Below are 54,569 nucleotides of genomic sequence, written 5' to 3' on the forward strand. Positions count from 1 at the left end.
CAAGGAAGCTCCTGGTCGTCCTCAATGCCATCATTCGCGACAAGACTGCATTTGCGTGAACACAGTTGCCATGCCGTGACCTCTGCCGCAGGGTGCAACGGTACAGAATTCTGTAACCGTTGCAACACCTTAGCCTCACGGCATGGATCCTAGGGTCTGCGCGCGTCGCTTCGCTCCTTGCTCCGCCCTAGGATGACGAAGGCAAGGGTGCGCTCCTTTGCACCAACGCCCGCATTACCCCCTCGGCAACCCGCGTTGGATCAGCCTCGCAAGCCGCGCCGAGAACGCTTTCGCGTCGGCCGGCTTGTCGCCGTCGAGCACGCGCGCCTCGTCGTAAAGCAGATGCGCGGCGTCTTCCTTGAAGGCGAGCTCCTCCTTGCCGAGCTTCGCCAGCGCCGTGACGCGCTCGTGACGTGGGTTGATCTCGAGGATCGGCTTCGCCGCCTTGTCGAGGCGACCGGCGGCGTTGAGCAGCCGCTCGAACTGGCGGTCGGGACCGTGCTCCGGCGCGACCAGGCAGACCGCGCTTTCGGTCAGGCGGTCGGAGGCCTTCACGTCCGAGACCTCGTCTCCCAGCGCCGTTTTCACGAAGGCCAGGAAGGTCGCGATTTCGGACGAGATCTCGGCATCTGGCTTGGACTCGGTGTCGAGCAGCGGGATCTCCGACAGTTCGGCCGCACCCTGCGTGACCGACTTGAACGGCTTGCCGTCGAATTCCGGCGCCATCGTCGTCCAGAAACTGTCGACGGGGTCGGTCAAAAGCAGCACTTCGATGCCGCGGGCCCGGAACCCTTCGAGCTGCGGCGAGGCCTCGAGCCGGGCGCGGTCGTCGCCGGCCATGAAGAAGATCGCCTTCTGCCCTTCCTTCATCGCGGCGACATAGTCGGCCAGGTTGCGCAGAGTCTCGCCGGAAGCGGTCGAGCGGAAGCGGGCGAGCTTCAGCAGCTGCTCGCGCCGCTCGTAGTCCTCATAGAGGCCCTCCTTGAGCACGACGCCGAAATTCTCCCAGATCTTGGCGTAGGCCTCGGCATCGCTCTCGGCTGCTTTGGCAAGGTCGCCGAGTACGCGATTGGTGACGCCCTTGCGGATCGCGGCGAGCAGCGGGCTTTCCTGGATCATCTCGCGCGAGACGTTGAGCGGCAGATCGGCGGAATCGACCAGGCCGCGCACGAAGCGCAGGTAGCGCGGCAACACGTCGGCATCGTCGGTGATGAAGACGCGCCGCACATAGAGCTTCATGCGGCCCTTGCGGTCCTGGTCGAAGAGATCGAACGGACGCGAGCCCGGCACGAAGGCAAGCGCGCTGTATTCGTGCCGACCCTCGGCGCGGAAGTGGATGGTGGCGGCCGGCTCGTCATATTGTCCGGCGATGCTGCGGTAGAAGTCGGTATATTCCTCGGCCTTTATGTCGCTCTTAGGCCTGACCCACAGCGCCGTGCCGTCGGCGATATCGCGCGGCTCGGCGCCCGGCTTCTCGATGAGCGTGATCGGCACCGGCACGTGGCCGGACTGCGACTTGGCCAGCCCTTCGAGCCGGTAAGGCGTGGTGTAGGAACTCGCATCTTCCATCAGATGCAGCACGACGCGCGTGCCGCGATTGGGAGCTGCCGCAAGCGGCACGGACGCGATCTCGTAGGTGCCCTTGCCGTCGGAAGACCAGCGCCAGGCTTCCTCGCTGCCGGCCTGTCGGCTGATGACATCGACATGATCGGCCACCATGAAAGCGGAGTAGAAGCCGACGCCGAACTGGCCGATGAGTTGCGAGTCCTCAGTCGCCTTGCCGGCCTCGACGCGCTCGATGAAGGCACGGGTGCCGGAGCGCGCGATGGTGCCCAGCGCCTCGGCCATCTCCTCGCGGCTCATGCCGATGCCGTTGTCCTCGACGGCAAGCTGCTTGTTGTCAGGGTCGGCGGAAATGGTGATGCGCGGCTTTGCGTCCTCGCCCAGCAACTCGGGCCGGGTGATCGCCTCGAAGCGCAGCTTCTCGCAGGCGTCGGCGCCGTTGGAGATCAGCTCGCGCAGGAAGACGTCCCGGTCCGAATAGACCGAATGCACCATCATGTGCAGCAACCGCGAGACGTCCGCCTCGAATGTCCTGGTTTCCGTCGTCTTGGTATCCGTCGTCATTCAGAATCTTCCCACGTAGTAACTCTGGCCCGTCGCGCCGCGGCGCGTCGAAGCTGCCGATCTCCGCCAGATGAGGGGAGAAGTCCGACAGGACAAAGGGGGCGCGTCCCGCCAGCCGATCTGTCCCGGAGTGCTTTCTCGCTTTTCCAGTTCTTGTCAATTCAGAAGGGTGGCGTTCCCTCGCGCTCCCTTTCCCTGCCGACCAATCTCCCCCCAATTTGGAGCCCATCTGGGGGGAGATTGGCTGTTTCGGCGCGCCTTCCCGTAGCGTCCTAGAAGTCCATGCCGGCGCCGCCGGCGGGCATGGCCGGTGCCGCTTCCTTCTTGGGCTTCTCGGCCACCATCGCCTCGGTGGTGACGAGCAGGCCGGCGATCGAGGCTGCGTCCTGCAGCGCGGTGCGCACGACCTTGGCCGGATCGATAACGCCCTGGCTGAAAAGATCGCCATACTCGCCGGTCTGGGCGTTCCAGCCATAGGCGAAATCGGGCTTCTCGCGCAGCTTGCCGACGATTATCGAGCCTTCCGCCCCGCTGTTCTCGGCGATCTGGCGAGCGGGAGCCTCGATGGCGCGCCGCACGATGTCGACACCGTATCTCTGGTCGGAGTTATCGACTGCCACCGCATCAAGCGCGTTGGCGGCCCTGAGCAGAGCCACGCCGCCGCCCGGAAGAATGCCTTCCTCGACCGCTGCGCGCGTCGCATGCATGGCATCGTCGACGCGGTCCTTACGCTCCCTGACCTCGACCTCCGTCGAACCGCCGACGCGGATCACCGCCACGCCGCCGGCGAGCTTGGCCAGGCGCTCCTGCAGCTTCTCGCGGTCGTAGTCAGAGGTGGTCTCCTCGATCTGCGCCTTGATCTGCGCCACACGGCCGTGGATCTCCTCCTTCTTGCCGGCGCCGTCGACGATGGTGGTGTTCTCCTTCTCGACCACCACTTTCTTGGCGCGGCCGAGCATCTCGAGCGTGACGTTCTCAAGCTTGATGCCGAGATCCTCGCTGATGGCGGTGCCGCCGGTGAGGATGGCGATGTCCTCCAGCATGGCCTTGCGGCGGTCGCCGAAGCCCGGAGCCTTGACGGCCGCAACCTTCAGGCCGCCGCGCAGCTTGTTGACCACGAGCGTCGCGAGCGCCTCGCCCTCGACATCCTCTGCGATGATGAGCAGGGGCTTCGCCGACTGAACCACCGCCTCCAGCACCGGCAGCAGCGCCTGCAGGTTGGAAAGCTTCTTCTCGTGGATCAGCACATAGGGCTCTTCGAGCTCGACGCGCATCTTGTCCTGATTGGTGATGAAGTACGGTGAGAGATAACCGCGGTCGAACTGCATGCCTTCGACCACTTCCAGCTCGGTGTCGGCAGTCTTGGCTTCCTCAACGGTGATGACGCCTTCATTGCCGACCCTCTGCATCGCCTCGGCAAGGAAACGGCCGATCTCGGCATCACCATTGGCCGATATCGTGCCGACCTGGGCGATCTCGTCATTTCTGGTCACCTTGCGGGCGTTGGTCTTCAACTCCTGAACAATAGCCTCAACGGCTTTGTCGATGCCGCGCTTCAGATCCATGGGATTCATGCCGGCGGCAACGGCCTTGGCACCTTCCTTGACGATGGCCTGGGCGAGAACGGTCGCGGTCGTGGTGCCGTCGCCGGCGATATCGCTGGTTTTCGAGGCGACCTCGCGCACCATCTGCGCGCCCATGTTCTCGAACTTGTCCTCGAGCTCGATCTCCTTGGCGACGGTGACGCCGTCCTTGGTGATGCGCGGGGCGCCGAACGACTTGTCGATGACGACATTGCGGCCCTTGGGGCCGAGCGTGACCTTCACCGCGTCGGCGAGAATATTGACGCCGCGCAACATGCGGTCGCGGGCGTCGGAATGGAATTTCACTTCCTTGGCAGCCATTGGAACACTCCTTCAGCAGGCAGCTTTCGTTGACCGGATCGGGTTGGGCCGGTTCAGGCCGCTTTTCCCAACGCCGATGTCTGCTCGACCACACCCATCACGTCGCTTTCCTTCATGATGAGCAGGTCTTCACCGTTGAGCTTGATCTCGGTGCCGGACCACTTGCCGAACAGGATGCGGTCGCCGACTTTCACGTCGAGGGGAATGAGCTTGCCGCTCTCGTCGCGCGCGCCGGAGCCGGCGGCGATGATCTCGCCTTCCTGCGGCTTCTCCTTCGCCGTGTCCGGGATGATGATGCCGCCGGCCGTCTTCTCCTCGGCCTCGACGCGGCGGACCAGAACGCGGTCATGCAATGGATGGAACTTCATATCGTTCTCCTTCGGGACAAACAGATTTTGAGAGGTTCCTCCACTCCGGACCCGCAGGACCGGAGCGGGGCTCGCGATCCTTTCGGCGTCGCGCATGTGGATTTGGTTTTGCACGCGCCGGTTTCAAGAGGCTCCAAGAAATTTTTTGGCACTCGCAACAGCCGAGTGCTAGTGCGGTGAAAACAAAGGGGAATTACGCAGCTTGACGGGCGCGCCCCGGAGCCCTTGACGGCAAAGGGTTCAATTCCCAAATCGAACCTGCCGGCGCCTGAAGTGGTCGGCGAGGTCAAGGAGCGCCGCTGCCTTGGCGCTCCTCGTATCTATGTTGCTCAATGGAGGATGTAGCTATGAGAACCAGTTTCGACTTTTCTCCCCTGTTCCGGTCGAGCATCGGCTTCGATCGAATGCTGAACGCGCTCGAAACCGCAAGCCGCATCGAAACCGCTGATAACTGGCCGCCCTACGATATCGCCAAGAGCGGCGAGGACGACTACCGCATCACCATGGCGCTGGCAGGCTTCAGCCAGGACGAATTGGCCATTACCCAGGAGCAGAATATGCTGATGGTTTCTGGCCAAAGGGCAGGCGAGGACAACGGCGAGTACCTGCATCGCGGCCTTGCCGGCCGCGCATTCCAGCGTCGCTTCGAGCTTGCCGATCATGTCAAGGTCGTCGATGCGAGCCTCGTCAACGGCCTGCTGACGATCGACCTTAAACGCGAGATACCGGAAGAAATGAAGCCGCGCCGGATCGAGATCACGGCCGACAAATCATCGCCAAAGGCCGCGACAAAGAAAATCGAGGCCGGCAACAAGGCCGCCTGAACTTCCTCTCGCCGCGCTTTGCGCCAGGCGCCGGGTGATGTCCCCGGCGCTCGAGGGCATTGTCTTCCGGTAAACAGAAAGGAGGAAAACAATGAGTGTTCGTGATCTGATTCCCTGGGGCCGAAACAATAGCAACCAGGTTCCAAGTGTCTTTCGCGACAGCGAACGCGATCCTTTCCTATCGCTGCATCGCGAGGTGAATCGGCTGTTCGATGACGTCTTCCGCGGCTTCGGTTCCGGCTTGCCGTCTCTGGGCGCCGTCTCCGCTTTTGGCGCCGGCTGGCCGAGCGTCGAGGTCTCCGACAACGAGAAGGAGATCAAGGTGGCGGCCGAAGTCCCGGGCCTGGAGGAGAAGGACATCGAGGTGCTGCTTGATGATGGCGTGCTGACGCTGAAGGGTGAAAAGCGCTCCGAGACGGAGGACAAGGAACGGCAATTCTCCGAGCGCGTCTATGGCCGCTTCGAGCGTCGCATCCCGCTGGGCTACGAGATCGAAGAAGACAAGATCGACGCCCGCTTCAAGAACGGCGTGCTGACGGTAACGCTGCCCAAGACCGCGAAGGCGCAGTCGCAGGCCAAGCGTATCGAAATCAAGAGCTGATGTCTGAGCGCAGGGGTTGGACCGATTGGCCCAATCCCTGCGCTATAAAAGAATCTCGGCGATCAGATGGAACCGCCAACGCTGGCGTTAGGTGCTGACTGGAGCGTGGAATGGCTCCCTTTCCAAACGAGTGAGCCGCCGCAGCGAGGCGCGCGCGACAAGATGTGGATGCCAGACCGCGCTCCCAGGCGAGCCGCTATGGCAACGGAGGCCACCGACCCGATAGCGCAAGATGCTCGCTTGCGGCTCGACGTCGTGCGGCCGACGCTGGCCCATTGGAACCGTTTACCGCGCTGAGCGCAGATGTCGCTGACGGAACACCGCGCAAGCCTCTGGAAATCCGCGATAACCTTAATTTCTTCCTTCTTTTGGTCAGGCTTCCCGTACGGAACGTTAAGGGCTAGATTAGCAATTCGTTAAGTAATACGGCGGGTGTGAGCGTAAGAGGTGTGCCGTTATGAATTTCAAATCCCTGATCAAGCGGGCCGAAGACGTAGACAAGGAATTTCAAGAGCTCCAGTCGGATCTGGCAGAGGCTTTCGAAGAATGTCTTTCGGCTGACGAACAGACGTCCTCGGAAGACGATGCCGCCGCCGACCTGGCGGCAAGTGACGAGGACCCGCCGGGCGAGACTCAGTCCGAGGCTTCCGCCTCGCGGCTGACGCCGCACACCCAGACACGGTTGGCCGCCTTGGAAGCCGTTTCCGAACTCTTCCGCGACGGACAGGGTCATCTGGAGGAGATCGGGTCGAGGCTGGCCGAGATCGCCACCGCGCACCACATGACGCGCGATATCCTGAACGTCCTGCATCGCGATGCGCTGCGCGCCAATGAGCTGGAGCTGGAGAACGCCGCTCTGGGCGCCGAACACAAGGCCTTGTCGGAACAATTGCTTGACGCTGCGCGCAAGCAGCGCGAACGCGACGGCGCGGCCGAGGCCTGGCAGCAGCGCGAGGCAAGTCTCGTCCAGGACAGGGAGTCGCTGCGCGAGGCGCTTGCGGCGGTGCGGCTCGAACTGGTCGAGATGGGCAATGAGAGCGCCAGGCGCGAGGCTGAGTTCGGTGAGATCGTCAAGACGCTGACGGCCAAGACCGTCGAAGCCGACAGGCGCGCTGTCGAGAACAAGCTCCTGCGCGAAAAGCAGGTCGGGCTTTCGATCGAGCTGGAGCAGGCGCAAAAGCGCGAGGCCGAGGCCCGGCACAAATTCGACGAGTTCGCGGCGACCCACGCCAACGAAGCAACGCGCATTGCCGAACTTATGGCCCAACTCGGTAGCCACGAGAAGGAGGAGGCCCGGCTGCAGAAATCGTTGGAGACGACGCAGACCAAGCTTGCCGAGGTAACCGAGGCCGCCCGCATTGCCGAAAGCGATGCCGCGGCGGAGCTCGCGCGGAGCCGGGCGGAGCTGCGCGGCTTGCGCTCCGAGATCCAGGAGCTGCAATCGCGGCTGGAGCAGGCCTCCATCGACAAGACCGAGGCGGTCGCCGAGGCGACAGGACTCAGGGCGCAGTTGAACGACGCCGTGACCGAGCGGCAGATCGCGGAAGAGAGGCTTGCTGTTCTCAGGAACGAGAGCGAATTGGACAAGAAGAATTTGTCCGTGATCAGCACCAACCTCTCGCAGCTGTCGCTGCAGCAGGCCTCGGAGCAGATCCAGCTCGATATCCAGAAACAGGAATGCGAGGACCTGCGCGCCGAAGTCGAGACGCTGAACGCCCGCATCAAGGAGCTGCTGCCTTACGAGCGGCTGCACAGGGTGACGGACGCCCGGGCCCGGCAGGAAGTTGCGCCCGTGACGAATGGGCATGTCACAAACGGGCATATCGTGGAGCCGGCGCGGCCCACCGCCAGGCGCCGGCGCAACATGAGGGCCGCCGCGAGCTGATTCCTGGGGAAGGTGTCAAGCGAGCTTAGCGCTTCACCGCTCGGAGCCTACTTCCCGGTCATTCGGTCAGCAAGCTGCTGGGCCTCGGCAAGCAGTGCCGGGAAGGCCGGATCGCCCGGCAGGCGCTCGCCCATGCAGGCGCGATAATCGCCGTCGCCTTTCTCCCAGGCGGCGTTGGCGGAATCATAGGCCTGCTGGTCCTTCAGGTCCGAGTTCTGATAGGTCTGCTGAAATGTCTGGGCAGCCGCGTCCGCCGCGGTCCAAAGCGCCTCGCAGGCCGCGATCTTCGGCACGGGCGGTGACGCGGGCGCCTCGGCGATCAGGACGCGGTCGCCCTTGACGACCGCGACGACGACCTGCTGGTCGTAGATCGGTCCGACATCCTGCGTCCACCCGCCCAGCCGCGCGACGGCGATATCGGCGCCTTCGGGCTTCTTCAGTGAAAAGTCGAGCGTCCTCACGAATGCGGCGTCGCTGCCGATGGCCTGGGTATAGAACGCGTCCAGCTTGAGCGCCTCGTCGATGCCGGCGGGCAGCCGGAGGCTTTCATCGTCCTCGTCAGCCTTGGACCGCAGCCAGCGCTCGACCAGCCCGCGGGTCGTCACGACGAGGCTCGGGCCGGCGTCGCTCTTGGCGTAGCGCAGCCCGTCCAGCATGCCGAAGCCAATATCGGAGGCGCTCAGGCTCTGAAGATTGATCGTGCCGGTTGCCGGAAAATCCTTGACCGAAAGCGGACCGAGAATGGCGGAAAGATGCTTTTCCAGATCGGCCAGCGCCTTGGTGTTGGCCGCATCGAGCGTCTCCACTTCCGCGTTGGAGCTCTCCTGCGCGGCGATGTCGGAAATCGCCTTGTCGCGCGCGGCGATATAGTCGTCCTCCGGCGATGCCGCGAAAGCCACGCCGCTCGCCAGCGCGAACAGAAACGCCCAGACCAGCCGCATTTTATAACCCCATTCAATGATCAAAGCCCGTGTGGCCTTCGCCTGACTTGGCGGCTTTTGCGTGGCGGAAGCCCGGGAGAACCCGAATCTTTATCCGGCCTTCCGCTTCTCTACCTCCGCCTTCCTCAGCAGGAACCGCTGGATCTTGCCGCTTGGGGTCTTCGGCAGTTCGGTAACGAACTCGACCTCGCGCGGATAGGAATGCGCCGAGAGCCGCTTCTTTACATGCTGCGCGAGCTCCTCGGCGAGCGCCCCGCTGCCCTGGAACCCCGGCGCCAGCACGACGAAGGCCTTGACGATCTCGGTGCGTTGCGGGTCGGGCACGCCGACCACCGCCGCCTCGTTGACCGCCGGATGCTCGATCAGCGCGCTTTCGACGTCGAAGGGACCGATGCGGTAGCCGGCCGAGGTGATGACGTCGTCGGCCCGGCCGATGAAGGAGACCGAGCCGTCCGGCTCATATTCCACCGTGTCGCCGGTGCGATAGTAGCCGCCGGCGATTCCCGGCGTCTTCTCCTGGTGTAGCCGTCGAACCAGCGCAGCGGCGACCTGGCGATATCGACCGCAAGGACGCCCGGCTGGTTGGGGCCGAGCTCGTTGCCGGCCTCGTCGAGAACGACCATGCGGTAGCCCAGCATGGCAAAGCCGGCCGAGCCCGCGCGCACGGCGTGAACCAGACCGTGATGGTTGTTGACCATCATGCGGTTTTCGGTCTGGCCGTAATGGTCGTGGATCGGCGCGGCTAGGTGGGCGTCGAACCAGCGGATCACTTCCGGATTGAGCGGCTCGCCGGCGCTGCTCACCACGCGCAGTTTCCCTTTCACGCGGGCGGCTGCCTCCGCGCCTTCAGCCATCAGCAGGCGATAGGCTGTCGGCGAGCCGGCGAGGCTGGTCACTCCCAGCCGTTCGATGATGTCGTAGGTGCTTTTGGCGTTGAAGGCGCCTTCATGGAAGGTGGTGGCGATGCCGAGCTGCAACGGCCCGGTGATGGCGTAGTAAAGCCCATAGGCCCAGCCGGGGTCGGCGATGTTCCAGAACACATCGTCAGACCGAAGCCCGATCGCATCGCGCATATAAACGCCGAAGGCGAGCAGGGCGCTGAGCGGCACCGGCACGCCTTTCGGATGCCCCGTCGTGCCGGAGGTCGACATCATCATGAACAGGTCCGAGCCCTTGCGCATTACGGGCTCGCAATCGGCGGAGGCGGCGGCAAGGGCAGCGCGGAAATCGATGTCGCCGTCCGGCAGGGTGTCGCCGGCGCCAAGGATCGTCGCGGTGCGCGGACGGTTTACCACCTCATCGAGCTTGGCGCGGTTAGCGGGGTTGGTCACCACCAGCTTCGCCTTGCTGTAGCTCAGCCGATGCTCGATCGCCTTCGGCCCGAAAGCGGTGAACAGCGGCTGGTAGACCGCGCCGACGCGCCAGGCGCCGAGGATCAGCGCCACCAGCTCGGGAATGCGCGGCAGCATGCCGGCAACGACATCGCCGGGGCGGACGCCCAGGCCCTTCAGCAGATTGCCGGCACGGCCGGAGATGTCGGCGAGATCGTCGAAAGTGTATTCGCGCAGGTCGCCGCCGGCGGAGATGGCGCGCAGCGCCAGTCGGTCTTGCCCCGCATAGCGGCCGCAGCATTCGACATAGGCACTGATGCCGCTCGCCGGATCGCCGTGAAGGCGGGCGATCTCGTCCTCGATGCGGAAGCGCCGGACGGCGTCCTGATAGCGTGGCAGCCCGGCCGCAACTGGCGTGTTGGTCATGGCGATCCTCCCTCGGCGGCCCGTCATCTCCCCATGACATGCCGATGGACGGAGATTGCCTGAAAACTCGGCTTGGGTCGATTGCGGCCTAAGGCAGGCGAAGGCCTTGCGCCTCCATGTGCCGTTTCCAGCGGCTGCGGAGCTCTGCCGGCCGGCAGCCGATGCGCTCGTCGAGGAAGGTGGCTGCGCTGACGCGGTCGGTGCGGAAATGGCGGAAATCCTGGCGCAGCTCGCACCAGGCGGCGAGCAGCCGCACGGTCTCGGCATAGCCGATCATGGTCGGCCAGATGACGCGTTCGCTCTCCTCGTCGCGTTCGTTGCGATAGTGGATGCGAATCTTGTGGCCGTTGCCGATCGCCCCGCGCGCTCGGGCGATGTCGAGCCCGTCCGGCAGGCTCGCGCGGCTGAGCGGCGCGCCGACGGTTGGATTGCTGACGAAGGGGCGCAACCGCTCGGGCACTGCGGTGGCGATCTTGGCGATCAGGTCGCGCGCCGCTCCCGCCAGCACCGCGTCGCCCTTGTCGGCCACCCATTGCGCGCCGAGCACCGCCGCCTCCAGCTCGTCCGGCGTCAGCATCAGCGGCGGCATGTCGTAGTCGCCGTCGAGCACGTAGCCGAGGCCCGCCTCGCCGCGGATCGGCACGCGCTGGCCGATGAGGTCGGCAATGTCGCGATAGACCGAGCGGCGCGAGGTCTCGAGTTCCTCGGCGATCCGGCTGGCGGTGATCGGGTGGGTCGAGCGCCGCAGGATCTGGATGATCTGGAACAGTCTGTCGGCGCGGCGCAAGGCATGTCTCCTGTTGCCACTATGCTGGCAGCAGGGCTGGGCCACAAGTCGGGACATGGCGTCTCGAGGGGCGCTTCCGCCGACGGAGAAGGCTCCGCGGCGCGCCGACGGAGAAGGCTCCGCGGCCCGCCGACGGAGAAGGCTCCGCGGCCAAATAACGGAGAAGCATTATGAATTTCGTTTCGACCCGCATCATCACCGCCGACGTCAGGCGGCTGGTCGGCTTCTATGAGGAGGTGACCGGCTCGAAGCTCACGCTTTACACCGAGGATTTCGCCGAACTGATCACCGAGGCCGGCACGCTCGCCATCGGCAGCACGCGTACCTTGCAGCTCTTCGGCGGCGACCATGTCGCACAGCCGGCCGCCAACCGAACCGCGATCATCGAGTTCCGCGTCGCCGATGTCGACGCCGATTGCCGACGGCTCGCCGATCGCATCGCGGGCTCACTGGTGCAGGCGCCGACCACCATGCCCTGGGGCAACCGTTCGCTGCTGTTTCGCGATCCCGACGGCAACCTGGTCAACTTTTTCACGCCGGTAACTGCCGAGGCGATCAGGAAGTTGGAGAGGTGATGGCGACTGTCCGACTGGATCGCCGGGTCGATTGCGGCGCTGGCCGGGGATTGGCCCCGCCGGCTCCTGCCTGTATTATCGCGGGGCGAATGCGGAGAAGGGGAGGCGCGGGCGGGCATGCGGCTTGATCGGAATCTCTGTCATTTGGGGGTTTGGGCGGTCATCGCCGTCCTGGCGCTTTGGCCCTCGAGGGCATCGGCCGACCCCATCTCGCCCGAGCGGATCACCGCTGCGCTGTCGAAGCTCGAAGCATTGGCGCAACGCGTGGTCGCTGATGGTGCCGTCCCCGGCCTTGCCATCGGCGTCGTACACGGCGACGAAGTGATCTATCTCAAGGGTTTCGGCCGTCGCGAGGCCGGCAAGCCGGAGACAGTCGACGCCGACACGGTGTTCCAGATCGCCTCGCTGTCCAAGCCGGTCTCGGCAACCGTCGTGGCGGCGCTGGTCAGCGAAGGTGTCGTGTCCTGGGAATCGAGGATCGCCGACCTCGATCCGGCGTTCCGGCTCGCCGATCCTTACCCGACCAGCCAACTCACCATTCGCGACCTGTTTTCGCACCGCAGCGGGCTGCCTGGCACGGCAGGCGACGACCTCGAGACCATAGGCTACGACCGTGCCGAGATCCTGCAGCGCCTGCGCTTCGTGCAGCTATCGTCGAGCTTTCGCGCCGGCTACTCCTATTCCAATTTCGGGCTGACCGAAGGCGCCGTCGCGGCCGCCAGGCCGACAGGCAAATCCTGGGAAGATGTCGCCGAGGAAAAGCTCTACCGTCCACTCGGCATGGCCTCGACCAGCTCCCGTTACGCGGATTTCCTCAAGCATGCCAATCGCGCCGAGCTGCACATCAAGGCCGACGGCGCCTGGGCCGCGAAGGTCAAGCGCGAGCCGGATGCGCAGGCGCCTGCCGGCGGCGTCAGTTCCACCGTGCGCGATCTCGCGCAATGGCTGCGCCTCGTGATCGGCGACGGCGTATATGCCGGCAAGACGCTGATTGCCGCCGATGCGTTTGCCCAGATGCATGTGCCACTGATGACGCGCGGCAAGAACCCCGTCTCCGGCGGCGAGTCCTTCTACGGCCTCGGCTGGAATGTCGAATTCGGCCGGCACGGCCTGAGCTGGGGTCACTCCGGCGCCTTCAGCACCGGCGCGCGCACGGTGGCGTCTGTCTTTCCCAAGGACAAGCTCGGCATTTCGTCCTCGCCAATGCATTTCCGAGCGGCGTACCGGAAGGACTCTCCGACAGCTTTGCCGACCTCGTTTTCGACGGCAAGCTCGAGAAGGATTGGATCGGAGCATGGGACGCGATCTTTTCCGGTATGTTCGGGCCCGCGATCGCCGCGGCCAAGGCCACCTATGCCGCGCCGCCGTCACCGGGACGGCCAGCCGCGCCGACCGGCGCCTATGCGGGGCGTTACACCAACGACTTCTTCGGCGACGCGCTCGTGTCCAGCGCGGGAGACGGCCTCATGCTCAAGCTCGGGCCGGCCGGCGCTCGGTCCTATTCGCTGACGCATTTCAACGGCGACCTGTTCGTAACGTACCCCGACGCCGAGATGCCGGACCGGCCGGCGGGCGTGAGCTTCGTCGTCGGCCCCGACGGCAGGGCCTCGGCTGTGACGATCGAGTTCCTCGACGACAATCATCTCGGCACGCTGCGGCGCTTGGGAGACTAATGCGCGTCGCCCAGAGCTGCGCGGCGGTTCTCGGCAACGGAATGTGTCAAGGCAAAGACCGCGGGCTCAGGATGCCTGTCCATAGTGCAGCAGCTTGAAGCAGTCGCCGCTGCCCGACTTTGTCTGCGTCAGCACCGGTTTCGAGCGGTCGATCCATTCCTGCTGCGACTTGGCGTCGGCTTCGATCGCATCGGCCGGTGGAAGGGCGACGAAACTCTTGCCTTTGCTGAAGAGCCAGCAGGCGCGGGCGAGAAAGCGCCTGCTGCGCTGGCGCAGCAGGTCGGCGTCATAGAGGATGTCGAGCACCTCGTGCTTGATCTTCGGTTCCTTGTCGGGCTTGGCGACCGCGGCCTCGACCGGCTCGTCGCCGATCGCGTCATGCAGGTCCTTATAGTCGAGGGCTAGCTGCGTCGTGGCGTATTTGATCTCGTTCTCGTCGCGCACGATGTTGAACCACAGCGTCGGATCGAGCTCGTTGACGACAAAGGTGGCTTCAAGGTCGCGCGACAGGTTCAGGATTTCGAAGTCTCGAACGTCGACATCACGTTCGACCAGCAGGATCTTTTCGACCTGCTTGGCAAGCTCCGGTCCCCTGGTGGCGACCGCGGCGTTGCTTCCGCCGTGTTCGGGGCCGACATAGGCGCCACCCTCATCCAGTACCTCGTCGAACTCGCCGAGCGTTTCGATGACCGGGGCGCCGCGGGCAATGCGCGCCGCCAGCTTGGCGAGAACCTGCTGCAGCTCGGTCTCGCGCTTGCGCTGGTCCTGATAGTTCTGCTGGAAGAAGAAGATGAACAGCGAAACGCCGATGCCGATCAGGATTACGCCCAGCTGCGAAAAGATGTTGCGGTAATATTCCAGCAGCTTTTCGCGATGGCGCAGTTCGTCGCGGACGCTGTGGGCCACGCGCAGATTGACGATCAGCGAGATAATCAGCAGCCCGGCGCCGACCAGGATGAGCCCGCCGATGAGAAGGTAGCCATGGCCTGCGCTGAAATCCATTCGTCTCGCCCCCCGAAGCCTGCGCCAAATTAGCGCCAATTTCGTTGCGCTCAAAGCTACGAGACAAGCCGGCATCAGTCCCAGCCGGTCTCGTGCGGCGCTCCGCCGCTCTGCGGCAACCAAAGCGATTGACCCGGCCATCCATCCGGCCGATATCCCGCGCAAATTCGCACCGAGACCCCAATGACTTCAGATACCGATCTCAAGGAAGCCGCGCCCGGCGCCGACGCCGCCTGGCAGGACGACATGCGCGCCGGCGTGCGCCATGTGCGCGACCTCGCAGCCCTGCCGCTCTCGCCGGCCGAGCGCGCCGCCGCGCAGCAAGCCGCCGCCGCCCACAAGGTGCGCGCGCCGAAAGCCTATCTCGACCTGATCGATTGGGACGATCCGAACGATCCGATCCGCGCGCAGGTGATCCCGTCGCCGGACGAGTTGATCACTGCCGAGGGCGAGCTCGGCGATCCGATCGGCGATCACGCCTTCAGCCCGGTGCCCAGGCTGACGCATCGCCATGCCGACCGCGTGCTCTTGTTCCCGACCTATCAATGCGCGGTCTATTGCCGCTTCTGTTTTCGCAAGGAGTCGCTGACTTCGATCGGCCGCGGCTACACGCGCGAGGCGCTGGAGCCGGCGCTCGCCTACATCGCGCAACATAGCGAGATCCGCGAGGTGATCCTGACCGGCGGCGATCCGCTGTCGCTGCCCGACAACGCCCTCGCCGAAATCCGCGCCCGCATCGAGGCGATCCCGCATGTGCGGCTCTTGCGCATCCACACGCGCGTGCCGGTGGCGCTGCCGTCGCGCATCACGTCCGGCCTGACGGCATCCCTGCAGGGAAGGCTGATGGTGACGGTGGTCACCCACTTCAACCACCCGCGCGAGATCACGCCGGACACCGAAACGGCCTGCCGGACGATGCGGCAGGCGGGTTTTGTCCTGCTCAACCAGAGCGTTCTCCTGAAAGGCGTCAACGACAAGGTCGATGTGCTGGAAGAGCTCTGCCGCGAGCTGATGTATCGGCTGGGCGTAAAACCTTACTATCTTCACCATGGTGACCTCGCGCCGGGCATGGCGCATCGCCGCACCACGATTGCCGAAGGCCAGGCGCTGGCAGCCGAACTGCGGAAGCGCGTCTCCGGCATCTGCAACCCGACCTATGTCATCGATTTGCCCGATGGCGGCGGCAAGGTGCCGCTCGGCCCCAGCCACATCGAGGGCCGGGACAACGAGACATGGCGGATTCGCGGGCAGGACGGGAAGGTGAGGGCCTATCGCGAGGTGGTCGCCTAGTTCCTCATTTCGAGCGGCGGCAGAGGAACTCTCATCCCGCCCCCCGCATTCTATGAGCGGGGGCTTGAAGGAGAGCAGCGTGAAGGCATTGTTGGGAATCCTCGGCGGCTTCGTGCTTACCCTGGCCGTGTTTGCCTCAGGGCTCGCCTTCGCCACCTGGCTTCTGGCCGCCAAGCCGGTGCGCCAGGCAACGCCGGCGATCGGCGTTTCGGAGCTCTGGACCAAGGACGCCCGGCCGGTCGACCCGGCCAAGCAGGACCTCGAGCGCATCCCGGCCCAGCAGGCCGCCGGCGCGCCCGCCAAGGCGGAGGAGGGGGCCCAGGCGGACGAGGGGGCCAAGACGGCGGATACGGCCACGCAGACCGCTGCTCTCCCAGCGCCGCAACCTGCCGCGCCGCGGCTGCAGCCCTTGCCCGAGGCCTCTCCGCCCAATCCTTCACAGACGGGCGAGGCCAATGCGGCCGCACAGCCTAACGAGCAGGCGCCGGCCCAGCAGGCACAATTGCCCGCCGCGCATCTCGAATGGTGCGCCAACCGCTATCGCAGCTACCGTCCGCAAGAAAACAGCTACCGTTCCTACAGCGGGGAGATCCGCCCCTGCATCTCGCCCTATTTCGATCCGGGCGGCGATCGCACAGCCTCGACCGACGGGCACCAATCCGATCAGCTCTGGATGAACAATCAAGGCGAGGTGACCGACGACCAGGCCGAGATGGAAGGCTACGCCACGACACGGGATGGCTACGCGACGACTTATGGCGGCCCGCCGGAAGAGATCTTGCCGGAGGAGCAGCCTTCCAGGGATCGGCTGTTGGGCCCGCAGATGTCGGGCGACCACATCGACTCCTGCTTCAGCCGCTATCGCTCCTACGATCCGCAGGACAACACCTACCAGCCCTATGACGGCGGCCCGCGCCGGCAGTGCGAGTAGGGCAGGGCCGGGGTCCTGCGAAGTGACGCTGGACTGCTGAAGTCTGGCGCGAGGCACCCCCCTCTGTCCTACCGGACATCTCCCCCGCAAGGGGGGAGATTGGATGTCGCGCCGACTTTCGCCAATCGCGGACGATAAAAGGAAAGCGCCGTCGCCAAAGCCGACAATCTGATAAACTCTTCCTTCTGGCTCATCACGCTTCTGGCCTCGAATGGCACCCCGAACCTCCCCGCGCAAAACGCACGAAACTGTTCGCGATGTCTTCGCACACCTGTTCGCGATGTCCCCAGTCCATACACCCCCTTGAGGGGGATGGTCGGCAGACCAGAGGGGAGTGCCTCGCGCCAGCATATCGAATGGCTGACGTTAGCGCCGCCCTTCGGGCACCTTCCCGCCGCGAACGGGAGAAGGTGATCGTCGCTCAATTCAGCACCCGACCATCAATCTCCGCCACGCTCGTTGTCCCGGTCAGCGCCATGTCATGCCCTCGAGCAGTTGCGGCGCCGCCGATGATGCCCTGATCTCTTCGGGCAAAGTCACGATGCCCGTCGGAACATCGAGTGCCGTGGGGACTACTCTTTCCATCGTCGTCCTCCCAATGAATATTAGCAAACGCTGATCATTGAAGGCCGCGTGCCGGCTGATGTAAATTCACTAGCGAGTATACTTTCACCGACGACGGCAGCGGGGCCATGCCCAGAGCGTCCAACGAGACCAGACCCCAGATCCTGCAGGCGGCTTACAAGCTGTTTCGCCGCCGGGTCTTTTTCCGCGTCGGCATGGACGAGATCGCCGAGGCCGCGGGCGTCACCAAGCGCACGCTCTACTATCATTTCGACAGCAAGGACGCGCTCTTGACCGCCGTGCTCGCTTCGCAGCATGAACGTACATTCGCCGACTTCCAGAATTACGGCATCGAGCCTTCGGGCGGCGCGGACGTGCTGATCGACAAGCTTTTCGAGGGGCTGGTCAAGTGGTCGTCCAAGCCGCGCTGGGCGGGTTCCGGCTTTACCCGGCTGGCGATCGAGCTTGCCGACCTGTCCGGCCACCCCGCGCGGGTCATCGCGCGCCAGCACAAGGCGCTGATGGAGCGGCATCTGGAAACGCTGCTCGCCGGAGCGAAGGTGCCGTCGCCGAAGGAGCGGGCCCGCGAGCTGTTCCTGCTGATCGAAGGCGCCATGGTGATGATCCTGATCCACGGCGACCGGAGCTATTGCAGCGCCGCGGCGGATGCGGCGAAGCGGCTGATGGCAGGCGAGGTGGAGTTTCCGCAACCCGATACCCGCCTGACACACGCCTGAAACACACCCGCTCCACAACCGGCATGCCCGCGAAACGCTCGCGCCGGATGTTTGCAGCCTGGCAAACGCGGAGGAGCGCGCCGATGACACCCGACCAGATCAGGCTTGTGCAGGATAGTTTTCGCGAGGTCGTGCCGATCAAGGCGGCGGCCGCGGCCTTGTTCTACGAGAAGCTGTTTGCGATCGACGCCAGCCTCAAGAGGCTGTTTCGCGCAACCGACATGAGCAAGCAGGGCGCCAAGCTTATGGCGGCGCTGGGCTTCGTCGTGCATGGCCTTTCCCGCGCCGAGACCATCCTGCCCGCCGTGCAGGATCTCGCCAGGCGCCATGTCGGCTATGGCGTCGAGGAGCATCATTACCCGATCGTCGGCCAGGCGCTGATCGAAACACTTGAGGCGGGCCTTGGCGAGGCCTTCACGCCTCAGGTCCGCGAGGCCTGGCAAGCCGCCTACGGCCTGCTCGCCGGCGTCATGATCGCCGCAGCCCGCGAGGTGCAGCTGGCGGCTTGAGCAAGCTTCGGCTCCTCGTCAGGCTGGAGCGCGAAGCCGAGCGCGGCGAGGCGATCTCCAGGGCGCGCTGTTCATGGCACCGAGGTCGCAGCGACCGGCCCCTGCCGCCGGCCCGCCTGCAAGCCCGGCGCCCGCCCTGGGCGACAGGGCTCGTGCCATTGGCTACGCTAAACCGCATCAGCGCCGCGATTCAAGCCAATGGCGGCCGCACCAGACTCCCTGATCCAAAGCCATATCGCTGATTTTCAGGAACATTCTGCCTTCTGCGCAGTTTGGCGCCACGGCCCGCTCATTGAGGCCAAACCGGTTGACAGGCGGGCTTCGGGAGGAAGCTATGATCCCTGTCACGCCTTCACTTCATGTTTGTCGTCGCCGCGCACTGCAAATCGGTCTTGGAGCGACCCTTGCTTCGGCGGCCGGCGTTGCTGCGACTTCGTCTGCTGCCGCGCAGGACGACATCAAAGACGAAGACATTTTCCGCTTCGCGCTCAACCTGGAATATATGGAGGCTGAATATTACCTCCGCGGCACCACGGGAAAAGGCATCGAGGACTCAGACGTCGGTTCCAAACCCGGCGACGTGGTCGGCGGCAAAAAGGTTTCCTTCGATACGCCCGCGCTCGGTGAATTCATGCGCGAGGTCGCGGAAAACGAACTTGCCCATGTCAGATTCTATCGCAAGACGCTTGCGTCGAATGCGGTGGACCGGCCGGCGATCGATTTCGATGCCGGCTTTATCGCGGTCGCCAAGGCGGCCGGCCTCGGCGCCGATTTCGATGCGTTTGGCAACCAGATGAATTTCGTGCTCGGCGGCATGCTGTTCGAGGACGTCGGTGTCACCGCCTACGCCGGTGCGGCAACTGTCCTGAAGAACAAGGAATTCCTTGCTGCCGCGGCTGGAATTCTCGCGGTCGAGGCCTATCACATGGGAATGGCGCGGTCGTCGCTCTATCGCATGGGCGAGAAGGCCTGGAAGGCGGCGAATGCGGTTTCCGACGCACGCGACAAGATCGATGGATCCGATGACAAAGACCAGGGCATTCAGGTCGACGGCAAAGCCAACGTCGTTCCTTCGACGCCGGATGCGATTGCCTTCACCAGGACGCCGCAGGAGGTGCTGCGCATCGTCTACCTGACCGATCAGTCGGGTGTGAGCAAGGGCGGCTTTTACCCGAACGGGATGAACGGAACGCTCAAGAGCACCTAGCCGTTAGGGTGGAGCCGGTCACGATGACCTGCAAACCGCGCCGAGCAGCATTCGTCGCGGCCACCCGATTTCGTTTCGACGAGGCAGGCAATGAACGTCAGCAGCGAAGCGACCAGATCTTTCTGGACACTCGACACCAGCTTACCCAACGCGCCTCGCCTCGAGCAGGATGAGCATTGTGACGTAGCCGTCATCGGCGCCGGCATCGCCGGCGTTTCCATCGCCTATGAGCTGGCCTTGGCGGGACGCAAGGTGGTACTCGTGGATCGCGGCCCCTTGCTCGGGGGCATGACATCGCGCACGACCGCCCATCTGGCACCCATCTGCGACGACGGCTTGAGCGCGCTGATCGACATGCGCGGCGAGGCCCTGGCGCGCGGATTTCAGGAAAGCCAGCAAGCCGCCGTCGACCGCATCGAACGCCATGTCGCCGCGCTGGAGATCGATTGCGATTTCCGCCGGCTGGACGGCTTCCTTTTCCCGGCCGCATGGATGGATGAGAAGGAGGCCGCCAGAGAATGCAACAAGGAGTATGCGGCTGCGGCAAAGATCGGCGCCGAGGCTGAGCATGGCAAGGGCGTGCCGCTCAAGGGCCACGAATCGGCGCCGATCCTGCGCTATCCAGACCAGGCGACCTTCCACCCGCTGAAATATTTGCGCGCGCTGCTGGCCGATTTCGAGAAGCGCGGCGGCAAGCCATTCGCCGACAGCGCCGTCATCGAAATCGAGGAGGGGGACAAGGTTCGGCTGAAATGCGACGGCGGCCCCACCGTCACGGCTTCGCACGCGGTGTTTGCCACGAATTCCCCGATCAACACCTGGGTCAAGATCCACAGCAAGATGGCGCCTTACCGCACCTATGCGATGGCTTTCGACATCGCCAGGGGAACCCTCCCGGATGCGCTCTACTGGGACATGGACGATCCCTATTACTATGTCCGCCTCAATCCCGGCCCCGGCGAGACGGACTGTCTCATCGCCGGAGGGCGCGATCACAAATCGGGCGAAGCAGATGACGGCGCGGCACGTTTTGTCGCGCTCGAAGCCTGGATCAGGGCATTGGTGCCCGATCTTGGCGGAGAACGAGCGCGATGGTCCGGCCAGGTGCTCGAAACGATCGATTATTGCGGCTTCATCGGCCGCAGCCCCGGCAACGGCAACGTCTTCGTCGCGACCGGCGACTCCGGCCAGGGCATGACGCATGGCGCATTGGCCGGGCTGCTGATCCGCGATCTGATCGTGGACGGATCGAACTTCTGGGAAGCCGTCTACGCCCCTGACCGGACGCCGCCCGCCGCGCTCGCGCACTACGTCAATGAGAACCTTACGACGGTGAAGAACCTTGCCGAGTATTTGCTGCCCGGTGAGGTCAAGTCGGACGACGCCCTCGAGCCTGGCGAAGGCGGCATCCTTCACGACGGCTTGAGCAAGTTCGCCGTGTGCCGCGACCGCGACGGCACGCTGCACCGGCATTCGGCCAGTTGCACGCATCTGGGCTGCATCGTCCACTGGAATTCGACTGAGCAATGCTGGGATTGCCCCTGCCACGGCTCGCAGTTCGCGCCGGACGGAGCGGTCCTCAACGGCCCGGCCATCCGGCCTTTGGGTTAGTTCGGCTGGAGGGCATTGGATCGGTTATTCGCAGCCGCGGAAAGTCGAGCCGGCTCGCAGCGAGATAAGTCGACCTTCCCTGGACCTCCGTCGCTATTTTCGCCTTGTCGGCTTTTTCTTTGGCGGCGCTTCGACCGGCTCGCGGGCGAGCCTGGCCGCGCGAAGCCGCTCCGTCTTTGCCTGCCGCGCTGCCGCTTCCCCGTCGATTATCGTGCGCGCCGTCTTGGTGGTGGCTTCGCTCTTGGCGTCGCCCTTCGGCTTGAACACACTGGTTTCGGCCATGGTCTACCTCGCTATTCGAAACGAAGAAGGCCGGGCAAGCCCGACCTCCTCCAAATGCTCCAGGGCCGATGCCAGTACATCCGTGGTCAAAGGCCATGGATGCACCGCATTAAGCCGCCTGGATATTCTCCGCGGCGCTCTTGCCGCTGCGGGAATCCTTGACAACGTCGAAGCTCACCTTCTGCCCTTCCACGAGCGAACGCATGCCGGCGCGCTCGACGGCGGAAATATGGACGAACACATCAGGCTGCCCATTGCCCTGCTCGATGAAGCCGAAGCCTTTGGTGGCATTGAAAAACTTCACGGTTCCAGTAGTCATACGATTTTCCTTTCAAATCGACGCAAATCATCGCCGCCTGGCGTCATGCCAAACGTCGCAGTCTTCGAAATTGAGAGGGAAGATCGTCAGGGCATCGAGGCGCGGAAACAACATTCGTTCAACAAGTTCGATTTGAAAAACATAGCGCTTAACCGAGGATGCGACAAGGCGAGCGCGAAATAATAATATTATCGACCGCTTTTGGCCTGCGATTGGACGACTGAGACACTACCGGCGACGGATTGCGCGCTTGGCTCCCGGCGCGCCCCCGACTCCGATGACCGGCTTCCACTCGGCGCTAGTGAAGGCGCCGAGATCACAGATCTTTATCCGTCCACCGACAAGCACCGAAGCGCCGGGCAGATTGTCGGCCGTTAGGCCCCTAAGCGTTCCCCTCGATTGTGTGCTGGTTAGGCGCTACGGCAGGCCCTGTGACCGCCCTGCCACAAAACTTAGCCGCGCCAGTTCCCTAACGCCTGCCATCTCTGAAATTAACCTTTTGTTAACCATTCGCCCGGCACCCTTTAACCATTGAGTAAGGATTCGTCTGGCCGTGACCTTCGCCGCCCCTTTGCACAACAAATCCATCCGCTTCCGCGCCCGCTCATTCGTCGCTTTCACGCTGACGCCGGAGGCGCCGATCGACGAGTGGCTGGAGGGGCTCGATCACTGGATCGGCAACTCGCCGGGCTATTTCAACGGCCGTCCGGTCGTGCTGGATCTCAACACTTTGAAGCCGGGGCCGGAGGAGATCGCAGCCCTTGTCGGCACGCTCGCCCGGCGCGGCATCCGCGTTTATGCGATCGAGCTCGAGGGCGCCGAGCTCGGCCCCGATTTGCCGCCGCTACTGGCCGGCGCCAAGGAGGCGACCGCCGAGGGCCTGCTGGGGAGAGCCGCGCGCAAGGCGAAGGCGGAAGAGATCACGGTCGAGACGGCCGCCGTCGAGGAGGTGCAGCCGGGGCAGGTGAGGGCGCCGCAGGATGAGCTGACGAAGCTCGATGCGCAGAACGCGCGAGCCGCCGAAGCAGCCAAGTCGGAACCAGCCGGGTCGGGGCAGGGTGCTGTACCGGCGCGGCATGAGCCTTCCGCCGGCACGCTGATGATCAAGGCGCCGATCCGCTCCGGCCAGTCGGTCTTTCATCCGCAGGGCGACGTCATCGTGCTGGGCTCGGTTGCGTCCGGTTCCGAGATCGTCGCCGGCGGCTCGATCCATGTCTATGGCACGCTGCGCGGCCGCGCGATCGCCGGCTCGGAAGGCAACACATCGGCGCGCATCTTCTGCCGCAAAAACGAGGCCGAGCTGCTCGCCGTCGACGGCTGGTACACCACGGCCGAGGAGATGGAAGGCGTTTCGCGCGGCAAGGCGGTGCAGGCCTTCCTCGAAAACGATGCGCTGTGCGTGGTGCCGCTCGGCTGAGTTTTTGGCTGCGCAAGCTTCGGACCGGTTTCGCGTGCCATTGTTCTAGTGCATGTCGCCCAAAAGTGCGTAGCGGTTTTGGGAGGACGACATGCACCAAAACAAAGAATGTAACAGTTCGCCGTGCCCGGCACGGCCAGAGAATAAGAATCGCCAACGGAGGCTGGATATATGGGCAAGGTAGTCGTGGTCACCTCGGGCAAGGGGGGCGTCGGTAAGACAACTTCGACGGCCGCGCTCGGCGCTGCCGTGGCCAGGACCGGCAAGAAGGTGGCGCTTGTCGATTTCGACGTCGGCCTGCGCAATCTCGACCTCATCATGGGCGCCGAGCGCCGCGTGGTGTTCGACCTCGTCAACGTCATCCAGGGCACGGCAAAACTGTCGCAGGCGCTGATCCGCGACAAGCGGCTGGAGACGCTCTATCTGCTGCCGGCCTCGCAGACGCGCGACAAGGACGCGCTGACCGAAGAGGGCGTGGCCGAAGTCATCGCCCGGCTGCGCTCGGTGTTCGACTATGTCTTCTGCGACAGCCCGGCCGGCATCGAGCGCGGCGCTCAGCTCGCCATGCGCTTCGCCGACGAGGCGGTCATCGTCACCAACCCGGAAGTGAGCTCGGTGCGCGATTCCGACCGCATCATCGGTCTGCTCGACGCCCGTACCATGAAGGCCGAGCAGGGCGAGCTGATCCAGAAGCACGTGCTGGTCACGCGCTATGACGCGGCGCGCGCCTCGCGCGGCGAGATGCTGTCGATCGACGACGTGCTGGAGATCCTTTCGACGCCGCTGCTCGGCATCATCCCGGAAAGCCAGGATGTGCTCAGGGCCTCCAACCTCGGCGCGCCGGTGACGCTCAGCGAGCCGGTCAACACCGCCGCCAAGGCTTACCTCGAAGCGGCGCGGCGCCTGGAAGGCGAGGACCTGCCGGTGGTCGTCCCCTTCGAGCGCAAGGGTTTCCTCGAACGGCTTCTCGGAAGGAGGGCGGCATGAGCATTCTCGACCTCTTCAAGCGGCGCACCAGTGCGCCTGTGGCGCGCGAGCGGCTGCAGCTGCTGCTCGCCTATGAACGGCAGAGCCGTGGCCAGCCAGACCTCGTCTCCATCCTGCGCGAGGAGATCATGGCGGTCATTGCCAAGCATGTGCAGATCGACCAGGACTATCTCCAGGTCTCGATGGACCGCGGCGCCACCATGTCGACGCTGGAGATCGACATCCAGATACCCAACAAGAGCGCCGTGCCGCTGGCGATGGCTGGGTGACTCCTTACCCTCCCCCTGGCGGGGAGGGTCGATCCGCGAAGCGGATCGGGGCGGGGGGCAGCGCCGACCCCCACCCGGACCTTCGGTCCGACCTCCCCAAACAGGGAGGTAGAACCCCGGCGCAACTTCGACAACGCTGGCGACCGGCGAAAGCGGCTGAGCGCGTAATCTCCCCCCTTGAGGGGCTCGTTGAGGGGGAGATGGCCGGCAGGCCAGAAGGGGTCGTCTCACATAGATCGCCGACGCCCTGCAAAAGGGAAGGGCCGCTGGCGCTTCACGCGCGGCGACCCCCTCTGTCGCCTTCGGCGGCATCTCCCCCTCAAGGGGGGAGATTCTCCCCCGGCTGGTACAGCTCATCCATGCTGCGCGCCGCCAGTTCCGCGAACGGCGCCTGCTTCTTCACCCGCCCATGCTCCAGGATCACCAGGTCGTCGCAGAACGCGATGGTCGAGTGGTGATGGCTGATGACGATCGTGGTGCGGCGGCCGGCGCGCGATTTCAGCGTTTCCACGATCGCCGCTTCCGAGAGCCCGTCCACTGCGTTGGTGGCTTCGTCGAGGATCAAAATGTCGGGGTCGCGCAGCAGCGCCCGCGCCAGCGCGATGCGTTGCCTTTGCCCGGCCGACAAATTGACGCCGCGATAGCCGACCACCGTCTGATAGCCCTGCGGCAGCGTCTCGATGAAGCCATGCGCCTCGGCGAGCATCGCCGCGCGGCGCGCCTCTTCCGCGCTGGCCGTGTCCTTGCCGTAGGTGATGTTGTCGAGGATGGTGCCGTCGACCAGCTCCAGCTCCTGGCTGGCCAAAGCGATATGGGCCCGCCATTCGGCCGGGTCGATCTCGCCAAGCGGTGCCCCGTCGACGAGGATGCGGCCGCCATCGGGCTCGACGAAGCGGCAGAGCAGGTTGACGATCGTCGTCTTGCCGGCGCCGGAGCGGCCGATCAGCGCCGTCGAGCGGCCGCTCACGATGTCGAAGCTCGCCGCATGCAGCACCGCCGCGCGCTGCTCCTCATTGGCATAGCTGAAGCTGACGCCCTCGAAAGCGATCTTCTCGCCCAGTCCCGCGAACGGGCGGCTGCCCGTGGGCGGCGCCGGCTTGCCCTCGGGGTCGAGCAGCCAGGTCACCTCCTCCAGCGACCCGGAAAGCCCCTGCAACTGGCTCCAGGTCATCTGCAGCGCGCGCACATGCGGCTGCAGGCGGTAGAGCAGGATGAGGAAGGCGGCGACCAGCGGGAAGCTCAGGCCGGCAAGCCAGGCGCCGATCACCACCGCCAGGAACAGCACGGCGTGCAGCACTTCGGTAAGCGGCGCCAGCGCGCCCTGGCGGTTGGAAAGCAGGAAGGCCGCCCGCCGCACGCTGTCCGATGCCTTCTCGAACGCCGCCGTCTCGCGCGCCTCCTGGCCGAAGATGCGGATGAGACGGCCGGCATGCACCAGGTGCAGCATCTGCGAGGCAAGCGCGCTGTTACGCGCCGCGACGCTGCGGCTCGGCGCTCTCAGATGCGCCGACAGGGCCATATGTGCCGCTTGCACCAGCGCCAGCCCCAGCATCACCAACAGCGTCATCTGCCAGGACAACAGCAGCAGGAAGGCGAGCAGGATGACCGCCGCCGAGGCGCTGACGATCGCGCCCAGCATCCCCTGCATGGCGTCGGAGGCGCGCCAGGATTCGTTGGAGATGATGTTGAGCAGCCGCCCTGGGCTCTCCTTCAGGAAGAACGGATAGCCGACGCTGAGCAGGCGTTCGGCGAGCGCGCCGCGGATCGACTGGCCGGCCTTGCCGTAGATATGCGCCGTCAGCACCGCATTGGCGAAGGCAAGCAGGTTCTTGAGCAGGATCGAGCCGAGGATCGCGGCCGAAATCGCGATCAGCCGCTCGCGCTCGCCGAGCCCGGCGCCTACCTTCTGCAGCAGGGCGGAGAGTCCGGCCATGCCGGTCGCCTCGCCATGTCCCATGATGATGCCGAGCAGCGGGATGATCAGCCCGATGCCGAAGCCTTCGAGCGCAGCACTCGCGAGCCCGAGCGCGACGACGACGGGCAGCAGGCCGAGCTGACGGCGGCCGAGCGCCCGCCGCAGCATCGCCAGTGTCGGGTGCCCGCTCATGGCGCGCCGGCCTCCGCGCTGGCCTCAGCGGCTTCCTGAGCGCGGCGCGCCTGCCGATCGGGCCGGCCGGCCAGCACGAGAGCCATGAATTTCGCCGCCCCCGCGAGATTCATCGAAACGATCGGCCAGTGCGAGAGCCTGAGATCCTGGTCGAAGCGCGGGCCGCCGATGAGCTCGCGCGTGGCGGCACGCGCCGCCCAATAGAAATGGCGAAGCAGCCATGGTGCGCGGCGGAAGTGCTTGAGACACAGCGCGCCATTGCCGAAATGATAGTCGCGGTGCAGCCGATCGATCGCCTTGCGGCCGCGCCGGCCGTGGTGGTGGAAGATCGTCATGTCGGGCACATATTCCACCGCCATGCCGGCGAGCATGGCGCGCACCAGGTAGTCCGTATCCTCGGCCGAGCGCAGCGGCCCGCCGGCGCCGAAGCGTTCGTCGAAGGGGCCGATGCGGGCGGCGACGTCGCGATGCATGGTCATGTTGCAGCCGAGCACGAAGCCGCCTGGATGCACGGCGGGCGTCAGCCGCTGGCGCTCTTCGCAACGCTTGATGGTGAAGGGCAGGTCGCGCGCATCGCCGAGTTCGACGCGGCCGCCGCGGATCAGCCATTTCTCGCCGCTTGCATAATGCCGTTGGAGATCGACGAGGTAGTTGCGGTCGAGCCTGCAGTCGTCGTCGATGAAGACCAGCACGCGCCCGCGCGCCCGCGCCAGCCCCGCATTGCGCGCCGCCGCCAGCCCGGGGCGCGGCTCTGAGATCGCCGTCAGTGGAATCTCGGCGGTCGCGGCGATTCGGGAAAGATATTCCCCCGTGCCGTCGCGCGAGCCATTGTCGACCACAACCAGCTCGGCGGCGAAGGCGCGATGCGCAAGGCAGGCGGCACGGATCGAATCGATGCAGGCCTCCAGCACCGCCGCGCGGTCGCGCGTACAGACGATGAAGGAGACCTGCGGCCGCTGCCTGGGCCAGGGAGGCGCGGGCAGGGCCGGGCGCCGCGGCAGCGGATGGCGCGCGTCGTTCATGGAGAGGGCTCCGCGGCTATGTCAGCCCGGCGGATAAATTCGGTGCGCCGCGTTCCTTCCCGCCGACATTCGTCGTTACCACCCTGCAACACAACCTCGCCGAACCTCCTCATGCCGGCTCCATCCTGTAAGGCGCCAGCACTGAAGTCGCCGGCGTGGATTTGAAGCGGTAGGCGAGCCTATCGGCCTGCTTGCCGGCCCACATCGAAGCCTGGCTGAGCCACGGTGCCCAGGCGCCGGGGCGCAGCGCATATTGCTCCCGGCGGCGGATCGCGTTCCACTTCGCCGCGAGCGTCAAAAGCTCATGCGTCAGCGCAGGCTGCTCCTCGTCGTTGACGAGCTGGTAGAGGAAATAGAAGAGGTTGAGCGCACCGGCCTTGAAGCTCGGCCGCACCGCCGCGGGCAGCGTCGAAATCCGCTCTTCCAGCGCACGGATGAAGGCCGCCGCCCGGGCCACCGTCTCGAAGGAGACTTGATCGCCGATGGCGCGCAGGTCCTTAGTATCGTCCGCCAGACCCTCGCGCTCGAGGTTTTCGCCGACGATCCTGAGATGCGTGCGCCGCATCTCCTTCACATGCCGGCTGGTCACGCTGCCGGGATGCACACGGTAGACCAGCAGCCTCTCCTCCATCATGGCCGCCGGATAACGGTCGGCGAGCCGGCGGAAGAGATCGAAATCCTCGGCATGCCGGTAAGCGGCGTCGTAATGAAGGTCGGCCTCGCCGATCACCCGGCGGTTGTAGATCACGGTCGGGTGCATGAAGATCGTGAAGAATTTCGCGAGCACGGCAAGGTCGAGGCGGAACACCGGGTCGAGCCTGCCAGGCGTAATACGGCCACGCACCAGCATGTCGACGACCGAGCCGCAGAAGCCGAGCTCGGGCCGCGTTGCAAACAGCGCCGCCTGGCGCGACAGCCGCCAGGGATAGGCGAAGTCGTCGGCGTCCATGCGCGCGACGAGCTCGCCTTGCGCGCTCGCCAGCCCCTCATTGAGGCTCGCGACGAGACCGCGATTCTCGCGCGATATAATGGATACGCGACTGTCCGCCTTGCGGCAGCGGTCGAGGATCTCCAGCGACCGGTCGGTCGAACCGTCGTCGATGGCGATGATCTCGAGCCGGCTGTAGTCCTGCCGCAGGATCGAACCGATCGCCGCCGCGACATAGGGCTCGGCATTGTAGACCGGCAAAAGCACGGAGATGAGGGGAGCGCCGCTCGCCATCATCGCCTCGCCTCGGTTCGCTGTAGATCGAGCGCGGGAACGCTGGCCGTCGGGCCGACCCAGGTCGTCTCGCCCGCCATGCCGGTGCGCGGCCGCGCGACATAGGGGAAATAGCGCTTGAGACTGTTGAGCGGCTTTTCGAACAGTGCCCAGGAGAGCGAGGCGGCAAGCAGCGTGGCGGCGCCCGCGACCAGGAACCGGCCAGGCCCTTGCTCCGAGACGTTGAGCGGGATCCAGGGCTGCGCCTTGACCGCATAGGCAAGAAGGATCGGGTGGTAGAGATAGACGCCGTAGCTGATGCGGCCGAGGAAAAGCAGAGGCGGCAGTTCGGCCAGCCTGCCGAGCCTGCCGCCGAGGCCGTTCGAGCAGGCGGCGACGATCGCCACCAGCGGCACCAGCGGCAGCACCTGCACCAGCACCCAGTGCGGCCACTCCCATGCCGAGTTCGCCGGTCCCGGATCGGACCGGACGACGAGCAGGAAAACGGCCGCGAAAGCCGGCCAGCCGAGCCGCATCCAGCGCGGCACATCGGCGCCCCTGGCGCGGCGCACGGCAAGCAGGGCGCCGCAGCCAAGCGCGTCCATCGAGGCCGGCGGCAACAGGTCCCGGGCGAGCGCCGGGTCGGCGGTGAGCGGCCAGTAGAAGCGGTAGGCGAACGAGAAGCAGATGACGCCGATCGTGATCGCCTCGATACGCCGGCGCGGCGCCAGAAGCACGATCAGCGGCCAGGCGAGATAGAACTGCTCCTCGATGCTGAGGCTCCAGAAATGGCAGAGCAGCCAGGGGTTCCAGTCGTTGCGAAGCGCATACCAGAAGTTCGAAAGATAAAGCGCATGCCAGGCCAGCGACGAGCTGGACTGTTCCAGATTGGTGAGCCACACCAGGGCCAGCACCGCGAAATAGGGCGGAAAAATCCGGATCACGCGCCTGGCATAGAAGGCGCGCATCGCAGGCCCGGAAGCGAATGCATTGCTGTCACGCGCGTCCAGCAGCAGCCGGGTGATCAGGAAGCCGGAGAGCACAAAGAACAGCCGCACGCCGAGATGGCCGAGGAAGGAGGTGCCGTTCGGCGCAAGGAAATGCGCGTAAAGCACCAGCGTGACGGCTACAGCTCGCAATGCGTCAAGCTGGATGTCGCGCTGACCTGTCATTGGCGGGGTCCCCCGATTCCGCCGTAAGATCCTGCGCTGCAAAGCACGCCGGCTCTGCCTGTCGACGAATCTCCGTCCGGGGCGAGAGTGCCGTCCTCGGCTGTCAGCGGAATGCCCATTCGGCCCAACGTAGCGGCATCCTCCACTGCCCATGTTGGTTAACATCTGTCTCCGGTTATGTTGCGGCGCAACACACAATGCTTACGAGTTTGAAATAAAGCCGTGATCGGGAAGGTTGCAGAAGAGAGTTGGCCTTGGGCAATTTGGCCGATGGTCCGATATTCTCGTGGGCGTTTGGTCTGATTTTCGAAGTATTTATCGCTAGGGATGTTGAAGGTTATCGCGGCAACCGGAGCGGGTGTTTTGGCTATATTCAAAATATCGCCCATTTAGCCGGGGATTTTCACACGGCGTAGGGAAAAGTATATTGAATTTCAACGTCTTGTGCGGCGCAGCAAAGGCAGTCGGGAGACCCGAGAGGCCCTGTCCCAGCATCCCGGCCCCCGTTGCCTCACGACAGGGCAAACGCCAGACCCTATCTCCACCTCAGGCCGGGCGGGGAAGATGGAGAAGAAGTGACGTCGACGCCGATCGCAAAACCGCATGCGCAGCTGGGCGCCTTGCCCGTCCTTGGCCTGCTTGGTGCCATCCTTTCGGTGCAGGTGGGCGCCGCCTTCGCCAAGGGCCTGTTTCCGGTCCTCGGGGCGGAGGGCACGACGATGCTGAGACTCCTCATCGGCGCGCTGATGCTGGCGGCAGTGCTGAGGCCATGGAAAGTGCTGCCGACACGAAAGGGAATGCCCTGGCTCGCCGCCTATGGCGTCACCGTTTCGGTCATGAACCTGCTCTTCTATGCCGCGCTCGAGCGCATTCCGCTGGGCATCTGCGTGGCGCTCGAATTCACCGGCCCGCTTTTTGTCGCCACACTCGGTTCGAGGCGCCTTCTCGACCTCGTCTGGGTGGTGCTTGCGGTCGCCGGCATCGTGCTGCTCTCGCCGTTCGCCGATATCGGCCGCGGGCTCGATCCGGTGGGCGTGCTGCTTGCGCTTGTCGCCGGCGGCTGCTGGGGGCTCTATATCATCTTCGCGCAGAAGGCCGGCGCCGAGCTAGGCGCCCGCACCTCGGCCTATGGCATGGCGATCGCCGCGCTCGTCGCGCTGCCTTTCGGCTTCACCGCCGCGGAACCTTACCTCACCGACCCGCATGTCATGGCGGCCGCGGTCGTCGTCGGGCTGTTCTCCAGCGCGCTGCCCTTCTGGCTGGAGATGATGGTGCTCGCCAGAATGCCGGCGAAAGTCTATGGCATGATCGTCTGCCTGGAACCTGCGGGCGGCGCGCTGACCGGGTTTCTCTTCCTGCACGAGAGATTGAGCGTTTTGCAATGCGCCGGTATCGGAGCCGTCATCGCCGCTGCGTTTGGCGCGGCCGTGACGGCGAGAGCTCCGGTTCCGTCGCCTGGTTAAAGGCTCAATGCATGTCGCCCGAGGACGCGGCGTACGGGAGAGCCATCGAACAAGACGAAGCGCGTCGCTGGAATCCGTTTCAGCGAAGCGCGCTCATTCACGCCAGAAAAAAGCCGTGCGCGCAGCCGCGCCCGACCACATCTGTTGGTTGAATTAGGACCTAAGTCCGATATCGTTGCGAAAAAGGTCTGAAAAAACAGGACAAGGGTCGTGGGCCACTTCCCCACGACGCGCTGATTGGGGATGCTGATGTTGCGACATTGCCGGTGGGGTAGTTCGGCCGAAGGGTCGGATGGCTGGCAAGGGGAGAATGGGATGCGCGTATCGCGCATGGGCTGCAGGCATGTCTTGCGGGCGCTCGTTGCGCTGGCGCTTGTTGTCGCGCCTTTTCATCTCTCATTCGACGGTCCTGTCGTGGCCAAGGCCTATGCCGGCAAAGGCGGCAATGGCAACGGCGGCGGAAACAACGGCGGCGGAAACGGTAACGGCAACGGCGGCGGCAACAACGGGAACGGGAACGGCAACTCGGGCGGCAATAGCGGAAACAGCAACTCGGGCGGCAACAGCGGTAACGGAAAGAGCGGCAACGCCAAGGGCGCAACGGACACTGCCGATGTCGATGACCATGTGAATGCGGCGACCGGCGACAAGGTCGAGGTCAGTGCCAATAGCATCCAGGTCACGCACCGGAATGGAATGACGGAGAGGATCGAGAATGGCCGTTTCAGGATGGAGGACAAGTTTGGTCGTACCATCGTCGAGCGCAAGGCTACAATGGCCGATCTCGATCGCCTGAAGAGTTTGTGAGAGCGAGGTTCTATCTGGATTAGATCTTAAGGGGCCAAAAGCCAGCGCTGCAAAATCAGGTTGCCACCTTTTGCTTCGTCTCTTCGGTCCTGATCATTCTTACGACAGAACTCCCGCTGCTCACCTTGCCCCCGCCTTTTGGCGGGGGTACTTTTTTGGGCCCTTGAGACGGCTTGCCGGATAAGGCGGGCTCTTGGCGCATGCCCCCACAGTCCGGGGAAACAATCCATGCGCAAACCAAAAGTTACGGTGCTCTCCCGCGCCCAGGAGGGCGCATGCGCCGTAGTATGCCGCGGTTCGTTGAGTGTCCGCGCCGTTCTCGCGTGCGACAGTCATAATGAATTGCTGGTCAATTTCCAAGCGATTTGGTTAACGCGACGGCAGTCGCAGCTTCCAGTTGCATCCCCGCTGGCTGCGACGATGGTCCCCAAGCGGCCGCAAAAAGGTCCGACCGGACATGGCATGGGTCGTGGGCCGCTTCCGTAACCTTACCAAAGCGTGAATCTAGCCTGGTCAAGACACCGGTTCCGCCTTGGCCGGGCTGAGAGCGGAACTTCGGCAGGGCCGAGGCGGAACCGGCATGAACCAAGGACAGCATGCGCGAACTCGCCTCTAAAAGGTTTGTGCGCCTTACGTTGCGCGTTGCGGCCGCGCTGGCGCTTCTCGCCGCGCCTGGTCATTTCACGTCCGATAGTCTCGTCAAGCTCCTGGTGGGCACCGCTTATGCCGACAACGGCAATGGTGGCGGCAATGGCGGCGGCAACGGCGGTGGGGGCAATAGCGGCGGCGGAAACGCTGGCGGCAATTCAGGCAACAGCAATGCCGGGGGCGGCAATGCCAATGCCGGTCCTGGCAACAACAGCGGCAAAGGCAACACCAATCCCGGCGGCAAGGCCGCCAGCCATGTCAATGCGACGGGCGACATAGTCGAGATCGCCGGCAACAGGATCACCATCATTCACCGCAACGGCATGAAGGAAGAGATCGAGAACGGACGCTTCGAGATGACCGATGCGCAAGGCCGCACCATCGTCGAGCGGGGGGCGACTGAGAAGGATCTGGCCCGTCTGCTAGGCTTGTGAGGGCTGAGAGAAGCTACCCCCTTTTCCCGCGCCCTCGCATGTCACCCCCGCCTTCAGCGGCGGGGGTGATTGCGTTTAGGGAATATGGAGGAGGGGCTAGGCGGGAGGCGGGGTGCTCTTTTCCCTATCCCCTACTGCCTGTCCCTAGCTTCATGCATCAGCAGCGCCGCTTCCGTCCGGTTGCGCACGTTGAGCTTGGCGAGCACTCGGGTCATGTGGTGTTTGACCGTCTTTTCCTGCAGCGACAGCCGCATCGCGACCTCCTTGTTGCTCAGGCCCTCCGCCACCAGCCCCAGGATCTCGGCCTCGCGGCCGGTCAACTGGCTGAGCGGGTCGGGCTTGCGGCTGGTAGGCTGTAGCAGGTCGGACAGCAGCCGGGCCGAAAGCGTCGGCGAAACGTAGCTCTGGCCGTTGGCGACGTCGCGCAGGATCTCGGCCAGCGACTTGGAGCCGACGCCCTTCAGCACATAGCCGCGCGCGCCCGCCTTCAGCGCCTGGGCGACGTCGGCATTGGTCTCGGACACGGTGAGCATGACGATCTTTTGCTCAGGCGCCGCCGAAAGGATGCTGGCCAGCGCATTGAGGCCGCCGCCCGGCATGCTGATGTCGAGCAGCAGCACGTCGGGCGCGCTGGCGCGGACCAGCTTTTCGGCGTCCTCGGCGCTGGCGCCTTCGCCCACAAGCTCGAAGCCGCCGATCTCGCCGAGGCTGCGCGCCACGCCCTCGCGAAACAGCGGGTGGTCGTCGACAATAGCGATGCGGATGGGTGCGGTCACGGCTGCTCCTCGACAGACAATGTGATTACCAGTCTCGTTCCCCCTGGGCCTGAAAGCGTCTCGAATTGCCCGCCAATGCTTTCGATACGCTCCCTGAGGCCGGCGAGCCCGAGGCCTTCGCTCCGCGCAGGATTGAAGCCCGGGCCGGTGTCCTGCACCTCGACCAAAAGCTTGCCGCCTTTCATCGTGGCTCGCACCTGCTGGCCCTTACCCTTTCCGTGCCGGAACGCATTGTTCAGTCCTTCCTGCACGAAACGATAGATGCTGATCTTCTCCGAGGTGCCGAGCTCCGGCAAGCGCTCCGGCAGCGTCAGCAGCACTTTGGTGTCGGTGCGGCGCTCATGCTCGGCGACCGCCAGCCGCAATATGTCGGCCACCGCCTGGGTCTCGATCTGCGGCAGCACCAAGCCGTTGCAGATGCCGCGTATCTCGCTCATTGCTTCCCCGAGCGTCTTATGAATGCCGGCGATTTCTGCCTCGCGCCGCGGTTTGGGCGTGGCGGGGTCGACCAGCACCGGACTGTCCATCCTGAGCGCGGCAAGCGCCACCAGCTGCGCCGGGCCGTCATGCAGGTCGGCGCCGATGCGCCTCAGGTAGCGTTCGTTGATGGCGGTGGCTCGCCGCGAGGCGCGCTGCACGCGCTGGCGCAGCGACGAGTTCTGCGCCAGCGCCTCCTGCAACTCGGTGACCTTGGCTTCCAGCGCGGCACGCTGCGTCTGGATGGTGCGGCTGCCGCGAAACACGATGCCCGACAGAAGCGCCAGCGAGGCAGCGGTGGCGCCGGCCACCACCAGCCACGTCCATCTGAGCGCTGAGTTCAGCGTCTCTTGGAAATCGTCGGCGATCTCGTAGAATTCCGATACCGCCACCACTTCGCCCGACCAGGGCTCGCGCACGGGGTTGTAGATCTCGAACAACGGCGCGTTGACCGCTTTCTCTTCGTTGGCCTCGGGGTCGTCGGCGAGGTTGTTGTATTCCGCCACGACATTGCCGGCAAAGGCCGAGATCAGATTGGGGTTGGGCGGAAACGTCCTGCCGATCAGCGTCGAGTCGTTGGCGTAAAGCACGGTGCCGTCGCGCCGCCACAGCTTGAAGGACACTAGCCTCTTGCCGAGCGCGCCCTGGCCGAGCGTCTCGTCCAGCGCCCGCTTGACCGTGTCGTCGAGCTCGCGGCTCTTGCGCAGATCCGGCAGTAGCGGCGCGATCACGCTGTCGACATAGAGCGCCGTGGTGGTGGCGGAGTTGTGCATCACGCCTTCGCGGATTTGCGAGGTCACCCAGAGGCCAACCACGAGCATCACCGCCAAAAGCCCGATGCCGCCGGCAATCACAAACTGCCAGGCCAGCGACAGCCCGCTCCAGATTTGCACAAGTCGCTTCAAGGTCTCCCTGAGCATACGCGCGATTCACCCCACCACGGACAAAGAGTATAGGCCAGCCACGGCAATTGCGACACCGACCTTGGTCCGGCCTTCAGGCGAGCGGTTAACAACGCGGCCGCCCTGTCTGCACGAGCCCCTTGCAGGTGCCAAGAACGCCTGGTCCGTCCCCCGGCTCGGATGCGGGCGGAACATTAGCAGTTTCTAAGTGTTGAGGTATTTGCGAGCGCTCCCGAAAGAACTTCGGCCTATGCCCGCAAAGACCGATAGAGCTTGGTCGGCCGCGCGTTGCAGGCGCGTCGCCTGACCGCTGATGTTTGGAGAGGACCATGAACAACATCATTTGGATCGTAGGTGCTATCGTCATCGTGATCGCCATCTTGAGTTTTCTGGGTCTGCGCTGATGCAGTCGGTACGCTAGAAGCGAAGCCGGCGCGAATGAAACGTGCGGCGGATTGAGGTGGCCTTGGCCATCCCGCTTTTCGGCCGTGCTCGCGGTTCTGATCACCGCACTTGGCTTCAAACGCATGGACTGGAACACAAAATGGGGCGAGCGCGTTTTGTCTCGCTATGTCGAGGAGTTCTCACCTTCACAAGGCCGAGACGCCAGCCTTGGCCTCGCTTGCCGAGGCGGAGCGCCAGGCGCGCGCCGAAAAGAACGCCAGGCTAAGGGATCTTCGTACGCATACATCGTGGCTGGTGCTCGATCCCGACGCGCTTTTTCGCGACGAGATCGACTGCTCGGCGCTGTTCGGTGAAGTGCCTGGGCTAAAAATCGTCAGCTAGTGGAGGCCTCGGCTGCTAGGCCGTCTGAAGCCGTCCGACAGGTGCCCCGCGCGAGATCGCTATCAGCCGCGCAACGGCCAATGGCGCCATGAACATGAAAACCGTCGTGATGCCGAGGAAGATCGACCAAGCCAGATCGATCCCGCTGTGGTCATAGCAGACTGCGAATTCCATGACGCCTTACCCTTTTTATCCACCCCGCTGCGCATCAGGTTGCCACGCATTGAGCCAAGCATGATCCTCATTTGCAAGAAATACAAGAGATCGCTAATTTGGATGGTGGGTCAGTTTGAGATTCCGCCCCGATCACAATAGGCGCTCTCGCCTAGGCTCCGCCTGGAAACAGGCGTAAGCAAGCGTCCACGGAAAAGCTTTGGGAGATCGCGGACATCGTTGCGCTGATCGAGGCAAAGGAAGCCGAGAAACCGATGGTGCGCGGTCCTTACAAAGAGCGCATCGCTTAAATGCACAGTCCCCAACAAATGAAAAGGGCTCGCTCTGTAAAGGAGCGAGCCCTTATGCTTGGGAGCGACATTGTTGGGTGTGCTCCGGCGGGAGGGTATAGATCACAACCACGAACAACCCGCAAGTCGCCCGGTCGCTCAATATTGTTCAACAGCGAGTGATCAAGTCGAAACGTTTAGAACATGGCTAACAGGTCTGCAATTTCAAACATGGGGTAATCGCGGGAGCCGAGTCGCCCTAAAGCCGGACGCGATCACATGATTGCAGAGCGGTTGGTTGTTCCCGATCGGATGGAAGTGCGGGCTCACGACTGGAGAAGGCGCTCACCGCCGTGCTCGCGCTCGCCGCGACCCTCAATCTGGTGCTCTGCGCCTGCTCTTGATGTCGGCGCGCCAGAAAATAGTCAGGCGCAGTCCTTCATCTCGACCACCTCGACGCCAAGGCGGAAGGCCTGACCGTCGGCATAGGAGCGCGCATATTGCTCGGCTTCGAAAGGGAAGGTCAGCGTGGTGCCGTAGGCGGTGACGCGCACCGTCCACTTCTGGCCCTTGACGAGTTCAACGCCGTGAAGCTTGGCCGTCGCCATCTCACCCTCCTCCAGTCCGGCATGCTCGCAGACGCAAAGACTAACGCCGCGGAAGTCGTTTGAGTACAAATAATCCGACGCAATTGTGTCGCTGCCGCGTCGATTCCGACATTCGGCGCGGCGCTTCCGTGAAATGGATCACGTTCGCTGCTGGAACCCCGGACAAGGTCCAGGGATTAGACTTACGAAATCGCAGAGGAGGTGTCGCATGATCCGCAAGCTGAAGTCCGGCGAATACCGGCTCTATTCGCGCAAGGTGGATCCGAGGACCGGCAAACGCCGGAATCTCGGCACCTTCAAGTCGCGCGAGGCCGCCGAGAAGCACGAGCGCGAGGTGCAGTATTTCAAGCGGCATTAGCGGCGTGCGACAAGCTCGTTCGGTCCGGCGCCCTGTGCGGAAACGGGATCGGCGAGTCGGCAGTGATCGGAAAACGCTAACGGAACGGAAACACGTCCGCGCTAGGGTGGTGGGCCGGGCGAGGGAGTTTGAGCCCGCCGGGCAAGTTTCGGGACCAGTGCATCATGGCCACCTTTCCCCACGCAGAGCGCCGTCTTCATTCACGAGAGTTCGTGCTGAAGGAGGCCACGATCGTCACCGGCGACGCCAGCATCAGGTGCTCCGTCCGTAACCAGCACGAGCATGGCGCCGAACTGCGCGTCGGCCCGCAGGTGGAATTGCCGGACCGCTTCACGCTCATTGTTCCCGCCGACGATGCCGTCTACCGGGCCGTCGTGCGCTGGCGCCGCAACGAGCGCGTCGGCGTGCAGGTCTACAGCAATTCGATGAAGGGCTGACGGCCAACGCCGCGGCCTCGCTCAAGCGCCCATGAGCGGCAACCGGGCTAGCAACTTCCGTGTCTGGATGGCGTCCCAGGAGATGTACTCAGTAATGGCAAGCCCGACGATGTCGCAGGCGCCCGCGACATCGCCGAGCAGCCGCAACACATGCTCTGGCTCAAGCCGGCCGCGCGGAACGCGGGCAAGGAAGCCGTCTCCAGCGCGGGGCTTGTTGAAGAGTATCGGCCGAAAGCTCTGCGGCCTGATGGCGTCGACGTCGAAGTGGATCGCGAGGTGCTCGATGCCTTGCTGCTCGATCCATTTCAGCACCGAGGAAGAGTTCTCGGCAAGCTCGGCCGATCCCGTGCGCCGCAGGCCCATGCGGACAAGAAACTCGTTTTCGGGTGGCGACCACTCGTCCAGCCCTGCATACAGTACTTTGGTAGGGTCGACGGGAACGTCGACTTCGGCGAGGAAATCCGGATCACCTTCGCCAAGCAGCATAGCCAGCACCTGCGCATTGCCTTGATGGAAATCCTTCGGCGTTTGCACATCGGGATGGGCGTCGATCCAGAGCACCCCGACTTTGCCGCGGTAATGCTTGTTGAGGTAGGCGATGGGCGCGAGATCGACCAAGCAGTCGCCGCCGATCGTGAGAATCCTATCCGGCCGATGCCGTTCGATGGCGGCTCGCGCCGCGCGCGCCTGATCGAGCAGAGCTTTCCTCGCGTGAATGCCGCCCTCGATCGCCGGCGCCGGACTGTCGCCGGGAGAGGGGACCGGCACGGTCTCCTCCGGTCCTCGGGATGCGGGCAGGAGCCATGACAGCACTTTCGAACTAAGATGATACTCCTCGAGATTCCCGCCCTGCCATTGCGGCATATGCAGTCGCAACGTTTTGCCGTTGGTCGCCGTCATCCTCGTTCCAATCAGGTCCGCGAAGCCGGCTTCAGCCGAGCGTCGCTCTCAAAGAGGCTCAACCAAGCGGTCCGAGTCAAGATTGACTGGCGCGCTGAGCGATCGAGCATGGCCGCCACCCTTGAAGACAAGCGGCATCGCCTCAGAGTAGCGGCGCACGCTCGCCTTGTAGGCCCGGCGGGGTCACCGAGCTTGCGCTTTCAGATACGCCTCCTCGCGCGGCACCACGCCGGAATGCGGGATGAGAAAGCCGGGATGAGCACGAAGACGCCCCAACATATGTCGGCTCTCGCCGGACCCTGTCCTTGCTCAGTCGTGATGCTCGGGCATGGACTTCAGCTGGTCCTTCGTCCATCTGGTCACGGCGTGGACATCGCCGTCTTCGTCGCGCATGAAATCCAATTGGGTGGCGCTGACGGCGACCGGCTTGGCGCCGATGCCGAGGAAGCCGCCGACATCGATGACGACCTGGCTGCCATGCATGTGGTCGACCGAACCGATCTTTTCGTCATCGGGGCCGTAGATGGTGGCGCCTTCGAGAATGCTGGGAGTCAATTCGGCGTTGGTCAGCCTTACGTGGTTGGTATGATCCATGACAGGTCTCCTGTGGTTAGACAGGAGGAACTGTCGATGGCAACGAGGGTTCCACCTACGTCGAATGCCGGCGACTGTCGCTCGCGTCGCGGTTCCTCTGACCTACAGCCCTTTCCGTGCCCGGATGCTCCGCGCCGCCTGCTCGATCGCGGCGCGGTCGCTGCCCAGCCTGTCGAGCAACTCCTGCGCTTCTTCGGCCGATATGCCGGTGCGTATCGCAAGCGCCTCGACCGTCAGCACATCCGCGCTGTCGATCTCGCGCGTTTCAGGCAGCGCATCGTCTGCCGTGAGCGGCAGCGCCGCCTCGCGATCGATTTCCATCTCGGCCTGGCGCCAGTGCCGCTCATGGTCGCCATGCAAGCTACCCTCGCGCTGCCAGAGTTCATAGGCGCGCTGCCTGATCTTCTCGGTCCGATCATCATCCATTGCCGTTCCTCCCTTTGCGTGCCACTCAACGCGGGATGAGGCGGAACGATCCGCGAGACCCAAGAAGTGATCGGCTGGCGCCAGCCAAAGCCTGGCCGGTGCGTCGGCGTTTTGTTCAGGCTCCGTAAGTCGCCAGCGGCTTGCCGAATATGCCGGCCTCGGGTTTCACGCCGAGACCCGGCCGTTGCGGCACGGCGATATGTCCTTGGCGGATCACGATCGGGTTCTTCGCGTCGAAATGCCCGTCGACATATTCCTGCGCGATCCAAGTGCCCTCCATGCGGCGCGGCTCGACGGTCGCCGCGAGGTGCACGCAGGCCGCCGCGATGATATCGCCGCCCCAGGCATCGTCGCAGCTGTGCGGCAGCGAGCGAATGGCGCAAAGGTCGCGCATGGTCGTCATCTTCGTGAGGCCGCCGAGACGCGTCACCTTGAAGCCGAAGCCGTCGGCGATGCCCATGGAGATCGCTCGCAGCACCGCGTTCTGGTCCTCGGTGTTTTCGTCGAGATAGACCGGATGCGTGACGCGACCCTTGAGAGTCGCGACCTCGTCCATGGTGTTGCAGGGCTGTTCGAAGACGAACGGGATCGCCTGGCAGAGCCGGTCGAGTTGGATTGCCGACGCGACCGTGAAGCCCCGGTTACCGTCGACCGCGATGCGCGCCTTGTAGCCGACAGCTTCCCAGACCTTGTGCACGACGGCCACGTCTTCTTCCAGGTTGCGCCCGCCGATCTTCACCTGCAGGCGCGGATAGCCGGCCTTCACCTTGTCGGCGGCGATCCTCGCCGTTTCGTCCGGCGGACCTACGATCAGCGAATAATAGGCCGGCACGCGATCCGTCAGCGGCCCGCCCAGCAGCGTCGAGACCGGCACGCCGAGCTTCTGGCCAAGCAGGTCGAGAAAGGCCATGTCGAACGCGGCCTTGGCATAGCCGTGTCCGTTCAGGCGCTCGTCCATGCGTTTTGCCAGCAACCTGATCGAAGCGATCTCCGCACCGATGAGTCCGGGAGCGATCTCGGCGATCGCAGCGCGGGCGCCCAGCGCATGATGCGGCTGATAGACCGGTCCGACCGGGCAAGTCTCGCCCCAGCCGGCAAGACCGTCATCAGTCACGATCTCGACAAGCGTCGAGTCCAGCGCCTCGACGTCGGCGCTGGCCATCCGGTAGGCGCCGCCTTTGACGGGCAGCTGCGCTGAATAGACGTTGATCCGATCGACGCGCATCACATGCGCGCCCTGGCCGAGGTCGGATCGTAAGGCGAGTCCGCGATCACCTCGGCGATCTTCCAGTCCCCAGAATGGCGACGTCGAGCTTGGTGCCGGGCTTGCTCAGCCGCTCCGGCAGAAGGGCCAGCGCCACATCATGGCCGAGCGCGTAGCCGTAGCCACCCGACGTAATGCGCCCGACAAGTTCGCCGTCGATATAGAGGCCCTCGGAGGCAAGCGTGCTCGCGCCGTCGGTTTCGATCTTGAGCGTCACCGACCGGCGCTGGTCGTTCCTCGCCTTGTATTTCAGCACCGCCTGGCGCCCGACGAAATCGCCCTTGTCGAGGCGGATGAAGCGCTCGAGCCCGCTCTCCAGCGCGTTGAGCTCGGGATTCATGTCGCGGTACATGGCGCGATAGGATTTTTCGAGCCTGAGCGACTCCAGCGCATGCAGCCCGACAAGCCGTATGCCGTGCTTCTCGCCCTCCTTCAGGATGGCATCCAGCAACTGCCGCTGGTAGGGCAGCGGATGATAGAGTTCCCAGCCGAGCTCGCCTTCATAGTTGACGCGCAGCAGCCGCACGTCGCTGGCCAGGGCGACGCTGCCGGTCTTCACGCTGAACCACGGGAACTTTTCGTTCGAAAGGTCGATCTCGGTCAGCGGCTGCAGCACTTCGCGCGCCTTGGGCCCGACGACGGTGAAGCAGCCGCGATCGTTGGTGACGTTCTTCAGTGATACGCTGCCGTCGGCAGGCAGCAGCCTTGAGAGATCGTCGAAATTCCAACGCTCGGCGCGCGGCGTCGAGATGAGGTAGAACAGGTCTTCGCCAAGGCGCGCCACCATATATTCCGCCTGCACGCCGCCGCCCGCGGTGAGGTGATGCGCCAGCGTTACCTTTCCGACAGCCGGCAGGCGATTGGCGATGATCCTGTCCAGCCAGGCGGCCGCGCTCGACCCGGATACCTCGAACTTGGTCATCGGCGTCATCTCGACCAGGCCGACAGCGTTGCGCACGGCGAGCACCTCCTCGCCGACAAGGTTGCCCTTCGGCGTCCAGCGCCAGCTATACTGATCCTTGGCCTCGACCCCGTCGCGCGCGAACCAGTTGGGCATCTCCCAGCCATTGAGCACACCCCAGACGGCGCCGAGCTCCGTCAGCCGGTCATAGGAAGGCGCGGTCTTCTGCGGCCGCGCGGCGGGCATGTCCTGTCCGGGATATTTCTGCTCGGCATGCGTGCCCCAGGCCTCGCGGACCTTTTCGCGTGTCCAGGCCTTGTTGGCGTAGTCGCCGAAGCGGCGCGGATCGAGATCCGAGGTGTCGAGGCTGTTGCCGCCTTCGACGATCCGCTCCGACAGGTAATAGCCGATCGTGCCGCCCCACAAAATGCCGCCTGGCACGCCCTCGGCCAGCCACACATTGGGCAGGCCCCAGGCTGGCCCCATCAAGGGAAGCTCGTCCGCCGTCATCTGGAAGGGGCCGCGCACATTGGCCTTGATGCCGACGCGGCCCAGCGCCGGCACCAGCTGCAGCGCCTGTTCCCAGTTCCACGACACCGCTTCGAAATCCTCTTCGACGAGGTCGGCGCCGAACCAGGAGGGCACGCCGTCCTCGGCGAACAGCTTGAGGTGCTCCGTGCGCTCATAAGGCCCGAACATGAGGCCGTCGCCTTCTTCGCGCAGATACCCCTCGAACCCTTCGTCGCGCAGGATCGGCATCTCCGGTCGTCCCTGCCTTTTCCGCTCGACGATTTCGGGCACGGCTTCGGTGATCCAGTACTGATGCAGGATCGGGATCGCCGGGATGTCGAGGCCGAGCAGCGCGCCGGTCTGGCGCGCATAATTGCCGGTGGCTGAAATCACGTGCTCGCAGGTGATGTCGCCCTTGTTCGTCTGGACAAGCCACTCGCCGCCGGGCGTGCGCTTGAAGCCGGTGACCTCGGTGTTCAAGTAGACCTTGGCACCCAGATCCCGCGCGCCCTTGGCCATGGCGTGCGTCACGTCGGCCGGCGCGATGTGCCCGTCATCCGGATGATAAAGCGCCCCGAGCATGTGGTCATTGTGGAGAAGCGGGCAGAGCTGCCTGGCCTCGGCCGGCGTCAGCAATTGCGCCCGCATGCCCTGCACCTCGGCGACGCTCATATAGCTCTTATATTCGTCGAGCCGGTCGCGGCTGTTGGCGATGCGCAGCTGGCCGCATTTGTGCCAGCCGGCCGGCTGCCCGGTCTCGGCCTCCAGCCCTTCATAGATCTCGATGGTCTTCTTGATCATGCGACCGACATTGATGTTGCGGGCATAGGACGGGATCAGGCCCGCCGCATGCCAGGTCGAGCCGGCCGTAAGCTGGGTCCGCTCAAGCAGCGCAACCTCGGTCCAGCCGCGCTTGGCCAGGCCGTAAAGGATGCCGGCGCCGACGCATCCTCCGCCGACGATCACCACTCTCGCATGTGCTTGCATCGAACCACCATTCTAGATCGTTTTTCCATAGCGCGCCGCCGAAGCTACAGGCGACGGATGGCCGTGTAACGTTCTGAAAAACTAGGGATGACAATAAATTGGGCTTATGCAGCGGTCCCGCCTTGGCGGGCTCGCTCCTCCCGGCGTTTTTACTGGGCTTGCCCGTCCTGCGCCGTCTCGTCCTTGAACTCGACTTTCGTGCCCGGCTTGACCATTGCGGCGAGGTCTTCGGCATCCCAGTTGGTCAGCCGGATGCAGCCATGCGAGTAGGTCGTGCCGATCTTGGCGGGTTCCGGCGTGCCATGGATGCCGTAGCTTTCGATCGAGAGGTCGATCCAGACCGATCCCACCGGATTGTTCGGCCCCTTGGCGATGGTGAAGGGCCGCTTGCTCTTGACTCCTTTGAAGGCGAATTTCGGATTGTAGTGATAGGTCGGATTGTGCACCACGCGCTTGACCTCCGCGGCGCCGCTCGGCGCCGGCTTTTCCTCGCTGCCGATCGAGGCGGGGTAGACGGCAACCGGCATGCCTGATGGATCGAGCGCGCGGACCTGGCGGGATGTCTTGTCGACCTCGATGCTGGCGACCGCCGGAGGAGGATCGCCGCGGCCGACGTCGGGCACCACCAGGGTAGTGTCGGGCTTCCTGAAAGCGGTTTTGGGATTGAGCATTCTCAGCAGTTGTTCGCTAAGGTGGAAACGTTCGGCCAGCTTCTCCCGCGCGTTGCGGTAGCCGAGCCGCTTCAAATTCGCCATCCGCTCCATCCGGGCAGGGATGCGCCTGGTGAAAGGCCCGCGCACATCCTTGGCGGTGACGTCATAGCTCGTCAGCACCGGGCCGGCGAAAGTCGCGGTGAGCTTGTCCCAGGTCTCGCGTGTGAGCTTGCCGTCGGAAGCCAGTCCGTTCGCCGCCTGGAAAGCCGCGACGGATCTGGCAAAATTGTCGGAGAGGCGGCCGTCAATCAGGCCCGGCGAGAAGCGGGCGCGATCGAGAAGGATCTGCGCCTTGAGAAGCATCGGGCTGACGTCCTTCGGCTCGCCCTCGCTGAATTGCGCCTGATTGACCGCGTCCGGGTCAAGCCTGGCAGCCTGAGCTCCGCCGCATGCGACCGCGAGCGCTACCGCAACGACCACAAGCAGCCGGACCATCGACTTTCCTCCCGGGTACGACAAAAACCTGTCTCTATGACGCGGGCGCGCCGATCTGGTTCCTGTCGCAGCGCCGGCGTGAAGATCATCCGAACGTGCACTTTTGGGCGTACGATCTTGAATTTTAAGCCGAAAGCAGTTCCCAAGAGCGAAAAATGCTGGCATGATCATATAAGGGCCTATGCATATTCTGATTTCGATGGGCCCTTCTCCTGGTGACCGGCGGCTCCCCAACGCCCCCCGCCCATGCCGCCGGTTGCCTCATTTGAGACCTCAGCCCCAGGCAATGCCGTGGCCGACCCGGCGCGCATTCGGTTCAAAGCGACGATGGGCCAGGGTCGCCGATCGGGGCAAACGCCAGCGCTTCACTCATATTAGCGATTTGGAACATTCCTGCCGTCCCGGTGTTCGTTTTGCCAGGAGGAACGAACCATGGCAGACGTCAAAACGAAGCGCGATTTCCGGGACCGCGACCGTGTGTCGGCGGACGAGGATTATGAGGTTCGCTACTTTGCCAAGCAGCATCGCATCACACCTGAACAGGTTCGGGAACTGATCAGCGAGCACGGCAACGAGCGTAAGATTTTGCAGCGTGAGGCAAGGAAGCTGGGTGACAAAGCTTTCTGATTTGGGACCGCCGATCTTTGCCCGATTGCGGATCAGAGCTGCCGCCAGTGAAGGAGACCAGTTCCGGATATGTCCCGCCTGCGGGCAGGCAGTGGACTGGGGCGACCTTCGGCAGGTGATCTGGCATGAGCAGCCGGGACACAAGCGGCTGGAAATTGACAGCTGAAAAGCCTTAGGGGGGAGTCCCTTGATAGATCTGACGCCAGAGGAGTCGCGAGTTGCACGAGAACTCCTGCACTGGTCGCAAGTGCGCCTTGGCGCCAAGGCCAGCCTAGGCGAAGGGACCATTCGCGACTTCGAGAAGGGGATCAGAATCCTGCGGGTCGAGAAACGAACCCGTATCCGTCGCGCTTTTGAGGCGGCCGGCATCGTGTTCACGGCGAAGGGGCCGTCGCTTTCCGCCGTCAAGCCCGGAATGAATGGCTATCGCCATAAACAGCGCCGGTAACCTAGACCCGCTGCCGAGTCTACGTTGTCGGCAACGAGCCTAACTGTCCAGTTCACACGCAAACCGGAGGCGGCGTCCTCCGAGAGGCCGGTGCGCACTCCTGCACGTCTGCCGGTGAGCTTCGACATCTCAGCGCGTACGGCTGCCTTGTTCGTACGGCAAGATCGCGGGCCGAGCGTTACCACATCCCCCAAAGGGGACGCCAATGCTCGGCCTTCGAGGGGGCATCAACTTTCCGGAAATCCATACCGAGGCAGCTTTTGGCCGTCGCCCGACCGCTTGACAGAGTCAAGTCCCAGTCGCGTGTGTTCGTGCTGGGCAAAAGCTTTTGCGTCCGCTTCGGAACTGAACCCCTTGATGGTTACAACGCCATCCTCGATAACGCGCACGTAATACCTGTCTTCCAACGTGTCGATCTCGACCGAATCCATTACGATTGACTTGTTCATTGACGGCCCACCTGAAGAAGATCCATCCCGCAGCGAAACGTCGCCGGCAAAGGATCGTTCCGCAGACAACTGATAAACGAGGCCGCGCCCGGCCAAGGCGGACCAACATACGATTTTACTAAAAATAGAAGGAACTCATGAGACTGCTCCGGCTTGAGTCGCGGTTCCTGGAGTCGCGCGTGCATGACCAGCGGCAAAGACCGGCTTTCCTTCATCGAGTTCCAATCGCCCACCTTGGTCGAGAAAGCTCCCGATGACGGCGACTGGCTGCACGAGATCAAATACGACGGCTACCGAACCCAGCTCATCGTGGAAGGTGGAATAGCGCGAGCCTTCACGCGCCGCGGCTATGACTGGTCGTATCGCTACCGGAGGATCGTCCAGGCGGCGGCAGGCTTGCCGGTGAAATCTGCGATCATTGATGGCGAGGCTGTCGTTCTCGGCGACACCGGCTTGCCTGACTACCAGGCCCTGGAGCGCGAGTTGGGCAACCCAAACTCTCCGAGATTGATCTTCTATGCCTTCGACCTGCTGCACCTCGACGGCCGCGATCTGCGACAGCAGCCGCTGGTCGAACGGAAGGCAGCGCTCGAAAAGCTGCTGAAGGACAGCGCGCCGACGCTGACCTATGCTGAGCATCTGGAGGTGAGCGGCAGGGACATGTTCCATCATGCCTGCCGGATGGGCCTGGAGGGGATCGTGTCGAAGCGCGCGGACGCGCCCTACCGCTCCGGCGTGCAGACGAGTTGGGTCAAGGTCAAATGCATCAAGAGCGACACCTTTCCGATCGTCGCGTTCGTCGAGAAGCTCGGCGCTGAGCCGCGCCGGATCGCATCGCTCTACATTGGCAGGCGCGAGGGCGATCGGCTGCTTTATGCAGGCAAGGCTCAGAGCGGTTATACGCTTGAAGTGGCGCGACGCGTTCGCGAACGGCTCGATCCGCTGATCGTCGGCAAATCGCCTTTGTCGGAGCCCATTGTGAAGCCAAAGGCGACTTGGGTGAGGCCCGAGATCCTGGCCGAGGTGCAGTTCAGCGGCGTTACCGATCGCGGCATATTGCGCGAGGCCGTGTTCAAGGGGCTCCGGGAGGACCTTGTGGCGGTCCCGGCCAAGCCGCCAGCGCCCTCGAAACGACGCGCGGACCGAGACCACGGCGTGCCGCGTGAGAACATTTTGCAGCTGCTGCCCGATGCGGTCTCGCCTGCCAGGGAGGAGCTCGTTCGCTATTGGAGGCTTGTCGCCGACCAGGCGCTGGTGCATCTCGGCCGTCGCCCACTGAAGCTCGTCCGTCATGCCTTCGGGGCAACTTTCTATCACAAGGGGCCGCTGCCCGAGATTCCGGCAGCGGTGCACCAGCTGCGCGTCGAGAAGCGAGAAGGCGGGGAGGGCACTCGGGTTTGGGTCGACGACCTCGACGGCTTGCTCGGGCTGGTCGAAATGGATGCGGTCGAGCTGCACCCCTGGAATGCCACGGTGGATGACATCGAGCATGCCGACCGGATCGTGCTGGACCTCGACCCGGGTGAGGGTGTGGAATGGGCAGAAGTGACTGAGACCGCGCTGGCCCTGCGCGACATCATGGCAGCGTCAGGTCTGGAAAGCTGGCCGAAGGTCACGGGCGGCAAGGGCATTCACTTGATGGCGCCGTTGGCGGCGAAGGTGACCCACGACCGCGCGCGGCAGCTCGCCAGGTCGATCGCCCAGGTCCTCGCCGACGCAGAACCCGACCGCTATTTGCTCTCAGCCGCACCGGCGGCCCGCAAAGGCCGGATCTTCATCGACTATCTCCGCAACGGACGCGGCAACACGGCCGCCGGCGCTTTTTCGCCGCGGGCCCGCCCCGGCTTCCCCATCGCACATCCCGTCACATGGGTGCAGGTCGAGCGGCGTATCCGGCCCGATGCGTTTGCCATGGACCATCCGTTCAGGGCGGCTCAGCGAAATGCGGCGTAGCGGGCGAAGCCGGTAAAGATCATCCCGAATCTGCGCTCTTACGCATAGGCGATTGAATTTTCGGGCGGAACCAGTTTCCAAGAGCGCAAATTGCTGGCATGATCATATAAGGGCCTATGCATATTTCTGATTCGATGGCCCCTGATCCTGGCAACCGACGGCTCCCCAACGCCCCCCGCCCATGCCGTCGGTTGCCTCATTTCGAAATCTCAGGCGCAAGACACAGCCTCGACGGTGGAGCAGGCCGGCGTCAAAGCGGGCTGAGGCGCGCCGCGGAACTTTCCGCCATGATGACGGCAATCACGAGCCGAACCAAAATAGGGCCAGAAGTGCCACGAAGATTACGGCCGCGGCGACGCTGCCCCACATGAAGACCCTGCTGGTGCCACGCTGCTCGTCCTCCCGGGATAGGTTGTTAGCCATGTCAAGTCTCCTTCGCAATGTGTCCGCAGAAGTGCGAACGCTCGTCAGCGGCTCGACAATGCCTTTGCTTCGCGCTCCAGCGTCGCACGATCGTTTCCGTGCTTTTTGATGAGGTCGCGAGCCTCGGGAATTGTCAGCTGGAATTTCCTCGCGAAGTAGGCGACCTCATATTCTTCATCGCCTGACACGCGGCCGCGGTCGCGGAAATCGCGCTTGGTCGTGTCGTCTGCCATCGTTGTTCCTCCTGGATAGGGATAAAACCGCCTCCCTGTGGGAATGTTCCAGCCTCTAGGAGGATGGTATGCGGACGCGGCTTCCGTCCTGATCAGCGATATTTTTCGTGGAGCCGCGGGCCTGCCGCTCGTCATGCTCACGAGGTCCCTGTCACTCTCGCCACGGAACAATCCGCAGTCCTTGTGGTTCGGGCCCACCAAACCAGGAGGAACAAACTATGTCTGAATCCCGCGAATGGCTCATCCAATGGCTGAGGGATGCTCACGCAATGGAAGAGCAAGCCGAGACGATGCTGTCCGGCCAACTGGGCCGGCTCGAGAGCTATCCGGAACTCAGCGAACGCATCCGGGCTCACCTGGCCGAGACCAAGGAGCAGGCGAGACGATTGAAGTCTTGCCTCGATGGATTGGAAGAAGGCTCGTCAACACTGAAGGACGCAGGCGGAAAACTGACCGCAATGGCGCAGTCGATCAGTGGGGTGTTCGCCGGCGACGAGGTGATGAAAGGCTCTCTGGCCAGCTACACTTTCGAACATATGGAGATCGCCTCCTACACGATCCTCATGGCTGCCGCTGAAACCGTGGGTGAAGCCGAGGTCGCTCGGGTCTGCGAGCAGAACCTGCGCGAAGAAGAAGCGATGGCCGAGTGGCTGAAGAACAATCTTCCGGAGGTCACCGAGACGTTTCTCGCCCGGGCCGACGCCGACAGCGACAGCGCCAAGCGTTAGAAACGCCGGAAGCGGTTTCCCGTCCGGAATGGCTAAATCAAAGAGATAGACCGAGGCGGCGGTGGCCGCCGCCTCGGTCCCATCAAGCGTGATTCGGCTGGGCTGCATTTCCTATTGGGGGTGGAACTGCTCCCTCCTCGATGAGGATGTCCTTCCGGCGGGCAAAGGCAACGAAAACGCCTCTCGCCGTTTCTGCGTCGATTTCGCCGGCCAAGGCGGCCTTGCAGGCGCGCATCGCCGCCTTCTGCTCAGGGCTGTTGCCACACCAGTCGACGACGAATTGATAGGCATCTACGACAGTGTTCAGCTGACGCGGAAATCCCAGTCCGACCCAGACGCGGATCGGCTTTTCGAACGGTTTTGCAAGCATCGCGACTGCCTCCTTTGCGGCTACGCAGCCACGCCGCTGTCTGGGCTCTTGCCGGTCATCCAAGGCAAAGTGACTCTCACGTCCTCGTGGATTTTGACCGACTTTGCGAAGCCGCAGAACGCGTCTCTGGCGGCCGTCAACGGATAATCGCTGTCGAATGCTCGCTGGCAGGCGCGCAGGGCGGTCTCGTAGATGGTGCCGCGTCTGTTCTTGGGCCATTCGTAGAGAAATTCCAGGGCGTCCTCGAGGCACGCGATTTCCTGGATAAGGCTGTTCCCGCTCTTCACGAAAACAGGGCTGTCAAACATCCGATCGTTCATAAGATCCTCCAAGTCGAACGAACAATTTGAGTTCTGGGGCAGGCCGGAACCGGCAGCGATCCTGGCCTGGCTGCGATATGGGTTTGTGGTTTTTGGCCGTCAAGATGGGCGCGCGTGCGGGAGCGTTTCGGCTCGATGGAACCTTCTGCGGGTCTTGCTGTTCGGTACGCAGCGGCAGGGCAACCCTTTGCTCCGAAATCAGAGCCGCCATCCGTGAGCGAGTCATCGTCCCGCTCTGTTGCGAAAACCCGCCCCGCGCTCTCCCCGGGCGGGTTTTTGCCGGAGCAATTCAAAAGCGTCACACCGGTTTCCGTACGCAATTGCCGGCAGGCACAGTCTTCCTCACGCCGGCCGCTGAACCAGCGGTGCCTTTCGCGCGGGAGGCTTGCTCGTGGTCACCAGCCTGACCTTGTCGATGTCCACTGTAACCGGTACGCCGAGCTTCACGGTCACCCGGTTCCCATTGACGCGCGTTACATCTCCGACGAGCTCGATCGGCTGGCCTCTCTTCACGGTCGCCGTGCGGTCGATGATCGAATGCGGCTGCCCATAGGAGGGAATCGACACGCTGACTCGGTCCTCCGTCACCCGCCGGCGAACCGTTGCGGTGATAGCGACCTCGTCTCCGACCTTGATGCCTCTTGCCATAAACGCAAAGACTGGTGCGGCCAACGGATTCGTCAAGCGATCGCTAATGTATCTTTGCGGACTTTCCAGCGCGTGCCTTGGCACGCGTCCAAGAAAACCGGATCTGGCTCGCGTCGAACAGGCTACTTCCTGCGCAACAGTGCCTTCGCCTCGCGAACGAGCGAACCCCAGTTCAAGCCCAGGAAAGAAATAAGTTCCAAAGCTTGCGCTTCGGTGATGCCGATCTCCCGGACAAGCCGTTGAACGACAGATTCCTGTGACTGACTTTCAGATGTGAGCGCCATGCGGAGTCCCCTATGGCGGCGCAACGTTCAAGTCAGGGATTGGTTCCCGCCAATTCACCGACCCGGGCTTGGCCTGCCACGGGCGGTCTGTCATTGGCTGGAAGCGAGCTTCTGGATACGTCCGTTATCCAGACGGAACACCCCCTCAGTGCCGCCCTGGCGCTCGAAGTCGGTCTGGAGTTCGTCCCACGTACCCAGATATTTGCCGCATTCCGCGCAATGGATTTGAGTTGTGGGTTGAGCATCGATGGGGATCTGCAACCGGATCACACCGCAATACGGGCATTCCAATTTGTGATCCAGATACCTGCCAGCGATCATTGCCCACCATCGCGCAATCGGCAGGTCTGCGCAAGCCGCGGATTCTTGTGCACCGACCAGGAGTGCGCAGCGATTCTTAGGCAACGAGAGCTTAAAAGCTCGTCGACCGAGTCCGTCTCAGGAAGGGTCGCGGCGCGCGTTAGACAGGCTTCAGCCCGGCTCGATGTCCTAAAACAGCCAATCCCGAAACGTCGCGGGCCGATGGCATTTTCGGCGGAACGCTAATATACATGACACCCGAATGAGCAGCGCCTCCGCACACGAGGAATGCTATGCGATGGGTCATCGTCACGGCCATGTGTATTGCCGCCGCAACAGGCGCCAATGCGCATGATTGGTACGAAAACAAGATTGACCCGGTAACGAAATTCAAGTGTTGCGGCGGGTATGATTGCCGCGCCATCCCTCAGTCGTCGGTGCGGTCCAGGGCTGACGGCGGCTATACGTATTTGCCCGATGGTTTCAACATTCCGCGAGACCGGGTTCAGGAATCGCCGGACGGCCAATACCATATCTGCGAAAACAAGTACGTCATAACCAATCAGCCCTATTTGCGCTGCTTTTTCGCGCCACGGCTCAAGGTTTCTCGACTGGTCACACGCTGAGGGGAGGGCCGATCTCGAGTGGGTCCATCGAGCGGCTTAAGTCGGCGGGAACTAGACGCCTGAGTGCCTCGCCCTGATAATTCTGGCTTCCCGCAACAGCGCAGGACGATCGCGTCCAACCGCCTTTATCAGCCTCTTGGCTTGCGCGTCCGAAATGCCTGTTTTCTGTTTGAGCAAAATGACGAGCTGCTTGTCGTCGATGCGGTTATGGGAACTGCTTTCGCCGGGTTCGGTCATTGTAGGATCCTCCTCCGACCGAACGGGAACAAGCCCCGAAAGGTTTCATGCCGTTGTTGCTTTTCGTAAGCCATTGGCACCGCCGATCGCGTAGCGGCAAATCAGCCCTCGCCGGACCCGCCTGAATCGGCAAGACGGCCTTTGGTCCTCAACTGCACCACATTTGCAGCGGTCGGCCGTTCCGTCTCGGCACGCTGCAGGGCGCACGCCATATCGGCCCGTGGCAAACAAAGGGTCACGCTCGTGCCTTTGCCGACGTCGCTTTCGACAGCACCGCCGGACTGCTGCGCAAAGCCGTAGACCTGGGCGAGGCCGAGGCCCGTGCCTTCGGGCCCTTTGGCAGAACGGTTCGAAAACTTGCGGCAGCACGTCTGGCGCAATCCCCATGCCCGTGTCCGTCACCCGCAATGCGACGAACCCGCCTTCCAGACCGGCCGCGCTGCATTGGAGACTGACGCCGGCCGCCGCCGTGCGTGCTCTAACCGGCCTCTGCATGTTCCATCAGGGAGCTTTCTGGCGTTCCATCTCCAATTCGGCCTTCAGGCTTTCGATGTCGCGAAAAATCGAGGCGACCGCCAGTGTGCGTCCCTTGCGCTTGAAACGCAGGAGGCAATCTTTGGCGGCGATGTCGCCTTCCACGGCGATCTCGTCCCATCGCTCCGCATGTCCGACGTAATTGATCGGGACGTCATAGTGCTGGCTCCAGAAGAACGGGACGGCAGTGTATTTCTCGCGCTCTCCGAGCATGTTCAGAGCTGCCGTCTGCCCCTGCCTTTCTGCGACCACCCAGTGCTCGACCCTGATGTTTTCGCCAGAGTGGGGATCGGGCCACCGTGCAATGTCGCCTGCCGCGAAAATGCCCGGCACGCTCGTCTCCAGAAAGGCGTCCACCATGATGCCGCGGTCGAGCCTGAGCCCAGCCTTTTCGGCAAGCCCGAGCCGCGGCCGCACGCCGATGCCGGCGACGATGAGATCCGCGGTCAGCGTAAGGCCGCTGCTCAGTTGAATGCTCGTGCCGTCGATGGCGGTCGCGGTGTCCTTGAGATGAAAAACGACGCCGTTCCGCTCGTGGAGGCTGCGGATGAAGTCGCCCATCTGCGGCCCGAGGACCCGCTCCATGGGGCGCTCGTCGGGCGCGACGACATGAACTTCGATGTTTCGCGCGCGCAGGGACGCGGCAACCTCGAGGCCGATGAAACTGGCGCCCAGCACGATGGCGCTGCGGGCCGTCTTGGCTTCCTCGATGATCGTGCTGCAGTCGGAGAGCGAGCGCAGCGTATGGACCTGTGGCTGACCGGCGCCCGGGATGGCGAGGCGGACGGGTTCGGCTCCCGTCGCAAGCAGCAAGCGGTCGTAAGCAGTTCGGTTCCCGTCTGCGTGCACGACCTCGCCGGACTGGACATCGATGTCGGCGACGCTGGTTTTGAGGCGCAGATCAATGCCGTTCTTGGCATAAAAGCTTTCCCCACGCAGCGGAACCCAATCCGATGGCGCCTTGCCGGCGAGGTAGTCCTTGGAAAGATTGGGGCGATCGACGGGCGGCGCCTCGTCGTCGCTGAGCATGACGATGCTGCCCTGATGGCCTTCGCGACGTAGTCTTTCGGCGGCTGCGAAACCGGCCGCGCCGCCGCCAACGATCACGATTCTGCCGGCAAACCGGCCAGCGCCTCCACTGATGGGCTTTTGAGCCACCCGTTTGCGCTTCTCGCCCACGAATATGCGATCGCCGCGCTGTTCCACCGACCAACAGGCGAGTGGGCTGAACGCCGGCGCACGCACGGCTTCGCCCGTGCGCAAATCGAAGCAGGCGTGGTGCCACGGACATCGAACGGTATCCTCCACGACAAGACCATCGACCAGCGGCCCGCCATAATGCGTGCACGCCGCTCCGATTGCGAAGACCTCTGTCCCGCGGCGCATCAACAGCACCTGTTCATCGCCACAGTGACCGACCAGCTTTGCGCCATCGGCAAGGTCGGATAGCG

The 54,569-nt window shown here is 63.8% G+C and carries 57 protein-coding genes and 2 pseudogenes (1 of these 59 running past the window's edge); 25 read left to right on the forward strand and 34 right to left on the reverse strand.

Going from position 1 to position 54,569, the window contains the following annotated elements; genetic code table 11:
• Positions 1 to 234 precede the first annotated feature (234 nt).
• The 3 genes from htpG to groES all read right to left on the reverse strand — a co-directional run bounded on the left by htpG (position 235) and on the right by groES (position 4,399).
• Positions 235 to 2,127, reverse strand: coding sequence for a molecular chaperone HtpG (gene htpG, locus CK220_RS20890; protein ID WP_095813351.1), 1,893 nt, complete (start codon positions 2,125 to 2,127; stop codon positions 235 to 237).
• A 272-nt stretch (positions 2,128 to 2,399) separates the two neighbouring features.
• Positions 2,400 to 4,031: a chaperonin GroEL gene (gene groL, locus CK220_RS20895; RefSeq protein WP_095813352.1), complete on the reverse strand. Its 1,632-nt coding sequence runs from the start codon at positions 4,029 to 4,031 to the stop codon at positions 2,400 to 2,402.
• A gap of 53 nt (positions 4,032 to 4,084) precedes the next feature.
• Positions 4,085 to 4,399 carry a co-chaperone GroES gene (gene groES / locus CK220_RS20900; protein ID WP_095813353.1) on the reverse strand — a complete coding sequence of 105 codons (315 nt, stop codon included), beginning with the start codon at positions 4,397 to 4,399 and terminating at the stop codon, positions 4,085 to 4,087.
• Positions 4,400 to 4,746: 347 nt separating this feature from the next.
• Here groES and CK220_RS20905 point away from each other — a divergent pair, with 347 nt between their 5' ends.
• The 3 genes from CK220_RS20905 (at position 4,747) to CK220_RS20915 (ending at position 7,709) form a co-directional block, all read left to right on the forward strand.
• Positions 4,747 to 5,223 (forward strand): Hsp20 family protein, encoded by a 477-nt coding sequence (locus tag CK220_RS20905; RefSeq protein ID WP_095813354.1) that lies wholly within the window; start codon positions 4,747 to 4,749, stop codon positions 5,221 to 5,223.
• A gap of 91 nt (positions 5,224 to 5,314) precedes the next feature.
• Complete coding sequence (locus CK220_RS20910; protein WP_095813355.1) at positions 5,315 to 5,824, forward strand: Hsp20/alpha crystallin family protein; 510 nt, start codon at positions 5,315 to 5,317, stop codon at positions 5,822 to 5,824.
• A 457-nt stretch (positions 5,825 to 6,281) separates the two neighbouring features.
• Positions 6,282 to 7,709 (forward strand): hypothetical protein, encoded by a 1,428-nt coding sequence (locus CK220_RS20915; RefSeq protein WP_095813356.1) that lies wholly within the window; start codon positions 6,282 to 6,284, stop codon positions 7,707 to 7,709.
• A 47-nt stretch (positions 7,710 to 7,756) separates the two neighbouring features.
• On the opposite strand, the gene CK220_RS20920 is transcribed toward CK220_RS20915, so the two are convergent.
• From CK220_RS20920 to CK220_RS20930, 3 genes and pseudogenes are all read right to left on the reverse strand, one after another.
• A complete protein-coding gene (locus CK220_RS20920) occupies positions 7,757 to 8,650 on the reverse strand; it encodes a hypothetical protein (RefSeq protein WP_095813357.1) in 894 nt (297 codons plus the stop codon).
• 90 nt (positions 8,651 to 8,740) lie between these two features.
• A pseudogene (locus tag CK220_RS20925) lies at positions 8,741 to 10,407 on the reverse strand (acyl-CoA synthetase).
• Positions 10,408 to 10,495: 88 nt separating this feature from the next.
• Positions 10,496 to 11,194 carry a YafY family protein gene (locus CK220_RS20930; RefSeq protein ID WP_095813358.1) on the reverse strand — a complete coding sequence of 233 codons (699 nt, stop codon included), beginning with the start codon at positions 11,192 to 11,194 and terminating at the stop codon, positions 10,496 to 10,498.
• A 170-nt stretch (positions 11,195 to 11,364) separates the two neighbouring features.
• Here CK220_RS20930 and CK220_RS20935 point away from each other — a divergent pair, with 170 nt between their 5' ends.
• Complete coding sequence (locus CK220_RS20935) at positions 11,365 to 11,769, forward strand: VOC family protein (RefSeq protein WP_095813359.1); 405 nt, start codon at positions 11,365 to 11,367, stop codon at positions 11,767 to 11,769.
• Positions 11,770 to 11,886: 117 nt separating this feature from the next.
• Positions 11,887 to 13,442: pseudogene (locus CK220_RS20940) on the forward strand (serine hydrolase).
• A 66-nt stretch (positions 13,443 to 13,508) separates the two neighbouring features.
• Here the strand turns inward: CK220_RS20940 and CK220_RS20945 are convergent.
• Positions 13,509 to 14,444: a hypothetical protein gene (locus CK220_RS20945; RefSeq protein ID WP_095813360.1), complete on the reverse strand. Its 936-nt coding sequence runs from the start codon at positions 14,442 to 14,444 to the stop codon at positions 13,509 to 13,511.
• A 183-nt stretch (positions 14,445 to 14,627) separates the two neighbouring features.
• Between CK220_RS20945 and CK220_RS20950 the strand changes: the two genes are divergently transcribed.
• The 6 genes from CK220_RS20950 to CK220_RS20975 all read left to right on the forward strand — a co-directional run bounded on the left by CK220_RS20950 (position 14,628) and on the right by CK220_RS20975 (position 21,293).
• Entirely contained in the window at positions 14,628 to 15,734 is a 1,107-nt protein-coding gene (locus CK220_RS20950) for a KamA family radical SAM protein (protein WP_095813361.1), read from the forward strand.
• A 79-nt stretch (positions 15,735 to 15,813) separates the two neighbouring features.
• Complete coding sequence (locus CK220_RS20955; RefSeq protein ID WP_095813495.1) at positions 15,814 to 16,665, forward strand: BA14K family protein; 852 nt, start codon at positions 15,814 to 15,816, stop codon at positions 16,663 to 16,665.
• A 692-nt stretch (positions 16,666 to 17,357) separates the two neighbouring features.
• Entirely contained in the window at positions 17,358 to 17,966 is a 609-nt protein-coding gene (locus CK220_RS20960; RefSeq protein ID WP_095813362.1) for a TetR/AcrR family transcriptional regulator, read from the forward strand.
• 83 nt (positions 17,967 to 18,049) lie between these two features.
• Positions 18,050 to 18,475, forward strand: a complete 426-nt coding sequence (locus CK220_RS20965; RefSeq protein ID WP_095813363.1) for a globin family protein — start codon at positions 18,050 to 18,052, stop codon at positions 18,473 to 18,475.
• Positions 18,476 to 18,809: 334 nt separating this feature from the next.
• Positions 18,810 to 19,682, forward strand: coding sequence for a ferritin-like domain-containing protein (locus tag CK220_RS20970; protein WP_095813364.1), 873 nt, complete (start codon positions 18,810 to 18,812; stop codon positions 19,680 to 19,682).
• A gap of 90 nt (positions 19,683 to 19,772) precedes the next feature.
• Positions 19,773 to 21,293, forward strand: coding sequence for an FAD-dependent oxidoreductase (locus CK220_RS20975; RefSeq protein ID WP_095813365.1), 1,521 nt, complete (start codon positions 19,773 to 19,775; stop codon positions 21,291 to 21,293).
• 93 nt (positions 21,294 to 21,386) lie between these two features.
• Here the strand turns inward: CK220_RS20975 and CK220_RS20980 are convergent, their stop codons facing one another.
• Positions 21,387 to 21,575, reverse strand: coding sequence for a hypothetical protein (locus CK220_RS20980; protein WP_095813366.1), 189 nt, complete (start codon positions 21,573 to 21,575; stop codon positions 21,387 to 21,389).
• Positions 21,576 to 21,684: 109 nt separating this feature from the next.
• Positions 21,685 to 21,894 carry a cold-shock protein gene (locus tag CK220_RS20985; protein WP_095813367.1) on the reverse strand — a complete coding sequence of 70 codons (210 nt, stop codon included), beginning with the start codon at positions 21,892 to 21,894 and terminating at the stop codon, positions 21,685 to 21,687.
• A 553-nt stretch (positions 21,895 to 22,447) separates the two neighbouring features.
• Here CK220_RS20985 and minC point away from each other — a divergent pair.
• The 3 genes from minC to minE all read left to right on the forward strand — a co-directional run bounded on the left by minC (position 22,448) and on the right by minE (position 24,567).
• Positions 22,448 to 23,311 (forward strand): septum site-determining protein MinC, encoded by an 864-nt coding sequence (gene minC / locus CK220_RS20990; protein ID WP_095813368.1) that lies wholly within the window; start codon positions 22,448 to 22,450, stop codon positions 23,309 to 23,311.
• A gap of 171 nt (positions 23,312 to 23,482) precedes the next feature.
• The gene (gene minD / locus CK220_RS20995) at positions 23,483 to 24,298 is read left to right on the forward strand and encodes a septum site-determining protein MinD (RefSeq protein WP_095813369.1); all 816 of its coding nucleotides are present in this window, start codon (positions 23,483 to 23,485) and stop codon (positions 24,296 to 24,298) included.
• Entirely contained in the window at positions 24,295 to 24,567 is a 273-nt protein-coding gene (gene minE / locus CK220_RS21000; protein ID WP_040973218.1) for a cell division topological specificity factor MinE, read from the forward strand. Before minD ends, minE begins: the two co-directional genes overlap by 4 nt.
• 319 nt (positions 24,568 to 24,886) lie before the next feature.
• Here minE and CK220_RS21005 read toward each other — a convergent pair whose 3' ends face one another.
• From CK220_RS21005 to CK220_RS21020, 4 genes are all read right to left on the reverse strand, one after another.
• On the reverse strand, positions 24,887 to 26,674 hold the full coding sequence (locus CK220_RS21005; RefSeq protein WP_245429312.1) for an ABC transporter ATP-binding protein: 1,788 nt from the start codon (positions 26,672 to 26,674) through the stop codon (positions 24,887 to 24,889).
• Positions 26,671 to 27,696 (reverse strand): glycosyltransferase, encoded by a 1,026-nt coding sequence (locus CK220_RS21010; protein WP_095813371.1) that lies wholly within the window; start codon positions 27,694 to 27,696, stop codon positions 26,671 to 26,673. The genes CK220_RS21005 and CK220_RS21010 overlap by 4 nt, the downstream gene beginning before the upstream one ends.
• A 109-nt stretch (positions 27,697 to 27,805) precedes the next feature.
• Complete coding sequence (locus CK220_RS21015) at positions 27,806 to 28,921, reverse strand: glycosyltransferase family 2 protein (RefSeq protein ID WP_245429314.1); 1,116 nt, start codon at positions 28,919 to 28,921, stop codon at positions 27,806 to 27,808.
• On the reverse strand, positions 28,918 to 30,069 hold the full coding sequence (locus CK220_RS21020) for an acyltransferase (protein ID WP_095813372.1): 1,152 nt from the start codon (positions 30,067 to 30,069) through the stop codon (positions 28,918 to 28,920). The genes CK220_RS21015 and CK220_RS21020 overlap by 4 nt, the downstream gene beginning before the upstream one ends.
• Positions 30,070 to 30,644: 575 nt before the next feature.
• On the opposite strand from CK220_RS21020, the gene CK220_RS21025 reads away from it, so the two are divergent.
• From CK220_RS21025 to CK220_RS21035, 3 genes are all read left to right on the forward strand, one after another.
• Positions 30,645 to 31,532: a DMT family transporter gene (locus tag CK220_RS21025; protein WP_095813373.1), complete on the forward strand. Its 888-nt coding sequence runs from the start codon at positions 30,645 to 30,647 to the stop codon at positions 31,530 to 31,532.
• 315 nt (positions 31,533 to 31,847) lie between these two features.
• Entirely contained in the window at positions 31,848 to 32,339 is a 492-nt protein-coding gene (locus tag CK220_RS21030) for a hypothetical protein (protein WP_095813374.1), read from the forward strand.
• Positions 32,340 to 32,935: 596 nt separating this feature from the next.
• Complete coding sequence (locus CK220_RS21035; protein WP_095813375.1) at positions 32,936 to 33,421, forward strand: hypothetical protein; 486 nt, start codon at positions 32,936 to 32,938, stop codon at positions 33,419 to 33,421.
• A 131-nt stretch (positions 33,422 to 33,552) separates the two neighbouring features.
• Here the strand turns inward: CK220_RS21035 and CK220_RS21040 are convergent, their stop codons facing one another.
• The gene (locus tag CK220_RS21040) at positions 33,553 to 34,197 is read right to left on the reverse strand and encodes a response regulator transcription factor (protein ID WP_095813376.1); all 645 of its coding nucleotides are present in this window, start codon (positions 34,195 to 34,197) and stop codon (positions 33,553 to 33,555) included.
• A complete protein-coding gene (locus tag CK220_RS21045; RefSeq protein WP_095813377.1) occupies positions 34,194 to 35,594 on the reverse strand; it encodes a sensor histidine kinase in 1,401 nt (466 codons plus the stop codon). Before CK220_RS21045 ends, CK220_RS21040 begins: the two co-directional genes overlap by 4 nt.
• 594 nt (positions 35,595 to 36,188) lie before the next feature.
• Here CK220_RS21045 and CK220_RS21050 point away from each other — a divergent pair.
• Complete coding sequence (locus CK220_RS21050) at positions 36,189 to 36,362, forward strand: hypothetical protein (protein ID WP_176479150.1); 174 nt, start codon at positions 36,189 to 36,191, stop codon at positions 36,360 to 36,362.
• A 15-nt stretch (positions 36,363 to 36,377) separates the two neighbouring features.
• Here the strand turns inward: CK220_RS21050 and CK220_RS31995 are convergent, their stop codons facing one another.
• Both CK220_RS31995 and CK220_RS21055 read right to left on the reverse strand, forming a co-directional pair.
• Positions 36,378 to 36,536, reverse strand: coding sequence for a hypothetical protein (locus CK220_RS31995; RefSeq protein WP_176479151.1), 159 nt, complete (start codon positions 36,534 to 36,536; stop codon positions 36,378 to 36,380).
• A 694-nt stretch (positions 36,537 to 37,230) separates the two neighbouring features.
• Positions 37,231 to 37,413 carry a hypothetical protein gene (locus tag CK220_RS21055; RefSeq protein ID WP_095813379.1) on the reverse strand — a complete coding sequence of 61 codons (183 nt, stop codon included), beginning with the start codon at positions 37,411 to 37,413 and terminating at the stop codon, positions 37,231 to 37,233.
• 208 nt (positions 37,414 to 37,621) lie between these two features.
• On the opposite strand from CK220_RS21055, the gene CK220_RS21060 reads away from it, so the two are divergent.
• Together CK220_RS21060 and CK220_RS21065 are read left to right on the forward strand one after the other, a co-directional pair.
• Positions 37,622 to 37,771: a hypothetical protein gene (locus CK220_RS21060; RefSeq protein ID WP_095770090.1), complete on the forward strand. Its 150-nt coding sequence runs from the start codon at positions 37,622 to 37,624 to the stop codon at positions 37,769 to 37,771.
• Positions 37,772 to 37,935: 164 nt separating this feature from the next.
• Positions 37,936 to 38,208, forward strand: coding sequence for a PilZ domain-containing protein (locus tag CK220_RS21065; protein WP_095813380.1), 273 nt, complete (start codon positions 37,936 to 37,938; stop codon positions 38,206 to 38,208).
• A gap of 21 nt (positions 38,209 to 38,229) precedes the next feature.
• Here CK220_RS21065 and CK220_RS21070 read toward each other — a convergent pair whose 3' ends face one another.
• The 6 genes from CK220_RS21070 to CK220_RS21095 form a co-directional block, all read right to left on the reverse strand.
• Entirely contained in the window at positions 38,230 to 39,108 is an 879-nt protein-coding gene (locus CK220_RS21070; protein WP_095813381.1) for an arginase family protein, read from the reverse strand.
• 309 nt (positions 39,109 to 39,417) lie between these two features.
• A complete protein-coding gene (locus CK220_RS21075) occupies positions 39,418 to 39,702 on the reverse strand; it encodes a photosystem reaction center subunit H (protein ID WP_095813382.1) in 285 nt (94 codons plus the stop codon).
• A gap of 102 nt (positions 39,703 to 39,804) precedes the next feature.
• The gene (locus CK220_RS21080; protein ID WP_095813383.1) at positions 39,805 to 40,128 is read right to left on the reverse strand and encodes a DUF2934 domain-containing protein; all 324 of its coding nucleotides are present in this window, start codon (positions 40,126 to 40,128) and stop codon (positions 39,805 to 39,807) included.
• 115 nt (positions 40,129 to 40,243) lie between these two features.
• Complete coding sequence (locus CK220_RS21085; protein ID WP_095813384.1) at positions 40,244 to 41,353, reverse strand: mandelate racemase/muconate lactonizing enzyme family protein; 1,110 nt, start codon at positions 41,351 to 41,353, stop codon at positions 40,244 to 40,246.
• A 46-nt stretch (positions 41,354 to 41,399) separates the two neighbouring features.
• A complete protein-coding gene (locus CK220_RS21090) occupies positions 41,400 to 43,790 on the reverse strand; it encodes an FAD-dependent oxidoreductase (RefSeq protein ID WP_245429316.1) in 2,391 nt (796 codons plus the stop codon).
• A gap of 149 nt (positions 43,791 to 43,939) precedes the next feature.
• Entirely contained in the window at positions 43,940 to 44,938 is a 999-nt protein-coding gene (locus CK220_RS21095; protein ID WP_095813385.1) for a L,D-transpeptidase, read from the reverse strand.
• A gap of 432 nt (positions 44,939 to 45,370) precedes the next feature.
• Between CK220_RS21095 and CK220_RS21100 the strand changes: the two genes are divergently transcribed.
• Together CK220_RS21100 and CK220_RS21110 are read left to right on the forward strand one after the other, a co-directional pair.
• Positions 45,371 to 45,565 carry a DUF3606 domain-containing protein gene (locus CK220_RS21100; RefSeq protein WP_095813386.1) on the forward strand — a complete coding sequence of 65 codons (195 nt, stop codon included), beginning with the start codon at positions 45,371 to 45,373 and terminating at the stop codon, positions 45,563 to 45,565.
• Positions 45,566 to 45,752: 187 nt separating this feature from the next.
• The gene (locus CK220_RS21110) at positions 45,753 to 46,013 is read left to right on the forward strand and encodes an XRE family transcriptional regulator (RefSeq protein ID WP_245429318.1); all 261 of its coding nucleotides are present in this window, start codon (positions 45,753 to 45,755) and stop codon (positions 46,011 to 46,013) included.
• Positions 46,014 to 46,240: 227 nt separating this feature from the next.
• Here CK220_RS21110 and CK220_RS21115 read toward each other — a convergent pair whose 3' ends face one another.
• Positions 46,241 to 46,462 carry a hypothetical protein gene (locus CK220_RS21115; protein ID WP_095813388.1) on the reverse strand — a complete coding sequence of 74 codons (222 nt, stop codon included), beginning with the start codon at positions 46,460 to 46,462 and terminating at the stop codon, positions 46,241 to 46,243.
• Between the two features lie 183 nt (positions 46,463 to 46,645).
• Between CK220_RS21115 and ligD the strand changes: the two genes are divergently transcribed.
• Positions 46,646 to 48,415, forward strand: a complete 1,770-nt coding sequence (ligD, locus tag CK220_RS21120; protein ID WP_095813389.1) for a DNA ligase D — start codon at positions 46,646 to 46,648, stop codon at positions 48,413 to 48,415.
• A gap of 300 nt (positions 48,416 to 48,715) precedes the next feature.
• Here ligD and CK220_RS32820 read toward each other — a convergent pair whose 3' ends face one another.
• Both CK220_RS32820 and CK220_RS21125 read right to left on the reverse strand, forming a co-directional pair.
• A complete protein-coding gene (locus CK220_RS32820; protein WP_280952744.1) occupies positions 48,716 to 48,838 on the reverse strand; it encodes a hypothetical protein in 123 nt (40 codons plus the stop codon).
• Between the two features lie 44 nt (positions 48,839 to 48,882).
• Positions 48,883 to 49,071, reverse strand: coding sequence for a DUF3606 domain-containing protein (locus CK220_RS21125; protein ID WP_095813390.1), 189 nt, complete (start codon positions 49,069 to 49,071; stop codon positions 48,883 to 48,885).
• A gap of 218 nt (positions 49,072 to 49,289) precedes the next feature.
• Here CK220_RS21125 and CK220_RS21130 point away from each other — a divergent pair, with 218 nt between their 5' ends.
• Entirely contained in the window at positions 49,290 to 49,799 is a 510-nt protein-coding gene (locus CK220_RS21130) for a DUF892 family protein (RefSeq protein ID WP_095813391.1), read from the forward strand.
• 82 nt (positions 49,800 to 49,881) lie between these two features.
• On the opposite strand, the gene CK220_RS21135 is transcribed toward CK220_RS21130, so the two are convergent.
• The 5 genes from CK220_RS21135 to CK220_RS21155 all read right to left on the reverse strand — a co-directional run bounded on the left by CK220_RS21135 (position 49,882) and on the right by CK220_RS21155 (position 51,742).
• The gene (locus tag CK220_RS21135) at positions 49,882 to 50,169 is read right to left on the reverse strand and encodes a DUF982 domain-containing protein (protein WP_095813392.1); all 288 of its coding nucleotides are present in this window, start codon (positions 50,167 to 50,169) and stop codon (positions 49,882 to 49,884) included.
• Positions 50,170 to 50,189: 20 nt separating this feature from the next.
• Positions 50,190 to 50,489: a DUF982 domain-containing protein gene (locus CK220_RS21140; protein WP_095813393.1), complete on the reverse strand. Its 300-nt coding sequence runs from the start codon at positions 50,487 to 50,489 to the stop codon at positions 50,190 to 50,192.
• A gap of 342 nt (positions 50,490 to 50,831) precedes the next feature.
• Complete coding sequence (locus CK220_RS21145) at positions 50,832 to 51,056, reverse strand: hypothetical protein (RefSeq protein ID WP_348629673.1); 225 nt, start codon at positions 51,054 to 51,056, stop codon at positions 50,832 to 50,834.
• Between the two features lie 203 nt (positions 51,057 to 51,259).
• Positions 51,260 to 51,421: a hypothetical protein gene (locus CK220_RS32000; protein WP_095813395.1), complete on the reverse strand. Its 162-nt coding sequence runs from the start codon at positions 51,419 to 51,421 to the stop codon at positions 51,260 to 51,262.
• 90 nt (positions 51,422 to 51,511) lie between these two features.
• The gene (locus tag CK220_RS21155) at positions 51,512 to 51,742 is read right to left on the reverse strand and encodes a hypothetical protein (protein WP_095813396.1); all 231 of its coding nucleotides are present in this window, start codon (positions 51,740 to 51,742) and stop codon (positions 51,512 to 51,514) included.
• A 272-nt stretch (positions 51,743 to 52,014) separates the two neighbouring features.
• On the opposite strand from CK220_RS21155, the gene CK220_RS31540 reads away from it, so the two are divergent.
• Positions 52,015 to 52,347: a hypothetical protein gene (locus tag CK220_RS31540; RefSeq protein WP_141245190.1), complete on the forward strand. Its 333-nt coding sequence runs from the start codon at positions 52,015 to 52,017 to the stop codon at positions 52,345 to 52,347.
• Between the two features lie 51 nt (positions 52,348 to 52,398).
• Here the strand turns inward: CK220_RS31540 and CK220_RS21160 are convergent, their stop codons facing one another.
• The 3 genes in view from CK220_RS21160 to CK220_RS21170 are tightly spaced (at most 45 nt apart) and all read right to left on the reverse strand, a layout consistent with a single transcriptional unit that may run on beyond the window.
• A complete protein-coding gene (locus CK220_RS21160) occupies positions 52,399 to 52,584 on the reverse strand; it encodes a hypothetical protein (protein WP_095813397.1) in 186 nt (61 codons plus the stop codon).
• Between the two features lie 45 nt (positions 52,585 to 52,629).
• The gene (locus CK220_RS32940) at positions 52,630 to 53,079 is read right to left on the reverse strand and encodes an ATP-binding protein (protein WP_348629674.1); all 450 of its coding nucleotides are present in this window, start codon (positions 53,077 to 53,079) and stop codon (positions 52,630 to 52,632) included.
• Between the two features lie 6 nt (positions 53,080 to 53,085).
• Positions 53,086 to 54,569 carry the 3' portion of an FAD-dependent oxidoreductase gene (locus CK220_RS21170; RefSeq protein WP_095813399.1) on the reverse strand. It continues 52 nt past the right edge of the window, so only the last 1,484 of its 1,536 coding nucleotides appear in the window; its start codon lies off the right edge, out of view — the gene reads right to left on this strand; its stop codon occupies positions 53,086 to 53,088.

It is taken from the genome of Mesorhizobium sp. WSM3860 (assembly GCF_002294995.1).
In the GTDB taxonomy this organism is placed as follows: Bacteria; Pseudomonadota; Alphaproteobacteria; order Rhizobiales; family Rhizobiaceae; genus Mesorhizobium.

Bases quoted from the DNA above. Each gene is read 5' to 3' on its own strand.
- CK220_RS21005 (WP_245429312.1), bottom strand. From the start codon at position 26,674: ATGAGCGGGCACCCGACACTGGCGATGCTGCGGCGGGCGCTCGGCCGC.
- CK220_RS21055 (WP_095813379.1), bottom strand. From the start codon at position 37,413: ATGGCGACGGCCAAGCTTCACGGCGTTGAACTCGTCAAGGGCCAGAAG.
- CK220_RS21075 (WP_095813382.1), bottom strand. From the start codon at position 39,702: ATGGATCATACCAACCACGTAAGGCTGACCAACGCCGAATTGACTCCC.
- CK220_RS21060 (WP_095770090.1), top strand. From the start codon at position 37,622: ATGATCCGCAAGCTGAAGTCCGGCGAATACCGGCTCTATTCGCGCAAG.
- CK220_RS20960 (WP_095813362.1), top strand. From the start codon at position 17,358: ATGCCCAGAGCGTCCAACGAGACCAGACCCCAGATCCTGCAGGCGGCT.
- CK220_RS32940 (WP_348629674.1), bottom strand. From the start codon at position 53,079: ATGCAGAGGCCGGTTAGAGCACGCACGGCGGCGGCCGGCGTCAGTCTC.
- CK220_RS21095 (WP_095813385.1), bottom strand. From the start codon at position 44,938: ATGGTCCGGCTGCTTGTGGTCGTTGCGGTAGCGCTCGCGGTCGCATGC.
- CK220_RS21065 (WP_095813380.1), top strand. From the start codon at position 37,936: ATGGCCACCTTTCCCCACGCAGAGCGCCGTCTTCATTCACGAGAGTTC.
- CK220_RS20905 (WP_095813354.1), top strand. From the start codon at position 4,747: ATGAGAACCAGTTTCGACTTTTCTCCCCTGTTCCGGTCGAGCATCGGC.
- CK220_RS32000 (WP_095813395.1), bottom strand. From the start codon at position 51,421: ATGGCGCTCACATCTGAAAGTCAGTCACAGGAATCTGTCGTTCAACGG.
- minD (WP_095813369.1), top strand. From the start codon at position 23,483: ATGGGCAAGGTAGTCGTGGTCACCTCGGGCAAGGGGGGCGTCGGTAAG.
- CK220_RS21080 (WP_095813383.1), bottom strand. From the start codon at position 40,128: ATGGATGATGATCGGACCGAGAAGATCAGGCAGCGCGCCTATGAACTC.
- CK220_RS21115 (WP_095813388.1), bottom strand. From the start codon at position 46,462: ATGAACAAGTCAATCGTAATGGATTCGGTCGAGATCGACACGTTGGAA.
- CK220_RS21010 (WP_095813371.1), bottom strand. From the start codon at position 27,696: ATGAACGACGCGCGCCATCCGCTGCCGCGGCGCCCGGCCCTGCCCGCG.
- ligD (WP_095813389.1), top strand. From the start codon at position 46,646: ATGACCAGCGGCAAAGACCGGCTTTCCTTCATCGAGTTCCAATCGCCC.
- minE (WP_040973218.1), top strand. From the start codon at position 24,295: ATGAGCATTCTCGACCTCTTCAAGCGGCGCACCAGTGCGCCTGTGGCG.
- CK220_RS21070 (WP_095813381.1), bottom strand. From the start codon at position 39,108: ATGACGGCGACCAACGGCAAAACGTTGCGACTGCATATGCCGCAATGG.
- CK220_RS21125 (WP_095813390.1), bottom strand. From the start codon at position 49,071: ATGGCAGACGACACGACCAAGCGCGATTTCCGCGACCGCGGCCGCGTG.
- CK220_RS20985 (WP_095813367.1), bottom strand. From the start codon at position 21,894: ATGACTACTGGAACCGTGAAGTTTTTCAATGCCACCAAAGGCTTCGGC.
- CK220_RS21030 (WP_095813374.1), top strand. From the start codon at position 31,848: ATGCGCGTATCGCGCATGGGCTGCAGGCATGTCTTGCGGGCGCTCGTT.
- CK220_RS20980 (WP_095813366.1), bottom strand. From the start codon at position 21,575: ATGGCCGAAACCAGTGTGTTCAAGCCGAAGGGCGACGCCAAGAGCGAA.
- CK220_RS20965 (WP_095813363.1), top strand. From the start codon at position 18,050: ATGACACCCGACCAGATCAGGCTTGTGCAGGATAGTTTTCGCGAGGTC.
- groL (WP_095813352.1), bottom strand. From the start codon at position 4,031: ATGGCTGCCAAGGAAGTGAAATTCCATTCCGACGCCCGCGACCGCATG.
- CK220_RS32820 (WP_280952744.1), bottom strand. From the start codon at position 48,838: ATGGCTAACAACCTATCCCGGGAGGACGAGCAGCGTGGCACCAGCAGG.
- CK220_RS21135 (WP_095813392.1), bottom strand. From the start codon at position 50,169: ATGCTTGCAAAACCGTTCGAAAAGCCGATCCGCGTCTGGGTCGGACTG.
- CK220_RS20920 (WP_095813357.1), bottom strand. From the start codon at position 8,650: ATGCGGCTGGTCTGGGCGTTTCTGTTCGCGCTGGCGAGCGGCGTGGCT.
- CK220_RS21155 (WP_095813396.1), bottom strand. From the start codon at position 51,742: ATGATCGCTGGCAGGTATCTGGATCACAAATTGGAATGCCCGTATTGC.
- CK220_RS21100 (WP_095813386.1), top strand. From the start codon at position 45,371: ATGGCAGACGTCAAAACGAAGCGCGATTTCCGGGACCGCGACCGTGTG.
- CK220_RS21160 (WP_095813397.1), bottom strand. From the start codon at position 52,584: ATGACCGAACCCGGCGAAAGCAGTTCCCATAACCGCATCGACGACAAG.
- groES (WP_095813353.1), bottom strand. From the start codon at position 4,399: ATGAAGTTCCATCCATTGCATGACCGCGTTCTGGTCCGCCGCGTCGAG.
- CK220_RS20970 (WP_095813364.1), top strand. From the start codon at position 18,810: ATGATCCCTGTCACGCCTTCACTTCATGTTTGTCGTCGCCGCGCACTG.
- CK220_RS20945 (WP_095813360.1), bottom strand. From the start codon at position 14,444: ATGGATTTCAGCGCAGGCCATGGCTACCTTCTCATCGGCGGGCTCATC.
- CK220_RS21085 (WP_095813384.1), bottom strand. From the start codon at position 41,353: ATGCGCGTCGATCGGATCAACGTCTATTCAGCGCAGCTGCCCGTCAAA.
- CK220_RS20910 (WP_095813355.1), top strand. From the start codon at position 5,315: ATGAGTGTTCGTGATCTGATTCCCTGGGGCCGAAACAATAGCAACCAG.
- CK220_RS21020 (WP_095813372.1), bottom strand. From the start codon at position 30,069: ATGACAGGTCAGCGCGACATCCAGCTTGACGCATTGCGAGCTGTAGCC.
- CK220_RS20915 (WP_095813356.1), top strand. From the start codon at position 6,282: ATGAATTTCAAATCCCTGATCAAGCGGGCCGAAGACGTAGACAAGGAA.
- CK220_RS21090 (WP_245429316.1), bottom strand. From the start codon at position 43,790: ATGCAAGCACATGCGAGAGTGGTGATCGTCGGCGGAGGATGCGTCGGC.
- CK220_RS21045 (WP_095813377.1), bottom strand. From the start codon at position 35,594: ATGCTCAGGGAGACCTTGAAGCGACTTGTGCAAATCTGGAGCGGGCTG.
- htpG (WP_095813351.1), bottom strand. From the start codon at position 2,127: ATGACGACGGATACCAAGACGACGGAAACCAGGACATTCGAGGCGGAC.
- CK220_RS21140 (WP_095813393.1), bottom strand. From the start codon at position 50,489: ATGAACGATCGGATGTTTGACAGCCCTGTTTTCGTGAAGAGCGGGAAC.
- CK220_RS21130 (WP_095813391.1), top strand. From the start codon at position 49,290: ATGTCTGAATCCCGCGAATGGCTCATCCAATGGCTGAGGGATGCTCAC.
- CK220_RS31540 (WP_141245190.1), top strand. From the start codon at position 52,015: ATGCGATGGGTCATCGTCACGGCCATGTGTATTGCCGCCGCAACAGGC.
- CK220_RS20935 (WP_095813359.1), top strand. From the start codon at position 11,365: ATGAATTTCGTTTCGACCCGCATCATCACCGCCGACGTCAGGCGGCTG.
- CK220_RS20975 (WP_095813365.1), top strand. From the start codon at position 19,773: ATGAACGTCAGCAGCGAAGCGACCAGATCTTTCTGGACACTCGACACC.
- CK220_RS21015 (WP_245429314.1), bottom strand. From the start codon at position 28,921: ATGATGGCGAGCGGCGCTCCCCTCATCTCCGTGCTTTTGCCGGTCTAC.
- CK220_RS21035 (WP_095813375.1), top strand. From the start codon at position 32,936: ATGCGCGAACTCGCCTCTAAAAGGTTTGTGCGCCTTACGTTGCGCGTT.
- CK220_RS31995 (WP_176479151.1), bottom strand. From the start codon at position 36,536: ATGGAATTCGCAGTCTGCTATGACCACAGCGGGATCGATCTGGCTTGG.
- CK220_RS20950 (WP_095813361.1), top strand. From the start codon at position 14,628: ATGACTTCAGATACCGATCTCAAGGAAGCCGCGCCCGGCGCCGACGCC.